This is a genomic window from Citrobacter pasteurii, from assembly GCF_019047765.1.
Classification (GTDB): Bacteria; Pseudomonadota; Gammaproteobacteria; order Enterobacterales; family Enterobacteriaceae; genus Citrobacter; species Citrobacter pasteurii.
This window is the reverse complement of the sequence record NZ_CP077262.1, coordinates 864358-922028: the sequence shown is the minus strand read 5'-3', so window position 1 is coordinate 922028 and position 57671 is coordinate 864358. Positions and strand designations below refer to the sequence as shown.

Annotated in this window: 54 protein-coding genes, 1 tRNA gene and 2 pseudogenes (2 of these 57 only partly in view); 29 read left to right on the top strand and 28 right to left on the bottom strand. The window is 52.2% G+C overall.

Annotated elements, in window-relative coordinates:
- A protein-coding gene (locus I6L54_RS04535; RefSeq protein WP_040230557.1) for a TonB-dependent receptor domain-containing protein crosses the window boundary here: on the top strand, positions 1 to 578 show its end. It extends 1420 nt beyond the left edge of the window; the window shows 578 of its 1998 coding nt (coding positions 1421–1998); its start codon lies beyond the left edge, outside the window; the stop codon is at positions 576 to 578.
- Positions 579 to 608: 30 nt separating this feature from the next.
- Here I6L54_RS04535 and mug read toward each other — a convergent pair whose 3' ends face one another.
- Positions 609 to 1115 carry a G/U mismatch-specific DNA glycosylase gene (gene mug / locus I6L54_RS04530; protein ID WP_005131406.1) on the bottom strand — a complete coding sequence of 169 codons (507 nt, stop codon included), beginning with the start codon at positions 1113 to 1115 and terminating at the stop codon, positions 609 to 611.
- A gap of 124 nt (positions 1116 to 1239) precedes the next feature.
- Here mug and I6L54_RS04525 point away from each other — a divergent pair.
- Positions 1240 to 1315 (top strand) — tRNA-Ile (locus I6L54_RS04525).
- Positions 1316 to 1543: 228 nt separating this feature from the next.
- Here I6L54_RS04525 and I6L54_RS04520 read toward each other — a convergent pair.
- The 5 genes from I6L54_RS04520 to I6L54_RS04500 all read right to left on the bottom strand — a co-directional run bounded on the left by I6L54_RS04520 (position 1544) and on the right by I6L54_RS04500 (position 6497).
- Positions 1544 to 1867 carry a DUF1889 family protein gene (locus tag I6L54_RS04520; RefSeq protein ID WP_072041418.1) on the bottom strand — a complete coding sequence of 108 codons (324 nt, stop codon included), beginning with the start codon at positions 1865 to 1867 and terminating at the stop codon, positions 1544 to 1546.
- 113 nt (positions 1868 to 1980) lie between these two features.
- On the bottom strand, positions 1981 to 3792 hold the full coding sequence (locus I6L54_RS04515) for a diol dehydratase reactivase subunit alpha (RefSeq protein ID WP_005131408.1): 1812 nt from the start codon (positions 3790 to 3792) through the stop codon (positions 1981 to 1983).
- A 10-nt stretch (positions 3793 to 3802) separates the two neighbouring features.
- Positions 3803 to 4231, bottom strand: coding sequence for a glycerol dehydratase small subunit DhaB3 (locus I6L54_RS04510; RefSeq protein ID WP_005131409.1), 429 nt, complete (start codon positions 4229 to 4231; stop codon positions 3803 to 3805).
- A 2-nt stretch (positions 4232 to 4233) separates the two neighbouring features.
- Positions 4234 to 4818, bottom strand: coding sequence for a propanediol/glycerol family dehydratase medium subunit (locus tag I6L54_RS04505; protein ID WP_040230555.1), 585 nt, complete (start codon positions 4816 to 4818; stop codon positions 4234 to 4236).
- Between the two features lie 11 nt (positions 4819 to 4829).
- Positions 4830 to 6497, bottom strand: a complete 1668-nt coding sequence (locus I6L54_RS04500; RefSeq protein WP_040230554.1) for a propanediol/glycerol family dehydratase large subunit — start codon at positions 6495 to 6497, stop codon at positions 4830 to 4832.
- A gap of 391 nt (positions 6498 to 6888) precedes the next feature.
- Here I6L54_RS04500 and I6L54_RS04495 point away from each other — a divergent pair, with 391 nt between their 5' ends.
- From I6L54_RS04495 to I6L54_RS04480, 4 genes are read left to right on the top strand one after another with little or no spacing between them, the layout of a single operon-like run.
- Positions 6889 to 7317, top strand: a complete 429-nt coding sequence (locus I6L54_RS04495) for a GlcG/HbpS family heme-binding protein (RefSeq protein WP_040230553.1) — start codon at positions 6889 to 6891, stop codon at positions 7315 to 7317.
- Positions 7318 to 7339: 22 nt separating this feature from the next.
- Complete coding sequence (gene dhaT / locus I6L54_RS04490) at positions 7340 to 8503, top strand: 1,3-propanediol dehydrogenase (protein WP_005131413.1); 1164 nt, start codon at positions 7340 to 7342, stop codon at positions 8501 to 8503.
- Between the two features lie 15 nt (positions 8504 to 8518).
- Complete coding sequence (locus I6L54_RS04485; RefSeq protein ID WP_005131414.1) at positions 8519 to 8872, top strand: glycerol dehydratase reactivase beta/small subunit family protein; 354 nt, start codon at positions 8519 to 8521, stop codon at positions 8870 to 8872.
- Positions 8873 to 9403, top strand: coding sequence for a cob(I)yrinic acid a,c-diamide adenosyltransferase (locus I6L54_RS04480; RefSeq protein ID WP_005131415.1), 531 nt, complete (start codon positions 8873 to 8875; stop codon positions 9401 to 9403).
- On the opposite strand, the gene dhaR is transcribed toward I6L54_RS04480, so the two are convergent.
- The 3 genes from dhaR to I6L54_RS04465 form a co-directional block, all read right to left on the bottom strand.
- Entirely contained in the window at positions 9381 to 11306 is a 1926-nt protein-coding gene (gene dhaR / locus I6L54_RS04475) for a dihydroxyacetone kinase operon transcriptional regulator DhaR (protein ID WP_040230563.1), read from the bottom strand. The genes I6L54_RS04480 and dhaR overlap by 23 nt on opposite strands.
- A 92-nt stretch (positions 11307 to 11398) precedes the next feature.
- Complete coding sequence (locus I6L54_RS04470; RefSeq protein ID WP_040230552.1) at positions 11399 to 12496, bottom strand: glycerol dehydrogenase; 1098 nt, start codon at positions 12494 to 12496, stop codon at positions 11399 to 11401.
- 237 nt (positions 12497 to 12733) lie between these two features.
- On the bottom strand, positions 12734 to 12907 hold the full coding sequence (locus I6L54_RS04465; RefSeq protein ID WP_217124633.1) for a hypothetical protein: 174 nt from the start codon (positions 12905 to 12907) through the stop codon (positions 12734 to 12736).
- 151 nt (positions 12908 to 13058) lie between these two features.
- Here I6L54_RS04465 and I6L54_RS04460 point away from each other — a divergent pair, with 151 nt between their 5' ends.
- Positions 13059 to 14717 (top strand): glycerone kinase, encoded by a 1659-nt coding sequence (locus I6L54_RS04460; protein WP_040230551.1) that lies wholly within the window; start codon positions 13059 to 13061, stop codon positions 14715 to 14717.
- Between the two features lie 179 nt (positions 14718 to 14896).
- On the opposite strand, the gene cfa is transcribed toward I6L54_RS04460, so the two are convergent.
- A complete protein-coding gene (gene cfa / locus I6L54_RS04455; RefSeq protein ID WP_005131429.1) occupies positions 14897 to 16051 on the bottom strand; it encodes a cyclopropane fatty acyl phospholipid synthase in 1155 nt (384 codons plus the stop codon).
- 67 nt (positions 16052 to 16118) lie between these two features.
- On the opposite strand from cfa, the gene I6L54_RS04450 reads away from it, so the two are divergent.
- On the top strand, positions 16119 to 16967 hold the full coding sequence (locus I6L54_RS04450) for a helix-turn-helix domain-containing protein (protein WP_040230561.1): 849 nt from the start codon (positions 16119 to 16121) through the stop codon (positions 16965 to 16967).
- Here I6L54_RS04450 and I6L54_RS04445 read toward each other — a convergent pair.
- Complete coding sequence (locus I6L54_RS04445) at positions 16964 to 17746, bottom strand: siderophore-interacting protein (protein WP_005131431.1); 783 nt, start codon at positions 17744 to 17746, stop codon at positions 16964 to 16966. The genes I6L54_RS04450 and I6L54_RS04445 overlap by 4 nt on opposite strands.
- 239 nt (positions 17747 to 17985) lie before the next feature.
- On the opposite strand from I6L54_RS04445, the gene I6L54_RS04440 reads away from it, so the two are divergent.
- Entirely contained in the window at positions 17986 to 18663 is a 678-nt protein-coding gene (locus I6L54_RS04440) for a PadR family transcriptional regulator (protein ID WP_005131432.1), read from the top strand.
- On the opposite strand, the gene I6L54_RS04435 is transcribed toward I6L54_RS04440, so the two are convergent.
- Together I6L54_RS04435 and I6L54_RS04430 are read right to left on the bottom strand one after the other, a co-directional pair.
- A complete protein-coding gene (locus tag I6L54_RS04435) occupies positions 18660 to 20225 on the bottom strand; it encodes a methyl-accepting chemotaxis protein (protein ID WP_040230550.1) in 1566 nt (521 codons plus the stop codon). The two genes, I6L54_RS04440 and I6L54_RS04435, sit on opposite strands and share 4 nt — an antisense overlap.
- Positions 20226 to 20543: 318 nt before the next feature.
- A complete protein-coding gene (locus I6L54_RS04430) occupies positions 20544 to 22064 on the bottom strand; it encodes a methyl-accepting chemotaxis protein (RefSeq protein WP_040230549.1) in 1521 nt (506 codons plus the stop codon).
- A 430-nt stretch (positions 22065 to 22494) separates the two neighbouring features.
- Between I6L54_RS04430 and ygjG the strand changes: the two genes are divergently transcribed.
- From ygjG to I6L54_RS04415, 3 genes and pseudogenes are all read left to right on the top strand, one after another.
- Positions 22495 to 23874 carry a putrescine aminotransferase gene (gene ygjG, locus I6L54_RS04425; protein ID WP_167335587.1) on the top strand — a complete coding sequence of 460 codons (1380 nt, stop codon included), beginning with the start codon at positions 22495 to 22497 and terminating at the stop codon, positions 23872 to 23874.
- Positions 23875 to 23932: 58 nt separating this feature from the next.
- Positions 23933 to 24318 (top strand): annotated as a pseudogene (locus tag I6L54_RS04420) (MGH1-like glycoside hydrolase domain-containing protein); the annotation flags it as partial.
- A 145-nt stretch (positions 24319 to 24463) separates the two neighbouring features.
- The gene (locus I6L54_RS04415; RefSeq protein WP_040230547.1) at positions 24464 to 26482 is read left to right on the top strand and encodes an NADPH-dependent 2,4-dienoyl-CoA reductase; all 2019 of its coding nucleotides are present in this window, start codon (positions 24464 to 24466) and stop codon (positions 26480 to 26482) included.
- 128 nt (positions 26483 to 26610) lie between these two features.
- Here the strand turns inward: I6L54_RS04415 and rlmG are convergent, their stop codons facing one another.
- A complete protein-coding gene (gene rlmG, locus I6L54_RS04410; RefSeq protein ID WP_040230546.1) occupies positions 26611 to 27747 on the bottom strand; it encodes a 23S rRNA (guanine(1835)-N(2))-methyltransferase RlmG in 1137 nt (378 codons plus the stop codon).
- Positions 27748 to 27831: 84 nt separating this feature from the next.
- On the opposite strand from rlmG, the gene I6L54_RS04405 reads away from it, so the two are divergent.
- The 4 genes and pseudogenes from I6L54_RS04405 to sstT all read left to right on the top strand — a co-directional run.
- On the top strand, positions 27832 to 28335 hold the full coding sequence (locus tag I6L54_RS04405) for a M48 metallopeptidase family protein (RefSeq protein ID WP_040230545.1): 504 nt from the start codon (positions 27832 to 27834) through the stop codon (positions 28333 to 28335).
- A gap of 69 nt (positions 28336 to 28404) precedes the next feature.
- Positions 28405 to 29403: a Gfo/Idh/MocA family protein gene (locus tag I6L54_RS04400; RefSeq protein WP_040230544.1), complete on the top strand. Its 999-nt coding sequence runs from the start codon at positions 28405 to 28407 to the stop codon at positions 29401 to 29403.
- Positions 29404 to 29673: 270 nt separating this feature from the next.
- Positions 29674 to 30642 carry a TerC family protein gene (locus tag I6L54_RS04395; protein WP_040230542.1) on the top strand — a complete coding sequence of 323 codons (969 nt, stop codon included), beginning with the start codon at positions 29674 to 29676 and terminating at the stop codon, positions 30640 to 30642.
- A 147-nt stretch (positions 30643 to 30789) separates the two neighbouring features.
- Positions 30790 to 31370: pseudogene (gene sstT / locus I6L54_RS04390) on the top strand (serine/threonine transporter SstT); the annotation flags it as partial.
- Positions 31371 to 31386: 16 nt separating this feature from the next.
- On the opposite strand, the gene I6L54_RS04385 reads toward sstT, so the two are convergent.
- The 3 genes from I6L54_RS04385 to uxaC all read right to left on the bottom strand — a co-directional run bounded on the left by I6L54_RS04385 (position 31387) and on the right by uxaC (position 34991).
- Positions 31387 to 31941, bottom strand: coding sequence for a YgjV family protein (locus tag I6L54_RS04385; RefSeq protein WP_005131445.1), 555 nt, complete (start codon positions 31939 to 31941; stop codon positions 31387 to 31389).
- A gap of 134 nt (positions 31942 to 32075) precedes the next feature.
- Entirely contained in the window at positions 32076 to 33563 is a 1488-nt protein-coding gene (locus I6L54_RS04380; protein ID WP_005131449.1) for a UxaA family hydrolase, read from the bottom strand.
- A gap of 15 nt (positions 33564 to 33578) precedes the next feature.
- On the bottom strand, positions 33579 to 34991 hold the full coding sequence (uxaC, locus tag I6L54_RS04375) for a glucuronate isomerase (protein ID WP_040230541.1): 1413 nt from the start codon (positions 34989 to 34991) through the stop codon (positions 33579 to 33581).
- Between the two features lie 473 nt (positions 34992 to 35464).
- On the opposite strand from uxaC, the gene exuT reads away from it, so the two are divergent.
- The 11 genes from exuT (at position 35465) to I6L54_RS04320 (ending at position 42745) form a co-directional block, all read left to right on the top strand.
- Positions 35465 to 36766 (top strand): hexuronate transporter ExuT, encoded by a 1302-nt coding sequence (exuT, locus tag I6L54_RS04370; protein WP_005131457.1) that lies wholly within the window; start codon positions 35465 to 35467, stop codon positions 36764 to 36766.
- Positions 36767 to 36900: 134 nt separating this feature from the next.
- On the top strand, positions 36901 to 37677 hold the full coding sequence (gene exuR / locus I6L54_RS04365; RefSeq protein WP_005131459.1) for a transcriptional regulator ExuR: 777 nt from the start codon (positions 36901 to 36903) through the stop codon (positions 37675 to 37677).
- Between the two features lie 349 nt (positions 37678 to 38026).
- On the top strand, positions 38027 to 38689 hold the full coding sequence (gene yqjA, locus I6L54_RS04360) for a DedA family general envelope maintenance protein YqjA (protein ID WP_005131462.1): 663 nt from the start codon (positions 38027 to 38029) through the stop codon (positions 38687 to 38689).
- Between the two features lie 3 nt (positions 38690 to 38692).
- Positions 38693 to 39076 (top strand): EnvZ/OmpR regulon moderator MzrA, encoded by a 384-nt coding sequence (gene mzrA, locus I6L54_RS04355; protein WP_005131464.1) that lies wholly within the window; start codon positions 38693 to 38695, stop codon positions 39074 to 39076.
- A 148-nt stretch (positions 39077 to 39224) separates the two neighbouring features.
- Positions 39225 to 39593: a DUF1090 domain-containing protein gene (locus tag I6L54_RS04350; protein ID WP_040230539.1), complete on the top strand. Its 369-nt coding sequence runs from the start codon at positions 39225 to 39227 to the stop codon at positions 39591 to 39593.
- 33 nt (positions 39594 to 39626) lie between these two features.
- A complete protein-coding gene (locus I6L54_RS04345; RefSeq protein WP_003024832.1) occupies positions 39627 to 39932 on the top strand; it encodes an ElaB/YgaM/YqjD family protein in 306 nt (101 codons plus the stop codon).
- A gap of 2 nt (positions 39933 to 39934) precedes the next feature.
- Positions 39935 to 40330 carry a phage holin family protein gene (locus tag I6L54_RS04340; protein ID WP_005131468.1) on the top strand — a complete coding sequence of 132 codons (396 nt, stop codon included), beginning with the start codon at positions 39935 to 39937 and terminating at the stop codon, positions 40328 to 40330.
- On the top strand, positions 40330 to 40629 hold the full coding sequence (locus I6L54_RS04335; RefSeq protein ID WP_005131470.1) for a YqjK-like family protein: 300 nt from the start codon (positions 40330 to 40332) through the stop codon (positions 40627 to 40629). The genes I6L54_RS04340 and I6L54_RS04335 overlap by 1 nt, the downstream gene beginning before the upstream one ends.
- Positions 40630 to 40803: 174 nt before the next feature.
- The gene (locus I6L54_RS04330) at positions 40804 to 41196 is read left to right on the top strand and encodes a DoxX family protein (protein ID WP_005131473.1); all 393 of its coding nucleotides are present in this window, start codon (positions 40804 to 40806) and stop codon (positions 41194 to 41196) included.
- A 72-nt stretch (positions 41197 to 41268) separates the two neighbouring features.
- On the top strand, positions 41269 to 42255 hold the full coding sequence (yqjG, locus tag I6L54_RS04325; protein ID WP_005131479.1) for a glutathionyl-hydroquinone reductase YqjG: 987 nt from the start codon (positions 41269 to 41271) through the stop codon (positions 42253 to 42255).
- A gap of 124 nt (positions 42256 to 42379) precedes the next feature.
- Positions 42380 to 42745, top strand: coding sequence for a DUF805 domain-containing protein (locus I6L54_RS04320; protein WP_005131480.1), 366 nt, complete (start codon positions 42380 to 42382; stop codon positions 42743 to 42745).
- A gap of 37 nt (positions 42746 to 42782) precedes the next feature.
- Here I6L54_RS04320 and yhaJ read toward each other — a convergent pair whose 3' ends face one another.
- Positions 42783 to 43679, bottom strand: coding sequence for a DNA-binding transcriptional regulator YhaJ (gene yhaJ / locus I6L54_RS04315; protein ID WP_003024855.1), 897 nt, complete (start codon positions 43677 to 43679; stop codon positions 42783 to 42785).
- Between the two features lie 104 nt (positions 43680 to 43783).
- Here yhaJ and I6L54_RS04310 point away from each other — a divergent pair, with 104 nt between their 5' ends.
- Both I6L54_RS04310 and I6L54_RS04305 read left to right on the top strand, forming a co-directional pair.
- A complete protein-coding gene (locus tag I6L54_RS04310; protein WP_005131482.1) occupies positions 43784 to 44485 on the top strand; it encodes a pirin family protein in 702 nt (233 codons plus the stop codon).
- A gap of 26 nt (positions 44486 to 44511) precedes the next feature.
- Complete coding sequence (locus tag I6L54_RS04305; protein ID WP_005131483.1) at positions 44512 to 44661, top strand: protein YhaL; 150 nt, start codon at positions 44512 to 44514, stop codon at positions 44659 to 44661.
- A gap of 119 nt (positions 44662 to 44780) precedes the next feature.
- Here the strand turns inward: I6L54_RS04305 and I6L54_RS04300 are convergent, their stop codons facing one another.
- The 10 genes from I6L54_RS04300 to I6L54_RS04255 all read right to left on the bottom strand — a co-directional run.
- Positions 44781 to 46091 carry an L-cysteine desulfidase family protein gene (locus tag I6L54_RS04300; protein WP_040230538.1) on the bottom strand — a complete coding sequence of 437 codons (1311 nt, stop codon included), beginning with the start codon at positions 46089 to 46091 and terminating at the stop codon, positions 44781 to 44783.
- Between the two features lie 24 nt (positions 46092 to 46115).
- Positions 46116 to 47447 carry an SLC5/6 family protein gene (locus I6L54_RS04295; protein WP_040230536.1) on the bottom strand — a complete coding sequence of 444 codons (1332 nt, stop codon included), beginning with the start codon at positions 47445 to 47447 and terminating at the stop codon, positions 46116 to 46118.
- A gap of 353 nt (positions 47448 to 47800) precedes the next feature.
- On the bottom strand, positions 47801 to 49165 hold the full coding sequence (gene tdcG / locus I6L54_RS04290; RefSeq protein WP_005131490.1) for an L-serine ammonia-lyase: 1365 nt from the start codon (positions 49163 to 49165) through the stop codon (positions 47801 to 47803).
- Positions 49166 to 49253: 88 nt separating this feature from the next.
- Positions 49254 to 49649 carry an enamine/imine deaminase gene (locus tag I6L54_RS04285; RefSeq protein ID WP_040230535.1) on the bottom strand — a complete coding sequence of 132 codons (396 nt, stop codon included), beginning with the start codon at positions 49647 to 49649 and terminating at the stop codon, positions 49254 to 49256.
- Between the two features lie 13 nt (positions 49650 to 49662).
- Entirely contained in the window at positions 49663 to 51957 is a 2295-nt protein-coding gene (gene pflB, locus I6L54_RS04280) for a formate C-acetyltransferase (RefSeq protein ID WP_040230534.1), read from the bottom strand.
- A 28-nt stretch (positions 51958 to 51985) separates the two neighbouring features.
- Positions 51986 to 53194: a propionate kinase gene (gene tdcD, locus I6L54_RS04275; protein ID WP_005131695.1), complete on the bottom strand. Its 1209-nt coding sequence runs from the start codon at positions 53192 to 53194 to the stop codon at positions 51986 to 51988.
- A gap of 31 nt (positions 53195 to 53225) precedes the next feature.
- Positions 53226 to 54557: a threonine/serine transporter TdcC gene (gene tdcC, locus I6L54_RS04270; protein WP_005131699.1), complete on the bottom strand. Its 1332-nt coding sequence runs from the start codon at positions 54555 to 54557 to the stop codon at positions 53226 to 53228.
- Positions 54558 to 54579: 22 nt separating this feature from the next.
- A complete protein-coding gene (gene tdcB, locus I6L54_RS04265; RefSeq protein ID WP_005131704.1) occupies positions 54580 to 55569 on the bottom strand; it encodes a bifunctional threonine ammonia-lyase/L-serine ammonia-lyase TdcB in 990 nt (329 codons plus the stop codon).
- A gap of 98 nt (positions 55570 to 55667) precedes the next feature.
- Complete coding sequence (gene tdcA / locus I6L54_RS04260; RefSeq protein ID WP_040230533.1) at positions 55668 to 56606, bottom strand: transcriptional regulator TdcA; 939 nt, start codon at positions 56604 to 56606, stop codon at positions 55668 to 55670.
- Positions 56607 to 57280: 674 nt separating this feature from the next.
- Positions 57281 to 57671, bottom strand: the end of a protein-coding gene (locus tag I6L54_RS04255) for an ATP phosphoribosyltransferase regulatory subunit (protein ID WP_245163424.1). 1595 nt of this gene lie beyond the right edge of the window; the window shows 391 of its 1986 coding nt (coding positions 1596–1986); the start codon falls outside the window, past its right edge — the gene reads right to left on this strand; it ends in the stop codon at positions 57281 to 57283.

Sequence of the window (57671 nt, the reverse complement as noted above, 5' to 3'; positions counted from 1 at the left end):
GGCAACAGGACACACTGGCGCTGGATGCAACCGTGTTCTTCACCAAATTCAAGAACAAGATCAGCGACTACACCATCTGTACCGCAACGGCCACGCAGAAGTGCATTTATAACGGGTATGAAGCGGAAGAGGTCTCGCAGTATTTCAACGTCAGCGACGCGGAAATCTATGGCCTGGAGCTGAACGGCGACTGGCAGGTCACTGCCGCGCTGAAAGCGAATGCGAACTACACCTATACCCACAGCGAGCAAAAGAGCGGTCAGTACAAGGGCGAGGCACTGAACGAGTTCCCGACGAGCATGGCCAACCTGTCTCTGACATGGAATGCACTTAACGATCTTGAACTGTGGAGCAAAGCCAGCTGGCGCAGCAATACGCCGGACATCGGCAAATCAACGTCAACCGACGCCTATGCGCTGGTCGATTTAGGGGCACGCTACCATCTCAACAAGAGCATCACATTGATGGCGGGGGTTTATAACCTGTTCGACGTGAACCCAATCTACAAAACGTCCTATAACCAGTCTTCCATCCTGGAAGGACGCCGCTACAACATGGGCGCACGCTTCGAGTTCTGACAGTGACGCCGGAGCCTAAGGCTCCGGCAGTTACAGGCCGCGCGCCTTCAACGCCACATTAACTTCCCGATACGCCTCTACCAGTTTATCCAGCGTGATCCGGCTTAACCCACTGGGGTTCGGCAATACCCAAATCTGCGTCGCACCAATGGTCAGCGTCTGTTTTCCCCACTGCGCGCCACGTTGACTGAACCCCTGCTCAAACGCCTGCTTACCAAGGATAGCGAGCGCGGCGGGCTGATACTCTTCTATTTTCTCAATGAGCAGACGACCGCCGTTACGCATCTCCTGGAGCTTCACTTCATTGGCTTGCACCGTTGGTCTGTCGACAAATTTCGTCACGCCGCAGCGGAAGTCCAGCAGGTGTTGCGCCTCTTCGGGTTTAAGCTGACGATCGGTAAATCCCGCCTGATGGATGACCTTCCAGAAGCGATTAGCGGGGTGTGCAAAGGGGAATCCTGTCCCTGCGGAAGACAGCCCCGGATTGATGCCGCAAAACACCACCCGCAGCCCCGGCGCCAGTATGTCCTTAACCATAATTACTCCGAACAATACATCAAGGGACAAGTATAACGAACTGAAAATACATTGTTTATAAAAACAGCATCCGTACGCTTATGTCTGGATTGCAACGCGGAGTTACTTTATAATCCACCGCCACGGCCCCTTAGCTCAGTGGTTAGAGCAGGCGACTCATAATCGCTTGGTCGCTGGTTCAAGTCCAGCAGGGGCCACCAAATATCAAGGGCTTGCGAGAAATCGCAGGTCCTTTTTGTTATGGGAAATATATTCAATTGTTGGCAAACCAACAATTGAGTAGTTCAGGATGTGTAATGGTCTCTGGGAACACGCCATGCGGGGAATAAGGTATATCATGCGATACGCCAGCCCATATTGCTGGCATGCCATTAGGACGCTGCCATCAGGGATGGAAACGTCCGTTAGCGTTTTATTCGATAGTCAGCTCACACGAGTTCTTTGAGCTGCTCCTGCATATAGGTTGAAAAATACTCTGGGTTCTTGATAAGGATGCGGTTACCGGAGGCGACTTTTTCTGCCCATCCGGCTACTTTTTTCGTGAACTCAGGATTCCATCCCTCCTGCTCACCCCGTGCCATTACAACTTCCGGACTCGCTGGCACACCTAAGTCATACAAATACTTTAGGATTCCCTTAGCGGTACTTTCATCCATTGAATGGGGTACTGACACTGAGGTGTTCATACCACCAATAAAATCCAATGCTTTCTCAATTGCTGTTGGCATGCTCTTATCCTTAAAATTAACCACGTGAGAGACACTTTTATACTATGTACCCAACTCAGCCGGGATATCAAAGAGAACGTTGCCTTTATTTGATTTACCCCGCAGCTAAACGCTTGCGGCGGCTGTTTTCTGCACGATTAATTCGCCATTCCGGCCAAAACCAGCCCGGTCGCCACCGCATTACGCGGCCCTTCGGTACCACGAATGTTGCCCTGTCCGGCGACAACCCCGTAATGTGCCAGCGCGTCGGTAATCATCTGTGGGATTTCGAAATCCAGCGATGAGCCCCCCACCAGCACCACAAAAGTGATATCGCGAATGGAGCCGCCGGGTGACACCTGGCGCAATGCACGCAGACAGTTCGTCACAAAGACCTTCTCCTTAGCCTGACGTCGCACCAGACGAATTTTTTCCAGCGAAGTCTGGTTATCCACGGGGATCAGCTCGCCGTCTTTCAGATACACCACTTTGGCAAACACCGACGGGCTGAGTGGTTCGCGGAAAAACTCCACCACACCGTTCTCATGGCGAATACTGAACAGGCTCTCTACTTTCGCCAGCGGGTATTTTTTTATTTCCTCGGCCAGAAACGGATCGCTCAGACCCAGCTCCGTCTGAATCAACAGGCTGACCATATTCCCCGCGCCGGCCAGATGTACCGCCTTGACTGCACCTTCGCTATTGATGATGGCTGCATCAGTGGAACCTGCGCCTAAATCGAGGATCGCCAGCGGCGCAGCACATCCAGGCGTCGTTAACGCGCCAGTCACGGCCATATTGGCCTCTACACCACCCACTTCAACAGCGGTGTTTAATCGCGCGCTCAACTCGCTGGCAATAGCCTGCATTTGTAAACGATCGGATTTCACCATCGCCGCAATGCCGACAGCATTTTCCATCGAACACTCTCCGGCGATGCCGCCCTGCACCTTGCGCGGAATAAACGTATCAACCGCCAGCAGATCCTGAATATGCACCGCGTTCATATCATGCCCGGACAGCGATGCCATCACCTTACGCACGCGTTCCAACATACCGCCTGCGTGCGTTCCCGCTTCACCGCGAATGTCACACACTGGTGCACAGGCGCTCATCGCCTGCATGATAGCCTGCGCCCCTTGCGCCACGTCAGCCTCGTCGCCGCGCCTTTCTCCGCGGATAAAGATCTTACCCGCCGGGATCACCCTTGAGCGCACATCACCCTGCGGCGTTTTCAGCACCACGGCGGAGCGGTTACCAATCAGCGCCCTGGCAATAGGGACGATGGCTTGCGTTTCCTCCGGCGTCAGGGCAAAGAACGTGGCGATGCCGTAGGGGTTAGACAGCGCACGAACAACCTGGCCCGCGGCTGCGACTTCGACCGCCGCCAACACCCCCTCCGGCACTTTTTCCAGCAGCGTGACTTCATCAACCACCGGCATAGTTCGCCGCAGACGATTGTTCACCAGCACGCCATCATCTTTTTTCAGGATTGCCGCCACCACGTTGATTCCGCGATCCAGTGCCTCATTGATAAGCCAAACGGCTTCGAGGAAATCCATCTCCTCGCCGACCAACGGGATCCAGCCCTGGGCAAACCGATCTTCGCTCAACGCCGCCAACTTCTCCACCGCGATGGTGGTTCCCATGCCCACGCCAACGCCGCCGGGCGTTTGCGGGTTATGCCCAATCATCGTTGATTCGGTAATAATGGTTTCCGTGATCGTTTCCATCGCCACATCACCAATCACCGGCGCGGCCTCATTGATACAGATTTTCGCCACATCGTTAAGCGACCATGGCGTTTTTTCCAGCGCCTGCTGCAGGGAAGCGACCACCCCGGCAATATTGTCCCGCGTTCCTTTCATGCCCGTGGTCGCGACAATCCCGCTGGCGATAAACCGGCCATGCTGCGCCAACGCCACTTCCGTGGTGGCGTTGCCGATATCAATCCCTGCGATTAACGGCATATTCCCTCCGTCACTGGCTGCCTTTACGCAGCTTGTTTCTCTGCTGATACACCTCTGCCGATTCACGCACAAATCCGGCGTTCACCGTCGCGTGCCAGGTATGTTCCAGCTCATCAGCGATCGCCTGTAACTCCGCGAATGAAGAGCGGAACGGACGTAGTGCGTTGTAGATTTCCAGAATGCGGGTATCCGGGATGGCAATCAGTTCGGCCGCGCGGCGGAAGTTGCGCGCCACGGCGTGACGTTGCATCTGTTCGGCAATCTGCGCCTGATACTCCAGCGTTTGCTGAGAAATACGCACATCCTGCGGCCCCACATGTCCCGCCAGCACATTCTCAAGGGTGATATCGGTTAGCGGTTTCCCGGTGGGGGTCAGAATTTTCTCCGGGCAGCGGGTAGCTAAAGGATAATCCTGCGCGGTCATGATGTTGTCGTTCATTGTCATTCCCTTACTAATGCAATATGCAGCGTGACAGGCGCAGCATCCTGCACCACATGCTTGGTTTCTTTAATGTGAAACAGCGCGGCTTTGGCCATAAATTTAGGGCGCACCATCTGGTCATTGACCACCGGAACCGGCGAGGGTGACTCTTTGCGTGCATAGCGCGCAGCGTTCTTTCCAATCTGGCGATAGGTTTCCAACGTCAGCAGCGGGGCCTGAGAGAAGAGTTCAAGGTTACTCAGGGGCAACAAATCACGCTGATGAATAACTGTGGTTCCCTTTGACTGAATACCAATCCCGATGCCGGAGCCGCTGAGGTTCGCCGCATCCCACGCCATAAAAGAGACATCCGAGGTGCGCAGAATTCTCACCACCCGCGCATGCAGTCCCTCTTCTTCAATCCCTGCCACCAGCTCTTTCAGAATCGCGTTGTGCGGCATATCAATCAGGGTCTTATGCTGGTGCTTGCCAAAGGCCGGCCCGACACCAATCACCACTTCGTCAGCGCGATCGTCTGCTTTTGCCGCCTCGCCTTCACTGACCTGCAAGGTAAAAACGGGCTTACGTTCAGTTGTGCATTCCACGGTGTACCGCCTTATTCAATCGAGCTGGGCTGAACCACGCCCGCAATATTTTTAATTTCTGCCCAGCGTTCGGCACTGATGCGATAGCCGGTGCCGGGTCCCTGATAATCATTGATATCGTTCACGGCGCTGACCACGTCGAACTGACGATCCAGAATGGCCGATGTTTGCAGGTAATCACCGGTCACGCGCTGTCTCAACATATTGAGAATATTGCTGGCGATATCTTCAAATCCGCTACCGCTTAGCGCCCCGACGATATCCAGCCCGGTAATGTTGCGCTTCATCATCTCTTCCACTGCCGCCAGATCTTCCACCACATTTCGCGCAGGCATGTCTTTGCTGCCGTGAGCGTAGGTGGCAGCCTCCACTTCCTCATCACTGATTGTCGGCAGGCCCAGTTCGCGGAATACCGCCTGAATAGCCCGCGCCGCCTTGTTACGGATGGCGATGGTTTCTTCTTCGGTTACCGGGCGCAGGCCGCCGTCAACCATCAGATCACGTTGCAGTATGTTGTAATCATCGAAGTCTTCAGCATCGAAGTTAGAACCAGCAAACATGTTGTCGTAGTTGGGGACGGCGCTATAACCAGAGAAGATAAAGTCGGTGCCGGGCAGCATCTGCATCAGGGTGCGGGCGGTACGGCGAATATCAGAGTGTGAGAAGGTCTGGTCATTGGCCGAGGCCACTTCAAGGTCGAGCATCGACGCAATCAGGTTTTCTGCCAGCACGGCGCGAATACCCGACGGCACTGCGCCGGTCATGCCGATACAGCTGACCGCGCCGTTTTGCAGCCCCTGCACGCCCGCACCCTTAGTAATGAAAATGCAGCGGGATTCCAGGTACAACATCGATTTACTCTCGGAATAGCCCATCAAGGCTTCCGAACCGGTACCGGAGGTATAGCGCATCTTCAGGCCGCGGGACGCATAGGCCGAGGCGAGAAACGCTTTTGACCACGGCGTATCGTCGCCGTCAGTGAAGACCGACTCCGTTCCGTAGACCGACACCGTTTCGGCGTAGCTGGTTAACCCACGCATTCCCAGCTCCAGCTCAGTAGCCTCTTCAACAGAACATTGTGTCAGTACGCCAGGGCGACCACACTGAGAACCGACCAACAGCGCAAGGGCGTTAAACGGCGCATAGCGGGCAATCCCGACTGTCGTTTCCTGCTCGGAAAAACCACGAATCCCCGCTTCAGCGGCATCAGCGGCAATCTGCACCGGATTATCTTTCAGGTTGGTCACGTGGCACTGGTTAGAAGGGGTGCGTCGGGCGCGCATTTTTTGCAGCGCCATCATCATCTCTACCACGTTCATTTTCGCCATCACCTCCACCGCTTTCGCCGGGGTAATAGCAGTGGTAATGGCAATGATCTCTTCGCGACTGACGTGGATATCCACCAGCATTCTGGCGATCTCCAGTGCGTCGAGCTGCATGGCGCGCTCGGTTTCAGCCACGTTTATCGCGTAGTCGGCGATAAAGCGGTCAATCATGTCGAACTGTGCGCGGCTCTTGCCGTCCAGTTCAACAATACGACCCTTTTCCACCTTCACAGAAGAGGCCGGATCGTAGGGACTTTCCATGGCGATCAGACCTTCTTCCGGCCATTCGCCAATAAGCCCATCCTGATTTACAGGGCGCTTCGCAAGGACTTCGAATCGTTTTGATCTTCTCATAGTTTATGGACTCAAAAGATAAAGAATAGGGACGCCAGGCTGTATCGCTGGTGCTCTACCCCCCAGCAATCGCCTTTATCAGCAATAGCCGAACTTTAAATGAGCAGGCCGATAAAAAAATAAAATTAATTACGTTCCAATTTGGTACCTAATAAAAACGCATCGTTTCATATTGAAACGCAATTCAGGAATATCCATCGTGAATTGTGACGAGGTTAAATGATCATTATCAATAAACGCAAAACCGGGAAGGTGAATTTAATATCTTTGAAATTTTCGCCCTATTGACTTAATAACGCACGGCGAGAAAATAAGGTAAAGCCAATGATAAAAATAGCTGTTGCGCGATATGTTTCGTGACCTCAGCCCTACAACCTTGTCAGGAGAAACTGTGAATAAGAGCCAACAAATTGCCACCATTACGCTGGAGGCTGCAAAAAAAATGGCGCAGGCCGTTGAGGCTAAAGCGCTTGAGATCAGCGTTCCGGTGGTCTTTTCCGTGGTGGATCGCGGTGGGAATACGCTGCTAATGCAACGCATGGACGAGGCGTTTGTCACCAGCTGTGATATCTCTCTTAATAAAGCGTATACCGCCTGCTGCCTGCGCCAGGGTACCCATGAAATTACCGATGCAGTACAACCAGGTGCTTCTCTATATGGTTTACAGCTTACCAACCAACAGCGCATTGTTATTTTCGGCGGCGGTTTACCCGTCATATTAAACGGTAAATTAATTGGTGCCGTTGGCGTTAGTGGCGGCACCGTGGAACAAGACAGATTATTAGCAGAAACCGCACTGAATTGTTTCTCTGAATTATAATTTAAATCTAAGAAGGTATATTATGAGCTATCGTATGTTTGATTACCTGGTGCCAAATGTGAACTTCTTTGGCCCCAATGCTATTTCCGTTGTCGGCGAACGCTGCAAACTGTTAGGCGGTAAAAAAGCGCTGCTGGTCACCGATAAAGGTCTGCGGGCGATAAAAGACGGTGCGGTAGATAAAACGCTGGCACATCTGCGTGAAGCCGGGATTGAGGTGGTCGTATTTGACGGCGTAGAGCCGAACCCTAAAGACACCAACGTGCGCGACGGTCTGGAGGTCTTTCGTAAAGAGCAGTGCGATATTATCGTTACCGTCGGCGGCGGTAGCCCGCATGACTGCGGTAAAGGCATTGGTATCGCGGCGACTCACGAAGGCGATCTCTACAACTATGCCGGGATTGAAACCCTGACCAACCCGCTGCCGCCGATTGTCGCGGTGAATACCACTGCCGGTACGGCCAGCGAGGTCACCCGCCACTGCGTGCTGACCAATACCAAAACCAAAGTGAAATTCGTGATCGTCAGCTGGCGTAACCTGCCGTCGGTTTCCATTAATGACCCGCTGCTGATGCTCGGTAAACCTGCCCCACTTACCGCCGCAACCGGGATGGACGCTCTGACTCATGCCGTGGAAGCTTACATTTCCAAAGACGCCAACCCGGTCACCGATGCCGCCGCTATCCAGGCGATCCGTCTGATCGCCCGTAATTTACGTCAGGCTGTCGCGCTGGGCAGCAACCTGAAAGCCCGTGAAAACATGGCCTACGCTTCGCTGCTGGCCGGTATGGCTTTCAACAACGCCAATCTCGGCTACGTTCACGCCATGGCGCATCAGCTTGGCGGTCTGTACGACATGCCGCACGGCGTGGCAAATGCCGTACTGCTGCCGCACGTGGCGCGCTATAACCTGATCGCCAACCCGGAAAAATTTGCCGACATCGCAGAGTTTATGGGCGAAAACACGGACGGACTCTCCACCATGGATGCTGCCGAACTGGCCATTCACGCCATCGCCCGTCTTTCCGCCGATATTGGCATCCCACAGCATTTGCAGGAGCTGGGCGTCAAAGAAGCCGATTTCCCTTACATGGCGGAAATGGCGCTGAAAGACGGCAACGCGTTCTCGAACCCGCGTAAAGGGAACGAGAAAGAGATCGCTGAGATCTTCCGTCAGGCTTTCTAATCCAAAGGGGGCGCGATGTCACTTTCATCACCGAGCGTACATCTGTTTTATCACCCACGCTGGCAGGATACCCGCGCGCTTGATGAGCTGTGCTGGGGACTGGAAGAACAAGGCGTCCCATGCCGGACGGTCTGTTGCGACGGGAATGACTGTGCGCTGGCCTTGAGCAAACTTGCGGCCAAAAGCTCAACGCTGCGTGTCGGTCTTGGTCTTAACGCCACGGGTGATATTGCTTTAACCCACGCCCAGTTGCCCGAGGATCGGGCGCTGGTCGGTGGTCATATTACCGCCGGAATGGCGCAGATCCGCACGCTTGGCGCCAATGCCGGTCAACTGGTCAAAGTGCTTCCTTTCAGCGAGATAACATAAATGTACCGTATCTATACCCGCACTGGTGATAAGGGCACGACCGCGCTGTTTGGCGGCAGCCGTATCGACAAAGACGATATCCGCGTGAATGCCTATGGCACCGTGGACGAACTGATTTCCCAGCTTGGCGTATGCTACGCCAGCACGCACCTGACAGAGCTTCGCCAGGATTTACATACCATCCAGAAGATGCTGTTTGTTCTCGGCGCGGAACTTGCCAGCGATGAGAAGGGCCTTGCTCGCTTAACGCGGACGATTAGCCCCGAGGATATTCAGGCGTTGGAGCTGCTTATTGATCGCAATATGACGCAAAGCGGCCCGCTAAAAGAGTTTGTTATTCCGGGGAAAAATCTCGCATCGGCACAGTTGCATGTTGCGCGCACGCTGGCGCGTCGGCTGGAGCGACTCCTCATCGCCATGGACAGAACGTTGGCGCTGCGTGATGAGCTTAAGCGTTACATCAATCGTCTGTCAGATGCGCTGTTTTCGATGGCCAGAATCGAAGAAACTACTCCAGATGTTTGCGCTTAAACTGGCTGGCATCGATGTCGTACTGCTTCATCTTGCGCCACAAAGTTGTGCGGCCAATATTCAACAGTTGCGACATTTCCTGCACACGTCCGCTGGTGACGCGGGCGGCATGGATAATCGCCTCTTTTTCGATGGCGGTAAACGTCAGACTGGCTGGCAGCAGTGAAGACGCCGTCTCCAGACCCGGACGTTCGGCAAACAGATAATCCGGCAAATTACTCAGGCGAATATGGCCATTGTCGCTACTAATGGCGATATTTTCGATAATGCTGTTGAGCTCAAAATCATTGCCCGGCCACGAGTAGGCCACCAGTTGCGCCAGCGCGTCGTCATCAATTTTCAGGCTGGTTGAAAAGCGTTTTTTCAGGCTATTCAGCCGCGTATAAATCAGCGAGGGAATACTGTTACGCCGCACCCGCAGTGGTGGGATCACTATCTCAAAAGAGTGCAGCGCATAATACAGCTGACGGCTAAAGCGGTTTTGTTCTACCAGGTTGGCGAGATCAACCGTGGTGGTGGCGATCACCTTAACATCTACCGGGATCAGGCGGCGGGCATCAAGGCGTGTCAATACGCCCTGCTTGATAACCTGCAACAACGCGGATTGCAACTCTGGTGCCAGGTACTCAATTTTTTCCAGAAACAGCGTACCGCCGTTCGCCAGTTCAAGACGGCTCAGCCGACCGTTTTCATCATCGGTTGGCGCACTGCCCATAAAATCCTGCCCCAGCACGCTGTTAGCATACAGCTGGCAGTTCACGGCGATATACGGCCCGCTGGCACGTTCACTTTCATTGTGAATAGCCTGGCTCAATAGCTCTTTACCCACCCCCTCTTCACCACACAACAGAATGGGGAAACTCCCTCTCGCCGCCTGGCGACCAAAATGGATCAGCCGACGGGTTTCCGGATCATCCGTCGACATCTGTTCAAAGGTGTGGCTGACTTTCCCGAGCTGGCTGGTCATCAACTGACGCATTTGTTCGACCGGGTGCAGCAGCAGAATAAAGCTGTTGCCCTGCTCTTCAACAATCGGCTTCAGGGTAATGACGGCATCAACAAACTGGTGCTGGCTTTCGAAAGTCACTTCGACGTGATTCAGGCCACGGGCATGTTTGATCGCCCGGCGCAGCAGCATGGGCAGATTGAGCAAGTCGTTAATGTTTTTTCCCTGGCTGGCCTGCACGTCGAGATGCAAAAGCAGCGCCGCGCGCGCATTGAGGAACTGCAACACGCCCTGTTCGTTCCACGCCATCACGCCATCATCCATGCTCTCCAACAGCCCATACATCTGATTCAGATGGCGGTTAGATTCGGCCAACAGACTGTCGGTCAGTAAAGAGTTGCCGACTTCTCTGGCAATCGCCAGCGTCAGGGAGAGATCAGAAACGGACTCATGCTCCACCAGGCAGCACAGGGAAATAGAGCCAAACAGCCGCCCATGGTTATCGAAGACCGGGGTAGAGCAGAACGACCACGGATGCAGCGCCTGCTTAAAATGCTGATCGCCAGAGGTTTTTGTCGGCTGCCCTGGCATCGTTGCCAGCGATAGCGCACAACTACCGATAATGCTTTCCGCACAGTAGCTGCCATCACGAAACCCAAGCTCCGCCAGCTGTTCCACCGTCTGCGGATCGCCGCATCGGCTGAGAATACAAGCCGATTCATCCAGAATCAGCAGCGCGCACGGACGTCCATCCATAAACTCCCAGGCATCTTCCAGCGCGGCCTGCCCAATCGTCAGCAACGCAGTCTTACGGCGACAAATCGACGCAAAAGTCAGTCCCTGCGCCTGATGCGGTGCCTGCCAGGTTTCCCGCTGCATAAACTTGCTGCAACGATGCCATGACTGAGCAATGACCGAAGAGACTTCCTTCCCGATGCCATGAATGTGCGCCGTCATATCCATTTCCGCTGTTTTACCATAGACAACCCCTCCGGCAGAGACTGCCAGAGGGGGAGAAGATGCCGAATAAAAGGCTTACCGACGTCTGATTAACGCGCCAGCCACTGCTGTCCCAGCAGGTCTGCCGTCAGAATAGCGGCATGGACGCTTTCAGGCGTCACCGGGAACGGCATATTGTGAATGGTTTCACCTTCCGCGCAGGTGGCTTTCGCAACGGCCATAATCTTAGCGTCGATGCCGTCTTTCACACCCATTTGCGCCAGCGTTACCGGCAGATCCACTTTCTGGCAGAAGTTCAGCACCGTTTCGATCTCTTCCATCGGGCTGTTCTGCAGCACCAGTTGCGCCAGCGTACCAAACGCCACTTTTTCACCGTGGTACAAATGGTGACACTCTTCCAGAATGGTGAAGCCATTGTGGATGGCGTGTGCGCCCGCAAGACCACTGCTTTCAAAGCCAATGCCGCTGAGATAGGTGTTCGCTTCCACGATACGTTCCAGCGCGTCGGTCACCACGCCAGCCTGCGCCGCCAGACGAGCCTTTTCACCTTCTGCCAGCAGCGTATCATAGCACAAGCGCGCCAGGCTCAGGGCCGCCGCCGTGGACTGCCCCCCCGCCATGCTGGTCGCTCTGGCATCAAAACACGCTTTTGCTTCAAACCAGGTCGAGAGCGCATCGCCCATCCCGGCCACCAGCAGACGTACCGGCGCTTTGGCGATAATTGCCGAATCCATGACAACCATATCCGGATTTTTCGGGTAGATCAGATACTCTTCGAACTCACCGGCTTCGGTATAGATAACAGACAGCGCACTGGTTGGCGCATCAGTTGAGGCGATAGTTGGAATCACCACCACCGGCAGTTTCTGGTAGTAGCCAATCGCTTTGGCTGTATCCAGCGTTTTCCCACCGCCAATCCCAACCACACCACGGCAACCGTGCTGCTTCAGAATGGCAATCAGGCGATTAATTTCGACATGGCTACATTCACCATTGAAGCGTTCCGCGTGACAACTAATACCGTGGCTGTGCAGGCCATTGAGTACTTTGTCTCCCGCCAGTTTCATGACGAAGTCATCTGCAATCACGAAAAAGCTGTCTGCCAGATTTTTAGCGTATTGACCAAATAAGGTAGAAGCGTCAGGACCCTGGAGATATTTGGCTGGAGATTGAATAACTTTTAGCATTCCTTTCATCCTCAAATAAGTACATGTTTTTACATGGTGAGCCCTGGCGTTAACCTGTTTAGCCTGTTGCGAACGGCGAAAACGGGAGGTACCGGAGCGATGCAATAACTGTATGGCGAGGCGGGAACAAAAAAATCATTCATCTTTTTGTTCTGATATGAAACAGATAAAAATGACATGCGTTCCATATTGAAACGGTTAACCCTGAAAATATTAAGGTTTGCGATCCCGATCCGTTCATTTATCGACAAATCCTTGCAGAACGCGAAAATCAAATTCCCTTTTCCCCTCTCTGACACCGTTAAAAGCAGTAACAAAACGTTTACTGTGCGCTGTGGCCAGCACTGAAAAGGCGATAAAAAAGTCGAGCGGGCTCGCATTGTGATCGTTCTCCTCAAAAATACGTTCCATTACGGAACAAAAAATAACAATTACGTTCCGTAATGAAACTCATTTTGCCGCTGTTTTTTTCCACGCTGACTCCGCCAGAATCTCCCCATCGCCTCCGCACCATGACAATGCATTCGGGGGTTTGTCTTACACTCAACCTCGAGGAGCCGTTATGTCTCAATTCTTTTTTAATCAGCGTACCCAACTCGTTAACGACGTCATCGACGGTACGATTATCACCAGTCCGTGGAACAATCTGGCGCGTCTGGAAAGCGATCCGGCTATTCGCATCGTGGTACGTCGCGATCTCAACAAAGATAACGTGGCGGTGATCTCTGGTGGTGGCTCAGGACACGAACCCGCCCACGTTGGCTTTATCGGCAAAGGGATGTTGACCGCGGCAGTTTGTGGCGACGTGTTTGCGTCCCCGAGCGTAGATGCAGTGCTTACCGCAATCCAGGCGGTAACTGGCGAGGCTGGCTGTTTGTTGATCGTTAAAAATTACACCGGCGATCGTCTTAACTTCGGCCTCGCCGCCGAAAAAGCACGCCGCCTTGGCTATAACGTCGAAATGCTTATTGTCGGCGACGATATCTCCCTGCCGGATAACAAGCATCCTCGCGGGATTGCGGGCACTATCCTGGTACATAAAGTGGCAGGCTATTTCGCTGAACGCGGCTACAACCTCGCTACCGTCCTGCGTGAAGCGCAGTATGCAGCAAGTAACACCTTCAGCCTGGGCGTCGCCATTTCCAGTTGCCATCTGCCGCAGGAAACTGACGCCGCCCCGCGCCACCATGCGGGCCATGCCGAACTGGGCATGGGCATTCACGGCGAACCGGGTGCTTCGGTTATCAACACGCAAAACAGTGCGCAGGTGGTGGCTCTGATGGTCGATAAACTGCTGGCGGCACTGCCTGAAACCGGCCGTCTGGCGGTGATGATTAATAATCTGGGCGGCGTGTCCGTTGCTGAAATGGCGATTATCACTCGTGAACTGGCAAACAGCCCACTGCATCCGCGTATCGACTGGCTGATTGGCCCGGGCTCGCTGGTCACCGCCCTGGATATGAAAGGTTTCTCGCTGACCGCCATCGTACTGGAAGAGAGCATCGAAAAAGCACTGTTAACCGAAGTAGAAACCAGCAGCTGGCCGACGCCTGTCCCACCACGCGAAATCAACTGTGTGCCGTCATCGCAGCGCAGCGCGCGTGTCGAATTCCAGCCCTCAGCCAACACGCTGGTCGCCGGGATTATTGAGCAGGTCACCGGAACACTTTCCGATCTGGAAACACACCTCAACGCGCTGGATGCCAAAGTAGGCGATGGTGATACGGGTTCAACTTTTGCCGCTGGTGCGCGTGAAATCGCTGACCTGCTGCATCGTCAGCAGCTTCCACTGGATAACCTCGCCACGCTGTTCGCCCTGATCGGCGAACGCCTGACCGTGGTGATGGGCGGGTCCAGCGGCGTACTGATGTCCATCTTCTTTACCGCCGCCGGTCAAAAGCTGGAGCAAGGGACTGATGTTGCCGAAGCCCTGAACACAGGGCTGGCGCAGATGAAGTTCTACGGTGGTGCAGACGAAGGTGACCGTACGATGATTGATGCGCTGCAACCCGCACTGACATCTCTGCTGGCACAACCGCAAAACCTGCAAGCCGCTTTTGACGCCGCACAAGCAGGCGCAGAACGTACCTGTCTGTCGAGCAAAGCCAACGCGGGTCGCGCATCATATCTCAGCGGCGAAAGCCTGCTGGGCAATATGGACCCCGGCGCGCACGCCGTCGCAATGGTGTTTAAAGCGCTGGCAGAGAGTGAGCTGGGATAAGCCATAAGTGCCTGATGCGCTGCGCTTATCAGGCCTACGAGTGCAAAGCTTTGTAGGCCGGATAAGGCGCTTGCGCCGCCATCCGGCGAAGATGCGCCTGATGCGCTGCGCTTATCAAGCCTACGAGTGCAAAGCTTTGTAGGCCGGATAAGGCGCTTGCGCCGCCATCCAGCTGAATATTAACGATAAACGCGAATACCGCCTTCTACGCCCCGGCTAAACAGTACTTGCCACAGCTCAATATCTCTGGCGCGGAACGCACCAGCACAAGCGCACAGGTAATAATTGAACATCCTTCTGAAGGTGGCGGAATAACGTGATGACAGCTCCGGCCATGCCTGATTAAAGCGCTCGTGCCATGCCATCAGCGTTTTATCGTAATCGCTGCCAAAGTTATGCCAGTCTTCCATCACAAACCGTGATTCGCTGGCCTCGGCAATATGGGAGATCGCCGGTAAGCAGCCGTTCGGGAAAATGTATTTATTGATCCATGGATCGACGCTCATCCCTTTTTTATTGCTACCAATGGTATGTAACAGGAACAGCCCATCCGGTTTTAAACAACGGTCGGCGATGCTGAAATAGGTGTCGTAGTTTTTCGGCCCTACGTGTTCAAACATCCCCACGGAGACAATACGATCGTAGTGTTTATCGAGGTCGCGATAATCCTGCAGCAGAATATTAACGTCCAGCCCTTCACAGCGCTGCTGCGCCATTTTCTGCTGCTCTTTGGAGATAGTGACCCCTTCTACCGCCACGCCGTAATGACGCGCCGCATATTCGGCCAGCCCGCCCCAGCCACAACCAATATCGAGTAAACGCATACCCGGTTTAAGTTGCAACTTCTCGCAGATCATTTTTAATTTGGCATTTTGCGCGTCTTCTAAGGTGGTTGCCTCTTTCCAGTAGCCACAGGAATATTGCATGTGGGGATCCAGCATGAGCGCAAAGAGATCGTTGCCAATATCGTAGTGTTCTTTACCGACAATCCACGCACGACTGCGAGACTGCAAATTAAACAGGCGGGCGCTGGCAATACGCAATATATCCTTCAGATTTCCCGGCATTTGCTGGTCGAGTTTTGCTTTCAGGATTTTGCAGAACAGAACATCGAGCCGTTCGCAATCCCACCAGCCTTCCATATAGCTTTCGCCAAGCCCTAAGGAGCCTTGTTGCAGCACCCGTTTAAAGAAACCGGCATGATGAAGCTGAATGTCCCAGGGGCGGGAACCATTGATCTGAATATCTGCTTGCTGGAGCAGCTCTTTTCCCATTCGGGTCCAGTTATCATTTGTTTCATTGACGATGACAGCATCTGAACAAAGCGTGTTCATGGTATTTACCAAAAGTGGGCTATTAATTATTACGCAAGATTATTATGGAAAAAAGAATGTATGTATTATGATTTGCGGACAAGATCTATCGAACAGCGGCCACACCACCGGGAGCATTGACGATTTATTTATGGAAACTCTCGCGCAAAAACATTGGAATTCCTTCCCGGACGATTCCATGGCAGAGCTGCCGCAGGACGTTTACTTTCGCTCTTATGTCCTTGAAGCCAACCACCATGTTCCGCAGCACTCGCACGCTTTTATGCAGTTTCATTTTGCCCGCAAAGGCAGTATGCGCATTGATGTCGCCGGCAAGTGCTGGATAATCCCCGCGCATTACGGCATCTGGATCCCCAATAATACTGAGCATGCAGTTTGGGCGCTGGATGATGTGCATTTAGAGAATCTGGATATTAAACCGGGTTTTCTCGAAGAAAGTATCCATGAGTGTAAAGTCGTGGCGATCAGTGATTTCGCCAGAGAGTTTATTCATTACGCCACAAATTCAATTTCAGGCCATTATGATAGCCAGTCAAAAGAAGGCAAACTGGTCAGTGTGCTGGTGGACATTATTCTGCAATTACCAGAGGTCGCCTTTGTATTACCCTGGCCACAGGATCGTGAATTAACCCATGTGTGCCGAACAATACAAGCGTCTCCGGCGCTGGAACATTCTGTAGAGTATTGGGCACAACATTTGGGTATGTCTGCCCGTACCTTTTCGCGTCATTTCAAAAAAGAAACCGGATTACCCTTCAGCGTCTGGAAGCAAAAAATGCGAATTCTGGAGTCTGTACTCATGCTGAAGAAAAATAAAAGCGTAACCGCCGTGGCGCTCGATGTGGGATATTCAAGCACCGCAGCGTTTAGCTATGCATTCCGCCAGGCGTTTGGCGTTTCACCGTCACATTATTAATTAACGTTCCGACGTTGATGCCAGTAAGCCGCAGCACGCACCAACTGCTGATCGAAAGCCTCAGTAGCAAAGCGGGCGCTCAGGTTTTTCACCACTTTTCCTTCGCCAGTTATCCAAATGAAATAATCCTGTGCAGGTACGATCAGCTGTGAAAGCTGATCATTCACTGCCTGTTCGTCATGGCCGACAAACCACTGAATCGTAAAACCGTCGAGATGAGCGAAATAATCCTGATACGCTGCATCGTGTACGCTGACCAGCGCCGTCACATTTGGACGTACCGCTAAACGGCCGATCGCCTCCAGCCGACGACGTAGCGCAGGCATTCCAGATTCATCACACACGTAAACCTGGTACGCATAGTCTTCTGGTACCACCAGCGAGCCACGCGGTCCGCCAATCGTCAATTTGTCACCTTCACGCGCATTCATCGCCCACGTACTCGCCACGCCGCCATCGTGGATATAAAAATCCAGCGCCAGTTCATGGCGTGCCGGGTCATACAACGGCGTGTAATCACGGGATACCGGGCGTACACCCTCTGGCCAGACAATCCCCTCATCCGTCACCACGGGTGGCACAAAGTGACTGCCCGGCTCAGGGAAAAAGACCTTGGTGTGGTCGTCAAAACCCTGTGAGCTAAAACCATCCAGAGCGTCACCGCCCAGTACAATGCGCTGGAAACCCGCGCTGATACGTTCAACCCGCAGGACGGTCAGTTCACGGAAGCGCAGCTCATTGCGAACGCGCTGTGGATAGCGTGAAGTGTTATTTGTCATTTTTTCGCCTTCGTGACAGAGATTAGATATATCTAAATAGATTTTAAATGATAATGATTGCTAATTGAGAAGATTGCAAGAACTTTTTTGATAGAGTACGGATAGCGCATCACAAGCGTCACAATGAATAATAAGTATATATAAATCAATAAATTAAGTTAATACTTCTGCGTGGGCTTGCAAATGGGAAAAGTTTAGATATAAATTAGATATATCGAAATAACATCGGGAGATGAATGATGCAAGATCATCATGAAGGGTGCTGCAAACATGCAGAACACCAGCACGAAGGCTGCTGTAAGGGTGAAGGACATCGCCACGAAGGTCATCACAGTGAACACCACGAAGGTTGCTGTAAAGGTGAAGAGCGTCATCACGAAGGCTGTAACAAAGAACACCACCATGAGCATGGCTGCGGACACCGCCACGGTCGCGGCGGTGGTGGCGGTCGACGTCAGCGTTTCTTCGGCCACGGCGAATTACGTCTGGTGATTCTGGATATTTTGACCCGCGATGCCAGTCACGGTTATGAACTAATCAAAGCCATTGAAACATTGACTCAGGGTAATTACACCCCAAGCCCGGGCGTGATTTACCCGACACTGGATTTCTTGCAGGATCAGTCGCTTATCGCCATCCGTGACGAGGAAGGCGGACGTAAGCAAATCACAATCACGGAGCAAGGCCTGCAATGGCTGGAAGAGAACCAGGAACATCTGGAACATATCCACGAACGTATTAAAGCACGCTGTGTCGGCTTTGAATTACGCAAGAATCCACAGATGAAACGAGCACTGGAGAATTTTAAAGCCGTGCTGGATCTGCGGGTCAATCACGGTGACACCAGCGAAGCGCAAATCAAGAAGATCATCGGTATTATCGATCGCGCATCGCTGGACATCACCCAGCTTGATTAAGCAGGCTGCGCGTCCTCTTTACGCACGCGGAACACTTTAATCATCTCTTTTAAGTGTAATGCCTGTTCGTTTAATGACGCCGCTGCCGCAACGGACTCCTCTACCAGACAGGAGTTCTGTTGCGTGGTGGTGTCGATCAGGCCAATCGCACTGTTAATCTGCGAAATACCGTCCGTCTGCTCGCGGCTGGCCTGACCGATTTCCCGTAATATCACATCCATTTCTTCAACGTTAGTGACCATTCCATTGATCAACACGTTGGCTTTTTCAACCAGCACCAGTCCTTCCCGGGTCTGACTGGTGGAATCTTCAATCAGATTGCGGATCTCACTGGCAGACGATGCGCTTTTTTGCGCCAGTTGACGCACTTCTCCGGCAACTACCGCGAAACCACGCCCATGCTCACCAGCGCGTGCCGCTTCGACAGCCGCATTCAGCGCCAGGATATTGGTTTGAAAAGCAATCGAATCTATCAGGTTGATAATCTCTGACATACGGTTAGAGGTTTCATTAATCACGCGTATTTTCTGCGTCACCTGATTCATCATCTCACCGTTGTTTTTCACCACCGCCGCCGCTCCCGTAGACAGCTTCGTCGCTTCATGGGTATGGTCTGCCGTCGTTTTTACCGTCGCGGTAATTTGTTCCATCGACGCCGCCGTCTGTTCTACCGAGCTTGCCTGTTCTTCGGTACGCGCAGCCAAATCCTGATTACCCGCGACAATCTGCGCCGCCGCCGCAGAGATATTCTCGGAGCCGTTTTGCACTTCCTCGACAATCTCTAACAGTCGGGTTTTCATTGCCATCAGCGCTTGCAGCAGCACACCGGTCTCATCCTTCTGTTCCATACTGATATTGCGAGTAAGGTCGCCCTGCGCAATCGCCTCGGCAAACTGCACGGCTTCATTAAGGGGTCGGGTAATTGAGCGCACAATATACCAACCCATCACACAACCGGCGGCAATGCTAATCAGCGCCAGAGTAATCAACAGCGCACGATTGGTGTGGAAATCATATTCCACCTGAGCGCCCGCCTTCTGCATCTGGGCATCTTCAATGGCGATCAATTCCTGCACTTTTGCTTTATACGCCTGCTGCACATTCACCGTGCGGGTCATCATCTCGTGCATCGCACCGGAGCGATCGTGATTCTGCAGCGCCTGCAGAATACGGAATCGGGAAGCCAGATACTGCTCACGCACATCGCGGATATCCGCAACAATTTTTTTGGATGCATCATTGAGAGGCGCAGCACTCAGCGCATCCAGCAGAGCAGAAATTTGCTGGCTGATGGTATCGAGCTTTTTCTGGGACGCCTGGGTCCATTTGCCTTCCTCATCCAATAACATCAATTGTTGAGTACTGACAAACTCCTGAAAATTATCAATGAGCAGATTGGCTTTTACCGTAATCGGATAGTCATTGGTAATGATGTTCTGCATCCCACTGTTACTACGATCCAGACTCAACAGCGAAAGACCCGAACTCACCATCATCAGTACAATAAACAAACCAAACGCGATAAATAATTTCGAGCGAATCTTTACGTTATGCAAGAACATATTTTCTCCCTGGAGACAGTTTTCTTCAGACAGATAACCTTATCGGTCAATACCAACCTAACTTTATGATATTGATCGTTTTTTAATTTACACCAATGTTACGAAATAGTTTTTGACGATGAATCAAGCAAGACCGATCGTTATATAAGCGATATTTAACAATATTTAAAAATAGGACGCTCACGGTTAGAACGGAATAAGGAAAATAGAATCGTAATACCAAAGTGGTATTATTTAATATATGATTAACAAAAATATTACAAAAAACGCCTACCGGGGACGATAAGCGTTTGGCGGGAAAATGGAATGGGGTGAGAATTAATGCAGCACGGTCACCGCATCTTCCAGACGACCGGCACGATGTTTTACCATTGCTGAAATCTGCGCGCTCTCTTCAACCAGTTCAGCATTTTTCTGCGTAATATTGCTCAACTCATTTACGGCACGGGTCAGGCTGGAAAGCCCATCTGACTGCTCCAGCGTTGAATGGCTGATTTGAGCAATCAACTGTGTCACATTCTGGACCTGCGCCACAATATCATCCATTGTCCGCCCTGCGGCATGAACCTGATCGGAGCCGGACTGCACCTTGTCGGCGCTGGCATCAATCAGTTTACGGATATCATTTGCTGCGCTTGCACTACGACTGGCAAGATGACGCACTTCTCCCGCCACCACGGCGAATCCTTTCCCCTGCTCACCTGCCCGTGCGGCTTCAACGGCGGCGTTCAGAGCCAGAATATTTGTCTGGAAGGCGATATCGTTAATCAGGGTCGTGATAGTGCCGATCCGTTGGGTGCTGTTGGCAATATCGTCCATTGTTTTAATGACCGTATCCATCGCCTCACCGCCCTGTGTCGCCGCGCTGCTGGCGGCAATAGACAGCTTATCAGCGGCCGCAGCTGTCGCAGAGTTTTGCTTCACCGATGCCGCCATCTGATTCATGGTGGTGACCGTTTCCTGCACATTCTCTACCGTCTGCTGTGTATGCTTGTTTAAATCATCACTGCCTTTCGCCAGCGTTTCACTGTCGTTACGCACACAACTGACCTGACTCGACACGTCATGAATAAGCCAGCGGCACATTAACCCTAACTGCCCCACCGCCCGTAGCATCAGACCCAGTTCATCGCTACGGTTAAGATGGGTCACGCTGTTGCGCTCGCCAGTCGCGACTTTCAGTGCCTGCTGGGCAACATTCTCGATTGGGCGCACAATCTGCCATTCGAAAATAACCGTCGCCAGCATCATCACCAGTGCGCTCACCAACAGTTGCGGCCATTCAGCGCCCATCTGCTGTAGCGCAGTCGCCAGGATAACAAACATGAAAGCCATGACACTGCGTGCCCGCCAGCGAACCGGCAGCGACGGGAGTTTACCCAACCAGCCTTTACGTACCACCAACCCCTTATGGACGCGCCGATGACAACGGCCTTCATTGAGTGCTTTATATAAAGGTTCGACCGCCGCAATTTCCGCTTCCGTCGCCCGGGTACGGATCGACATATACCCGGTTACGCGCCCTTCCCGCACCATCGGCACCGCATTGGCCCTCACCCAGTAGTGATCGCCATTCTTCCGCCGGTTTTTCACAATACCACTCCACGGTTCCCCCTGTTTCAGGGTGTACCACATATCCGCAAACGCCGCTTTCGGCATGTCCGGATGACGAACCAGGTTGTGCGGCTGAGCAAGCAATTCATTCAGCTGATAGCCGCTGACCTGGACAAAGGTATCGTTCGCATGGGTGATATAGCTTTGTAAATCGGTGGTCGACATGAGGGTGATATCATCATCCAGCGGTGTATTTTGCTGGCTAACGTAGGGATGAGAAGACATGGTTGCGTCCTGTGCAGGTTATCTGGTTGTTAACTCTTTCGGCTTATGTTATTTCGGCGCTAATCTTTTTAACTTTAGTTGTTAAATTTGATTTAGATCGCAATTTGCGATTAAACCTCAAAATTTGTACGTTTTCTAATTCATTGATTTAAATTACTTTCATTACGTAACTATTCAACACACCTTCACTCTGCGCACCGCAATAGTGCAATTTTCGCCCACTTTTAGCGCAATAACGCGTTTTTCCCGTCGGTTTTACGTGCGTAAACCTGGGTAAAATATCAGCAAATGTTAATGTTTGAGATTAAATGTTGCACAAGCAAGATCTTCCCTGGTGTTTATCCCGATTTTCGTTAAGCGCGTCGGGATGGCGCAATCCCTGCAATACTTAATTCAGTATCATGTGATACGCGAGCTCCGGGAGCATATTTTGAACAGGTTACCTTCCAGCGCATCGGCTCTGGCCTGCAGCGCACACGCACTGAATCTCATCGAGAAGCGAACGCTTGATCATGAGGAAATGAAAGCACTAAACCGAGAGGTGATTGATTACTTCAAAGAACATGTCAATCCTGGGTTCTTAGAGTATAGAAAATCTGTAACTGCCGGCGGGGATTACGGAGCCGTAGAGTGGCAAGCGGGAAGCCTGAATACGCTTGTCGACACCCAGGGACAGGAGTTTGTCGATTGCCTGGGAGGTTTTGGAATTTTCAACGTGGGGCACCGTAATCCAGTAGTGGTCTCCGCCGTACAGAATCAACTCGCGAAACAACCTCTGCACAGCCAGGAATTACTTGACCCATTGCGGGCCATGCTGGCAAAAACGCTTGCTGCACTGGCACCCGGAAAGCTGAAATACAGTTTCTTCAGTAACAGCGGAACCGAGTCGGTTGAAGCGGCGCTAAAACTGGCGAAAGCGTATCAATCGCCGCGCGGTAAATTTACATTTATTGCCACCAGCGGAGCCTTCCACGGTAAATCGCTGGGGTCGCTATCCGCCACCGCTAAATCAACCTTCCGCAAACCGTTTATGCCGCTGCTGCCGGGCTTCCGCCATGTTCCTTTTGGCGATATTGATGCCATGCGCACCGTCCTGAGCGAATGCAAAAAGACCGGCGACGATGTTGCCGCTGTGATTCTGGAGCCGATCCAGGGGGAAGGAGGCGTGATCCTACCTCCGCAAGGGTATTTAACCGCGGTACGTAAACTTTGCGATGAGTTTGGCGCGCTGATGATCCTCGACGAAGTGCAAACCGGCATGGGGCGCACTGGCAAGATGTTCGCCTGCGAACATGAAAACGTGCAGCCTGACATTCTGTGTCTGGCCAAGGCGCTTGGGGGTGGCGTGATGCCAATTGGCGCGACCATTGCCACCGAAGAAGTGTTCTCCGTTCTGTTCGACAATCCTTTCCTGCATACCACCACGTTCGGTGGCAACCCGCTCTCATGCGCGGCGGCGCTGGCGACCATTAACGTCCTGCTGGAGCAAAATTTACCCGCTCAGGCAGAGCAGAAAGGCGATATGTTGTTGGATGGCTTCCGTCATCTGGCGCGTGAATATCCGGATCTGGTACACGACGTTCGCGGTAAAGGCATGCTGATGGCGATTGAGTTTGTCGATAATGAGATTGGCTACAGCTTTGCCAGTGAAATGTTCCGTCAGCGAGTGCTGGTCGCCGGAACACTGAATAACGCGAAGACGATCCGTATCGAACCGCCGTTAACGTTAACGATCGAGCAATGCGAACTGGTATTGCGATCAACCCGCAAAGCCCTGGCCGCATTACGGGTGAGCGTGGAGCAGGTATAACCACTGCCGGATGTATCTTATCCGGTCTACTAAAGGACCTCCTTTGTAGGCCGGTTAAGGACCGGAAGGCTGGTCACCGTTGTTTAACGGTGCGGCCACACAATCCCATGCGGATGCGGTAATTAGCGTGATGCTCGATCCTAAAGAGTTCAACACATATGTCCCACCTGGCACCGCTGCACTGACCCATCCGACCTTCGGCGCGGACGCGTCTGGGTGGATCAGTTCTGGTTCGGGCTTAAAGGGATGGTGCATTATGGCTATCGCGATGAAGCATTAAAACTGGCCGATACTTTCTTCCAGCATGCCAAAGGGCTGACGGCAGAAGGCCCAATTCAGGAAAACGACAACCCGTTGACCGGCGCGCAGCAGGGCGCACCTAACTTCTGCTGGAGCGCCGCGCATCTCTACATGCTGTATAACAATTTTCTTAAACAGCAGTAACGTCGATTGGCTCTCCTGAAAAGGAGAGCCTCTTTTTTGAATCTCATCACAATCACGGCATTCCCCTTTTCCCTTTTACGCGGCGACGGCTAAATTAGTAACTCATCCGACCACATAACAATAATTTTACATACTGGACACCTTTATGAGCTATCCGTCGCTGTTCGCCCCGCTCGATTTGGGATTCACCACGCTTAAAAACCGCGTGCTGATGGGTTCAATGCATACCGGTCTGGAAGAGTATCCCGATGGTGCAGAACGGCTGGCTGCGTTCTATGCTGAACGCGCTCGTCACGGCGTAGCCCTGATTGTGACCGGAGGAATTGCGCCCGCGTTATCGGGCGTGGGTATGGAAGGCGGCGCGATGCTGAACGACACCAGCCAGCTGGCGCACCACCGTATCATTACCGATGCGGTTCACGATGAAGGCGGGAAAATTGCCCTGCAAATCCTGCACACTGGTCGCTACAGCTATCAACCGCATCTGGTTGCGCCTTCAGCCATCCAGGCCCCTATTAACCGCTTTATGCCGCATGAACTGACGCACGATGAAGTGCTGCAACTGATTGAAGATTTCGCCCATTGTGCACAGCTGGCGCGGGAGGCAGGCTACGATGGCGTCGAAGTGATGGGCTCGGAAGGTTATCTGATCAACGAATTCCTGACCCTGCGCACCAACCAGCGCGATGATGAATGGGGCGGTGACTATGCCAACCGCATGCGTTTTGCCGTGGAAGTCGTGCGGGCGGTGCGCCAGCGTGCCGGCAGTGACTTTATTATTATCTTCCGCCTGTCGATGCTCGACCTGGTGGAGCAAGGCGGAACCTTTGACGAAACCGTCCAGTTAGCTCAGGCTATAGAAGCCGCAGGCGCCACAATGATTAACACCGGCATTGGCTGGCATGAAGCGCGTATTCCCACTATCGCCACACCGGTACCCCGGGGTGCGTTTAGCTGGGTAACGCGCAAGCTGAAAGGGCACGTGACGATCCCACTGGTCACCACTAACCGCATCAACGATCCGACCGTTGCGGATGACATTCTGGCACGCGGCGATGCCGATATGGTATCGATGGCCCGGCCATTCCTTGCCGATGCTGAGCTGCTGTCAAAAGCACAAACCGGGCGAGCGGATGAGATCAATACCTGTATCGGCTGTAACCAGGCCTGCCTGGATCAGATCTTCGTCGGCAAAGTCACCTCTTGCCTGGTGAATCCGCGCGCCTGTCATGAAACCAAAATGCCGATCGTTGCGGCCACTCAGCCGAAAAATCTGGCGGTGGTCGGCGCGGGCCCTGCGGGTCTCGCTTTTGCTATTAACGCCGCCGCGCGTGGACATCATGTAACGCTGTTTGACGCGCATGGCGAGATAGGCGGGCAGTTTAATATCGCCAAACAGATCCCCGGCAAAGAAGAATTCTATGAAACCCTGCGTTACTACCGCCGGATGATCGACGTAACGGGTGTCACGCTGAAACTCAATCAGTTTGTTAGCGCCCACGAACTGCAAGCCTTTGATGAAGTGATCCTCGCCAGCGGGATCGAACCGCGCATGCCGCCGATCGAGGGGATCGATCACCCTAAAGTACTAAGTTACCTCGACGTCCTGCGCGATAAAACGCCGGTAGGGAAACGCGTGGCGATCGTTGGCTGCGGAGGGATCGGTTTTGATACCGCCATGTATCTGAGCCAGCCCGGCGATCCCACCAGCCAGAATATTGCCGAATTCTGCGTGGAATGGGGAATCGACACCAGCCTGCAACAGCCCGGCGGTTTACGTCCGGAAGGACCACATCTACTCCGCAGCCCACGCCAGATAGTGATGTTGCAGCGTAAAGCCAGTAAACCCGGGCAAGGTTTAGGTAAAACAACGGGATGGATCCACCGCGCTACCCTGCTTTCACGCGGCGTAAAAATGATCCCGGCAGTCAGTTATCAGAAAATTGATGATGATGGCTTACACGTTGTGCTGAACGGCGAACCGGTGATCTTTAACGTGGATCACGTGGTGATTTGCGCCGGACAAGAGCCACGCCGTGAACTGGTCGATCCGCTGCACGCGGCAGGTAAAACGGTGCATCTGATCGGGGGGTGTGACGTGGCGATGGAGCTGGATGCCCGACGCGCTATTGCGCAGGGGACCCGCTTAGCGCTGGAGATTTAACACGTTGTATCCCGTAGGTCGGATAAGGCAACTGCTCACATCTTTGCCTGATGGCGCTACGCTTATCAGGCCTACGAGGCAGCTCGTGTAGGCCGGATAAGGCGTTAGCCGCCATCCGGCACACGCGATTAGCGGCGGCGACCCGTTTTGATCGCTTTCAGCACCACAAACTTATTGTTGGTGGCGATGGTCACGCAGTTGCCAAAAATCTTCTTCAGCTTGTGGAAGTAATCGAGGTGGCGGTTGGCCACGATGTACAATTCACCATTGATTTTCAGGCAGCGACGCGCGTGGTGGAACATCTCCCAGGCGATGTTATCGGTCAGCGCATGTTTCTGATGGAACGGCGGGTTACACAACACGGCGTCAAAGCGGAAAGGCTCCACGCCAGACAACGCGTTGTTGATCATAAACTCGCAGCGATCCAACGCTTCCGGCATGTTGCTTTCGACGTTCAGACGGCTTGATGCCACCGCCATCGGTGATTCATCCACAAACACCACGCTGGCTTGCGGGTTCTTCTCCAGCAAAGTCAGGCCAATCACACCGTTGCCACAACCGAGATCGACAATCTCCCCTTCCAGATTTTCCGGCAGATGCTCAATAAAAAAGCGCGCGCCGATATCCAGCCCGGTACGGGAGAAGACGTTGGCGTGGTTATGGATAGTCCAGTCGGTACCTTCCAGTTTCCAGCTCAGCGTCTGCAAGGCATCAGCCAGTTCTGGATTACTGAAAGTGCAGTTAATCAGACGGGCTTTTTTCCACGCCAGCGTGGTGGTGGTTGGACCTAGCACCTTTTCAAACAACTCCAGCGTCGAGGTATGCACATCGCGCGCCTTCGCCCCGGCGATGATGCGCGTTTGTGGCGTTACCACTTCGCGCAGAGCACGCAGTTGCTGCTCCAGCAGCGCCATGGTTTTTGGCAGCTTAATCAGCACCACGCCCGGCGCCTGCGGATATTCAGCGGTGCTGTCGAGGAATTTGACGCTCGACTCGGCAATATCGTTGTGACGCAGGTTCTCACGTGTGGCAAGCTCGCTGAGATAGGAGTCGCCAATGCTGTACGGCGTATGTTCCGCCAGCGCACAGCCCAGCGCACCGAAGGTATCATTCAGGAGAAGCACCGGGCCGCTAATCTCGGTATCGTCCAGCTGTTGCAGCAGATATTCATCTGCAGCTTCCCACGCCAGCAGCGGGTTAACGTCATCCGTTTCCGGGAAACGTTTAAGTGACAGCGAACGGAAACCGTTGTCTATGTGGCTCATCGGCCCTCCTGAATGGTAAAATTTCGGCGTATCCCTGAAAAGGGTGCGTGAGTATACACTTTTTATACTTTATATGGGGCACTAATGAGTCAGTTGACCTATCTGCAAGGCTACCCGGAAAATTTACTTTCCCAGGTTCGTACGCTGATTGCTGAACAGCGTCTGGGGGCGGTGCTGGAAAAACGTTATCCCGGTACGCATGACTTCGCGACCGACAAAGCGCTCTGGCAATATACCCAGGATCTGAAAAATCAGTTTCTGCGTAACGCCCCGCCGCTGAATAAAGTCATGTATGACAGTAAGATACACGTGCTGAAAAATGCGCTGGGACTGCATACCGCCGTCTCTCGCGTGCAGGGTGGCAAGCTCAAAGCCAAAGCGGAGATCCGCGTCGCTACCGTGTTCCGTTCTGCGCCTGAACCTTTTTTACGCATGATCGTCGTACATGAACTGGCGCATCTGAAAGAAAAAGAGCACGACAAAGCGTTTTATCAGTTGTGCTGCCATATGGAACCGCAATACCACCAGTTGGAGTTTGATACCCGCCTGTGGCTCACGCAACAATCGTTAAAGCAAACTGCGCCGTAGCGCACTGGCTTTGTCTTCAGGGCATGCTAAATTGACGCAAGGATCCCTTTTCGCAGCCTGAAGGCCTTTATGATACGTTTCGCAGTAATTGGCACAAACTGGATCACCCGCCAGTTTGTCGATGCCGCCCATGAAACCGGCAAGTATAAGTTAACCGCAGTGTATTCCCGTAGCCTTGAACAGGCACAGACCTTCGCCAACGATTACCCCGTCGAGCATCTGTTTACTTCGCTGGAAGCGATGGCGCAAAGCGAGGCGATCGACGCCGTCTACATCGCCAGTCCAAACTCCCTGCACTTCCCGCAGACCGAGCTGTTTTTGCGGCACAAAAAGCATGTTATTTGCGAAAAGCCACTGGCCTCCAACCTGGCGCAAGCCGAAGCCGCTATCGCCTGCGCGCGCGAAAATCAGGTGGTGCTGTTTGAAGCGTTTAAGACCGCCAGCCTGCCTAATTTCCTGCTATTACAGCAATCACTCCCCAAAATTGGGCGAGTCAGGAAAGCGCTGATCAATTACTGCCAGTATTCTTCACGTTATCAGCGTTATCTGGACGGTGAAAATCCCAATACGTTTAATCCGGCGTTTTCTAACGGTTCAATTATGGATATCGGCTTTTACTGTCTGGCCGCTGCGGTTGCGCTCTGGGGTGAACCACTGAGCGTTCAGGCAAGTGCCAGCCTGCTGGAAAGCGGCGTCGATGCCCACGGCGTGGTGGTACTGAATTACGGCGATTTTAGCGTCACGTTGCAGCACTCGAAAGTCAGTGATTCCGTACTGGCCAGCGAAATTCAGGGCGAATCAGGGTCACTGGTTATCGAGAAGATTTCCGAGTGTCAGAAAGTGTGCTTTATTCCGCGCGGTGGCAAAACGCAGGATCTTACGGTGCCTCAGCACATCAATACTATGCTTTATGAGGCAGAGGCTTTTGCTCATCTGGTTGAATCCGGCGAAGTGGATCATCCGGCACTGGCCGTCAGTCGTATTACCGCCAAACTGCAAACGGAGATTCGCCGCCAGACCGGCGTTATTTTCCCCGCAGATGATGCACAGATACCGCTGACCGCGTAAAAGTATGTAAAATGAATGTTGCAGGCCATTGACTGAAGGCATGGCCTGTAATATTTTGTAACCCGCAAAGGGGAGTAACTTCGTTGTCGGTTGATCGTCATTACGATGTGTGAAAAACCACATCCGGTCACCGGGCGATAACAAAGGAATACGACAGCGTATTCCTTTGTTGTTGTAAGTGAGACCTTGCCGAATGGCAAGGTCTATGCATAAAAAGCAGCGGCTAACGTCATTCGGCGTTGGCCGTTTTTTTATGCATGGGGAAATAAAATGAATACTGTCGGCACACCGTTGTTATGGGGTGGCTTCGCTGTTGTGGTGGTCATTATGCTGGCCATCGACCTGCTGCTACAGGGTCGTCGTGGCGCACATACGATGTCGATGAAACAGGCCGCGGCCTGGTCAATCATCTGGGTAACGTTGTCGTTGCTGTTTAACGCGGCATTCTGGTGGTACCTGGCTGAGACTCAGGGCCGTGCCGTTGCCGACCCGCAGGCGCTGGCGTTCCTTACCGGCTATTTAATTGAAAAATCGCTGGCGGTAGATAACGTCTTTGTCTGGCTGATGCTGTTCAGCTACTTCTCCGTACCGCCTGCATTGCAGCGTCGGGTACTGGTGTATGGCGTGCTGGGAGCGATTGTTCTGCGTACGATCATGATCTTCGCTGGCACCTGGCTTATCACCCAGTTTGAGTGGCTGCTGTACGTGTTCGGCGCGTTCCTGCTGTTTACCGGCGTGAAAATGGCGCTGGCAAAAGAGGATGAATCAGGCATTGGCGACAAACCGCTGGTACGCTGGCTGCGTAGCCATTTACGTATGACCGATACTATCGAAAACGAGCACTTCTTCGTGCGTAAGAACGGCCTGCTGTTTGTCACGCCGCTGATGCTGGTGTTGATTCTGGTTGAGCTAAGCGACGTGATTTTCGCCGTCGACAGTATTCCGGCAATCTTTGCCGTCACCACCGACCCGTTCATCGTACTGACCTCGAACCTGTTCGCTATTTTGGGTCTGCGTGCGATGTACTTCCTGTTGGCAGGTGTGGCAGAGCGTTTCTCCATGCTGAAATATGGTTTGTCGATCATCCTGGTGTTTATCGGTATCAAGATGCTGATCGTCGATTTCTACCATATCCCGATCGCTATCTCGTTAGGTGTGGTCTTCGGTATTCTGTTTGTGACGCTGGTTGTGAACGCGTGGGTCAACCACCAGCACGATAAAAAGCAGCAAATACAGTAACTTTTACTTAGCGAGTTGATAAAGCCCGACCGCACATTGCGTGCGTCGGGCTTTTTGCTGGATATGTCAAAACAATGTTAATCTAAAGTCAGAAAATATGATCTGAGCACGGAAATCAGGATTTTTATCTCCCCGAAACGGCATCTTTCCTTGCTGTGGGGCTACGCGCAACTGCTGGCCGTACTGGTTGGCTGTATGCTGCTGGTGGTCAACCCGCTGCTGGTATTCTGGAAAATTCGCCGTAACCCGTATCCGCTGGTGCTGGCCTGTCTGCGCGAAAGCGGCGTGTACGCTTTCTTTACCCGCAGCTCTGCCGCCAACATTCCGGTGAATATGGCGCTGTGTGAGAAGCTGAATCTGGACCATGATACCTACTCGGTATCTATCCCGCTGGACGCCACCATCAATATGGCGGGCGCGGCGATCACCATTACCGTACTGACACTGGCGGCCGTGAATACGCTGGGCATTCCGGTCGATTTACCGACGGCGCAGTTACTGAGCGTGGTGGCGTCGCGGGGGGCTCTCTGCTGTTAATTCCGCTGGCGTGCAATATGTTTGGTATCCCGAATGACATCGCCATGCAAGTGGTGGCCGTTGGCTTTATCATCGGCGTATTGCAGGATTCCTGTGAAACGGCGCTGAACTCTTCTACTGACGTGCTGTTTACCGCGGCGGCCTGCCAGGCTGAAGATGAACGTCTGGCAAATAACGCCTTGCGCGGCTAATCGTTTCTCCCCTCCGTCAGCGGGCGGAGGGGTTCTCTTGCTGTACGCTTTTTTCAATTTTGAACGGATCAATTCCGCGTTTTTGCATGCGCCTGAAGCGGATAATGTTCAGGCCGTTCATCACCAAAAAGCTGCCTTCGATCATCGTCCCGCCAATCGATCCTAACCAGAAATTATGAACAACCCAGCAGGCGGTTGCGCACCACATTACGCAGCGCACGGTTAACCCCTGGCAGCGAAACAGTGCCCAGGTGCTGGCCAGCGTGCCGATTATCGGCAACAGCTCCATCGCATGCTGCAATTTTGCCAGCCCAAGAACCAGCGTGAGGACAATAAAAACGGTCATGACCCACAGCTTGCGGGTATGCATTGAGACGAGTGTGCGGATGGTGTTGAGCTCAGCGCTCATTCCCGCGGGCCAGGCGCCCATCAGAAAAAAATGCACGCCGATAGTGGCGCTGTAAACGGCGAGTTGCAGCCGAAACCGGCGCTCATCACGATTGAAAAAGGTGGTAATGCCGATCAGAAAGGCGATGACACCTACGCCCTGGGCCAGCCAATACGCGGTCATGCAAGCAACCCCAACTCCATTTTGTAGGCCGGATAAGGCGTGTTCGCCGCCATCCGGCAACGGTTTGTGCCTGATGGCGCTACGCTTATCAGGCCTACGATTTGCGCAGACCTGCAGGCTCCATCAGGCATTTATTACAGCGTCACTCCCGACTTAAACAGCGCCAGTTCGCGGAAATCGTTGCGTTCGTTGCAGGTCTGCTTGCCGTTGGCAAACTCAACGATGGTATCGACAAACTCGTTCAGCAGTTGCGGCATCGCTTTACCGTGGATTAGCTGCCCGGCATCAAAATCGATCCAATGCTTTTTCTTCGCGGCCAGCTCGCTGTTGGTCGCGATTTTCACCGTCGGTACAAAACCGCCGTACGGTGTACCGCGTCCGGTACTGAACAACACCATATGACAGCCGGCCCCCGCCAGCGCACTGGTCGCTACGGCATCATTACCCGGAGCACTTAACAGATTCAGACCAGGCGTTTTCAGGCGTTCGCCGTAGCGCAGTACATCAACAACTTTGCTGGAACCCGCTTTCTGTGTACATCCCAGCGATTTATCTTCCAGCGTGGTGATGCCACCCGCTTTGTTCCCCGGCGATGGATTCTCGTAGATCGGCTGGTCGTGGGCAATAAAGTACTGCTTAAAGTCATTGACCATGGTAACCAATTTGCCAAAGGTTTCTTCATCGCGGCAGTGATCCATCAGCAGCTGCTCGGCGCCGAACATTTCCGGCACTTCGGTCAGCACGGTAGTTCCGCCGTTCGCAATCACGTAGTCAGAGAAACGCCCCAGCATCGGATTAGCGGTGATCCCAGACAAGCCGTCAGATCCGCCGCATTCCAGACCAAACTTCAGCTCACCCAGCTTACCCGGCTCACGCTTATCGTTACGCATCACGTTGTACAACTGATGGAGATGTTCGATCCCCGCTTCCACTTCATCTTCCTGGTGCTGGCAGACCATAAAGTGAACGCGATCAGGATCATACTCCCCTAACGTTTCGCGGAAGGCATCAACCTGGTTGTTTTCACAACCGAGGCCAACCACCAGCACCGCCCCCGCATTCGGGTGACGCACCATGTTTTGCAGCATGGTGCGGGTGTTAATGTGGTCGTCACCCAATTGCGAGCAGCCATAGGTGTGACTGAAGAGATGCACGCCGTCGATACCTTCAGCGTCGTGGGTCTCTTTCAAAAAGCGGTTCTGCATCTGACGCGCCATGGCATTCACGCAGCCGACGGTCGGCAGGATCCACAGTTCGTTACGCACCCCAACGTCACCGTTCGCGCGGCGATAAATCTGCACATCGCGATCGGCAGGCTGCGCGACTTCCGCCTGGAAATCAGGTTGGTAGCGATACGTGTCCAGGTCGCTCAGATTCGTGCGCGTGTTGTGAGCATGAATGTGCTCACCCGCAGCGACATCAACCAGCGTATGACCGATTGGCAAACCGTATTTAATGACGTTTTCACCTTTCGCGATACCGCGTAAAGCGAATTTATGGCCACGAGTCACCGCCTGGCGCAGAGTGACCACCTGCCCGTCAACGGTGACGTCGGTTCCTTCTGCCAAATCAGCAAGCGCAACTGCGACGTTATCCAGCGCATGGATCTTGATGTATTGCATACCTTCACCCGGGCCTTAGTTCAGTTCAATGGCGAAGTAATCACGCGCATTGTTGAAGCAAATATTTCTCACCATTTCACCCAGCAGCTGGATGTCGGCAGGCGCTTCACCTGCGGCAACCCAGCGACCAATCATCTGACACAGGATGCGACGGAAGTATTCATGGCGGGTGTAGGACAGGAAGCTACGGCTATCAGTCAGCATGCCGACGAAACGGCTCAGCAGCCCGAGCTGCGCCAGCTGCGTCATCTGACGTTCCATCCCGTCTTTCTGATCGTTGAACCACCAGCCGGAACCGAACTGCATTTTGCCCGGCATACCTTCGCCCTGGAAGTTACCGATCATAGTCCCCAGCACTTCGTTATCGCGCGGGTTCAGGCAGTACAGGATGGTTTTCGGCAGCAGGTTTTGTTCATTCTGCTTGCTCAACAGTTTGGACAGCTCTTCCGCCATCGGACGGTCGTTGATGGAGTCAAAGCCGACGTCCGCACCCAGCAGCTTGAACTGACGCAGGTTGTTATTACGCAGCGCGCCGATGTGGTACTGCTGTACCCATTCGCGACGCGCGTATTCTGCGCCGAGGAACACCAGCACGGCAGTTTTGAACTGGGCGACTTCGTGCTCGCTCAGGGTTTCACCGGCCAGGCGACGGGCCAGGATGTTATCCAGTTCAGCTTCGTTAGACTCGGCAAACAACACCACATCCAGCGCATGGTCAGAGACTTTACAACCGTGCGCAGCAAAGTGATCCAGACGCTTGGTCAGCGCGGTTTGCAGGTCGGTAAAGCGGCGGATCTCGGTGTCAGAAACTTCACCCAGCTTCGCCATGTAATCGTTAAAGGTCGCCAGTTCAATGTTGAAAGCTTTATCCGGACGCCAGCTTGGCAGCACTTTGATAGCAAAGGTGCTGTCTTTCGCGACCGCAGCGTGATGCTCCAGAGAATCGATCGGGTCATCGGTGGTACCGACCATTTTCACATTCATCTGCTGCATGATTCCACGTGCGGAAAACCGATCCTGCGCCAGCAATTCGTTGCACTGATTCCAGATTTCATCGGCAGTTGCAGGTGACAACAGCTTACCTGTAATACCAAATGGGCGACGCAGTTCAAGATGCGTCCAGTGGTAGAGCGGGTTACCGATGGTGTGTGGGACCGTCGCGGCCCATGCTTCAAACTTCTCGCGATCGGACGCATCACCGGTACACAAGCGTTCAGCGACGCCGTTAGTACGCATGGCGCGCCATTTGTAGTGATCGCCTTTCAGCCAGATGTCATACAGGTTGTTAAAACGGTAGTTATCCGCGATTTGTTGCGGCGGCAAATGGCAGTGGTAGTCGAAGATTGGCTGGTCTTTGGCGTAATCATGATACAGACGGCGGGCAAATTCGGTGTCCAGCAGGAAATCTTCAGTCATAAACGGGGTCATTATCGTCTTCCTCTCAGCGAGTGCGTCAGATTGCTTATGTTTTGATGTTGTCAAAGTTATCACACCAATTTCCATACACCGAAGATATTTTCGTGAGTTAGATCAACAAATGATAACAAAAAAATTACTCTCAAAGAGGTAAAACTCACGGCAAGCCGCGCCAGCACTGGCTTTGCTGAATCGAATTAATGACCACACGAAGATTCACACTTTTGTGATGGCACTCACCTTTTAAAGCTGTATGACAAGTTATCTTTTTGCCGTCGCGATACATAGGCCGACGGAATGCAAATTACCGATGGTCCACCATCGGATTGACCGGTATGGAAACCGAATTAGCACAATCATTGACATGGCAAAGTTCGGGGCAGTGCCGGTTTTTTTCGGTCACGCCCTTCGTAAAAGAACATCCTCCGCCCTGGACTGGACGATGACCGCTCGTTAGCGGACATAACAAAACGATGAGGTTTTACATGCGTAAAATTAAAGGGTTACGTTGGTACATGATCGCACTGGTGACGCTTGGCACCGTGCTGGGTTACCTGACACGTAACACTGTGGCGGCAGCTGCGCCAACTCTGATGGAAGAGTTACACATCTCCACTCAACAGTATTCCTATATCATCGCAGCGTATTCTGCTGCTTACACCGTAATGCAACCCGTTGCTGGCTACGTGCTCGATGTGCTCGGCACCAAAGTAGGCTACGCGATGTTCGCCGTTCTGTGGGCCGTCTTCTGTGGTGCCACGGCGCTGGCTGGTAGCTGGGGTGGACTGGCACTGGCACGAGGCGCAGTCGGTGCCGCAGAAGCCGCGATGATCCCTGCGGGTCTGAAAGCCAGTTCAGAATGGTTCCCGGCAAAAGAGCGTTCTATTGCCGTAGGTTACTTTAACGTCGGCTCTTCTATTGGCGCGATGATCGCTCCGCCGCTGGTCGTGTGGGCTATCGTCATGCACAGCTGGCAGATGGCGTTTATTATTTCTGGTGCCCTGAGCTTCATCTGGGCGATGTCCTGGCTTGTCTTCTATAAACACCCGCGCGACCAGAAAAAACTGTCTGACGAAGAGCGTGATTACATCCTTAACGGTCAGGAATCGCAGCATAAAAACAGCACAGCGAAGAAAATGTCGCTTGGCCAGATCCTGCGTAACCGCCAGTTCTGGGGTATCGCACTGCCACGTTTTCTGGCAGAACCAGCCTGGGGGACATTCAACGCCTGGATCCCGCTGTTCATGTTTAAAGTCTACGGCTTTAACCTGAAAGAGATTGCGATGTTCGCGTGGATGCCAATGCTGTTTGCTGACATGGGCTGTATCATCGGGGGTTACTTACCGCCGCTGTTCCAGCGCTGGTTCGGCGTAAACCTGATCGTGTCCCGTAAAATGGTCGTCACCATGGGTGCACTGCTGATGATTGGCCCAGGGATGATTGGTCTGTTCACCAGCCCGTATATTGCTATTGCCCTGCTGTGCGTCGGTGGTTTTGCTCACCAGGCACTGTCTGGCGCGCTGATTACGCTCTCTTCTGACGTATTTGGCCGCAATGAGGTCGCGACCGCTAACGGCCTGACGGGGATGTCAGCCTGGCTGGCGAGTACTCTGTTTGCCCTGGTCGTTGGCGCCCTGGCTGATACCATCGGTTTCAGCCCGCTGTTCGCCGTACTGGCAATATTCGACCTGCTCGGTGCGTTAGTCATCTGGACGGTACTGCAGAACAAATCGGCCAGCGAGATTGATTCAGGTCCGCAAACCGGCTCTCCCGCCACGCAAAATTAACCTGACGCTAGTCGTCATGGGTATATAATGCAGAGCCGCCAGTTAACTGGCGGCTTTTTTGTCGGTGCGAGTAGAGCCGCCATCGCAAAAGTGGTATAACAAATATAGTCTGCTGTATCATGCCTGGAGTGCATATGGAAATCACTGAACCACGACGTTTGTACCAACAACTTGCTGCCGATCTAAAAGAACGCATCGAGCAAGGCGTCTATCTGGTGGGCGATAAACTTCCCGCCGAGCGCTTTATTGCCGATGAAAAGAATGTCAGCCGTACCGTGGTTCGTGAAGCGATTATCATGCTCGAGGTTGAAGGCTACGTTGAGGTGCGTAAAGGATCAGGTATCCACGTCATCTCTAACCAACCCAAACATTATGTTGCTCCCGACGAAGGTCTGGAATTCGCCAGCTACGGTCCTTTTGAATTGCTGCAAGCGCGTCAGCTCATTGAGAGCAACATCGCCGAGTTTGCCGCCACCCAGGTGACCAAGCAGGACATCATGAAACTGATGGAAATCCAGGAGAAGTCGCGCAACGAAAAAAGCTTTCGTGACTCCGAATGGGACCTGCAGTTCCATGTTCAGGTCGCGCTAGCGACGCAAAACTCAGCTCTGGCCGCCATTGTTGAAAAAATGTGGACTCAGCGCGTTCACAACCCCTACTGGAAGAAATTGCACGATCACATTGATCTGCGCACGGTAGACAACTGGTGTGATGACCATGACCAGATCCTGCGAGCATTAATTCGCAAAGATCCACATGCAGCCAAACTGGCGATGTGGCAGCACCTTGAGAACACGAAACAGATGCTGTTTAACGAAACCAGCGATGATTTCGAGTTCAACGCGGATCGTTACCTTTTCACGGAAAATCCGGTCGTTCATCTGGATACTGCTGCAAACAGCACAAAATAAACGTTCAGACTTTCACAGGCGCGATAACAGCGCCTGTTTCTGACACACGGTAAGCATTAGGTATAAAGTGTCAGCCTGTGTAAATCCTCTCGCCTCACTCCCTTGCGATCAGCAAAATCAGAGTTCAACCACCGTAATTTCTATAACGGACAACGTTGACCTTTGTTACAATTAGATGCTATTTGAATTTTTGTGTTTGAGAGCTTGCTTACTTCACAACTTTACAGGGAATAGTTCAGGCCGTGAATTTGTGTCAGACCGCGATCCATGTAAAAAACACCAATAAAATTGCGGCGTTACAAACTCCAGAAAACCGGCATGACGACAACCGATTCTCCAGGAATATTGAATGGAACTACTGACTCAATTATTGAATGCTTTATGGGCTCAGGATTTTGAAACTCTGGCCAATCCTTCCATGATTGGTATGCTGTATTTTGTACTGTTTACAATTTTGTTCCTGGAAAATGGGTTGCTACCCGCGGCCTTTTTACCTGGTGACAGTTTACTGGTACTGGTCGGCGTTCTTATTGCCAAAGGCGCAATGGGTTTTCCGCAAACCGTACTGCTGCTCACCACCGCAGCCAGCCTCGGTTGTTGGCTCAGCTATATTCAGGGCCGATGGTTGGGTAATACCCGCACCGTGCAAAACTGGCTTTCACATCTTCCTGCTCATTATCACCAACGCGCGCATCATCTTTTCCACAAGCATGGCTTATCCGCACTGTTGGTCGGTCGCTTTATTGCGTTCGTCAGAACATTACTACCGACCATTGCCGGACTGTCAGGGCTGAATAATGCGCGTTTTCAGTTCTTCAACTGGATGAGCGGGCTATTGTGGGTACTGATTCTGACCACGCTGGGCTATCTACTGGGCAAAACACCTGTTTTTCTCAAGTATGAAGATCAGCTCATGTCCTGCCTGATGCTGCTTCCTGTCGTATTACTGGTGGTTGGCCTGGCCGGTTCACTGGTTGTACTCTGGAAAAAGAAATACGGGAACCGAGGGTAAATTATGCTGAAATCACGCATAACGCTCCGACGACTGGCCTGGACCACCTCCTTTATGCTGTTTTTGAGCGCGTTAATCCTGACCTGGTCGGTCATTCGCCAGCAGGAATCGACGCTTGCCATTCGCGCCATAAACCAGGGAGCCAGCATGCCTGATGGCTTCTCTATCTGGCATCACCTGGACGCCAACGGCATTCGTTTTAAAAGTATTACTCCGCAAAATGACGCGCTGCTGATCACCTTTGATTCCAGCGCGCAGAGCGCAGCCGCAAAGGTCGTGCTGGACCGAACGTTACCGCACGGCTTCGTTATTGCTCAACAGGATGATGACAATCAGGCAGTGCAGTGGTTATCTCGTTTACGGGATACACCGCACCGCTTTGGTTAATCTCCAGGAATCTGAATTAGATCACTCACTTTGGTGATTTCACCGTTTAGTGCCTATGATTAATAAACTGAAGTTATGACCTACAGCTTTATTATTCTGGAGCATCGACCACAACACATCGGGTCGCATCACAATGGAAGGTTCAAGAATGAAATACCGCATCGCTTTGGCAATGAGTCTTTTCGCTCTCAGTGCCGGTAGCTACGCTAACTCCCTCTGTCAGGAAAAAGAACAAGACATTCAGCGGGAAATTAGTTATGCCGAAAAACACAACAATCAGAGCCGCATCAATGGGTTAAACAAAGCACTTAGTGAAGTTCGGGCAAACTGTACTGACAGCAAACTGCGCGCGAATCACCAGAAAAAAATCGCGGAGCAGAAAAATGAGATAGCCGAACGTCAGCGTGATTTAGCCGAAGCGAAGCAAAAAGGCGATGCGGATAAAGTCGCAAAACGCGAACGTAAGCTTGCAGAGGCTCAGAAAGAGCTGAAGGAACTTGAGACCCGCGATTACTAAGTACGGTAACTACCCACTCACCTGGAGAAAACTATGTCAAAAGATAACGCTACGGAAAATCTGCGCGCTGAGCTGAAATCCCTTGCGGATACGCTCGAAGAAGTACTGAGCTCCTCTGGCGATAAGTCGAAGGAAGAGATGAGTAAAATTCGCAGCAAAGCCGAACATGCGCTGCGCGAGAGCCGCCATCGTCTGAGCGAGACCAGCGATGTGATTGCTAAGCAAACCCGTGAAGCGGCCGCCAAAGCCGATAACTATGTGCGCGAAAACCCATGGACAGGCGTTGGTATTGGCGCTGCGGTCGGTGTGGTGCTTGGTGTACTGCTGTCGCGCCGCTAACAATGGCTGACTCTCAACACGCACAAGGTCCAGGCAAAAGCATCCTGGGGACTGGACAACGGGTTCTCACGATTCTCGTTGAGATCGTAGAGACCCGATTACGGCTGGCCGTCGTTGAGCTGGAAGAGGAAAAAGCCAATCTCATCCAGATCCTGCTGATGCTTGGGCTGACCATGCTGTTCGCGGCGTTTGGCCTGATGAGCCTGATGGTGCTTATCATCTGGGCCATCGACCCTCAATATCGCCTGAACGCCATGATTGCCACAACCGTTGTGCTGTTGCTTTTGGCGCTCGTTGGCGGGATATGGACATTACGTAAAGCCCGTAAATCGACGCTGTTACGCCATACACGCCACGAACTCGCTAACGACAGGCAGGCCCTGGAGGATGATTTCTAATGAGCAGTAAAGTCGAGCGCCAAAAACGTAAGGCACAACTGCTTGGACAGATCCAGCAGCAACGGCTGGATCTGTCTGCCACTCGTCGCGACTGGCTGGAGGCCACCGAAGTCTACGATCGTGGTTGGAAGACGCTGTTGAACCTGCGCGGCTGGGTGCTGGTCGGCAGCAGTATTATGGCGGTTCGCACCATCCGTAATCCGAACCTACTGGTACGCTGGGCCAAACGTGGCTTTAGCGCCTGGAGCATCTGGCGTCTGGTAAAATCGACCATCAGACAACAGCAGCTGCGCGGCTGATCCCCTCTCCTTCCACCTAACCTCAAATTTTTTGAAAATTTCTGACAGTTTTCCTTGCTAACAATTGTCATTCTGTACGTCTATGATTCTCTCCATCGACAGCAACGACGCGTTCTGCAGCGTTGATGCACAAAAAACAAAACAATCCGCCTGAGTGGTTTCCTGGAGAGTATGATGAAAAAATTAGAAGATGTTGGTGTACTGGTAGCGCGCATTCTGATGCCAATCCTGTTTATTACTGCAGGTTGGGGAAAGATCACCGGATATGCGGGTACCCAACAGTACATGGAAGCCATGGGCGTCCCTGGTTTTATGTTGCCGCTGGTTATTCTGCTTGAGTTCGGCGGCGGTCTGGCAATCCTGTTTGGTTTCCTGACCCGTACTACCGCGCTGTTCACCGCAGGCTTCACGCTGCTGACAGCGTTCCTCTTCCACAGCAACTTTGCGGAAGGGATGAACTCTCTGATGTTCATGAAAAACCTGACCATCGCAGGCGGTTTCCTGCTGCTGGCTATCACCGGCCCGGGCGCATTCAGTATTGACCGTGTACTGAATAAAAAGTGGTAAGCGAGCTATACTAAACGCATTAAAAAGCGAGGAGATATCTCCTCGTTTTTGCTATCTGAGGAGGCGAAAATTATGGGACAACTCATTGACGGCGTCTGGCATGACACCTGGTACGACACCAAATCAACCGGGGGGAAATTTCAACGCTCGGCATCGGCATTCCGTAACTGGCTCACCGCGGATGGCGCACCGGGTCCTACGGGTGAAGGTGGCTTCGCCGCCGAAAAAGACCGCTATCATCTCTACGTTTCTCTGGCTTGTCCGTGGGCGCATCGCACGCTGATTTTGCGTAAACTCAAAGGGCTGGAACCGTTTATTTCCGTTTCCGTAGTGAATCCGCTGATGCTGGAAAACGGCTGGACGTTTGATAACAACTTCCCGGCAGCCACCGGTGATACGCTTTATCAGCACGAGTTTCTCTATCAACTGTATTTACACGCCGATCCGCACTACAGCGGCCGGGTGACCGTTCCGGTGCTGTGGGATAAAAAAAATCACACCATCGTCAGCAACGAATCGGCTGAAATCATCCGCATGTTTAACACCGCGTTTGATGCGCTGGGCGCAAAAGCCGGGGATTACTATCCACCTGTTCTGCAAAGTAAAATCGACGAACTGAACGGCTGGATTTATGACAACGTCAATAACGGCGTATATAAAGCCGGATTTGCTACCAGCCAGGAAGCTTACGACGACGCCGTAGAAAAAGTCTTTCAATCGTTGGCGCGGCTGGAGCAGATCCTGGGTCAACATCGCTACCTGACCGGTGACCAGCTAACCGAGGCCGATATTCGCCTGTGGACCACGTTGGTACGTTTTGATCCTGTGTATGTCACCCACTTCAAATGCGACAAACACCGCATCAGTGACTACCTGAATTTGTACGGTTTTCTGCGCGATATCTACCAGATGCCAGGCATTGCGGAGACCGTCAATTTCGATCACATCCGCAATCACTACTTCCGTAGCCACAAAACGATCAACCCGACCGGTATTATTTCAATCGGCCCGTGGCAGGACCTCAGCGAACCTCATGGACGTGACAGCCGTTTTGCCTGATTTACACAGGCCTCCGTTTGGGGCCAAATAATTAATACTACAAACATTTACCAGCATTATATTCGCAGCTATTCTTATTTTGATTGCTTTAAAAACAAGTAATTGAATGCAGAACGAGGCAAAAATGGATTGGTATTTAAACGTATTAAAGAACTACTTTGGGTTTGGTGGCCGCGCGCGTCGTAAAGAATACTGGATGTTTGTGCTGGTCAACATCATCTTCACGTTCGTGCTGGGCATTCTGGACAGAATGCTTGGCTGGGAACGCGCCGGAGGAGAAGGCATATTAACGACGATTTATGGGGTTCTGGTCTTTATTCCATGGTGGGCGGTACAGTTCCGGCGTTTACATGACACCGACCGTTCAGCCTGGTGGCTACTGGTGTTGCTGATCCCGATCGTCGGCTGGTTGGTCATCATTATTTTCAACTGTCAAAACGGCACGACGGGGAGCAACCGCTTCGGCGCTGACCCCAAACAGTTATCCTGAATTTAAATACGCCCCTTCCGTTGAAGGGGCGTATTTCTTATTTACCCGCAAACAGCTTGGGGATTTCCCGCAGACACCAGGATTTCGCCTCACCCATGCTGTCCCGACGCCAGGCCATAATAATATCAATTTCGCTTGTCGATTCCGGGCTTACTACCCGCAGCCGACCAGCGGCAATATCCTCTTCCACCAGTGGATACGGCATCGTCGCCACGCCCAGGCCAGCCAACAGCGCCTGGCGTTTATCTTCAATCGTACTCACCGTCAGACGCGGCTGTTTATCCAGCAGTTGAACCGTGAGTACCGGGCGTTCACGGGCGGTGTCCGCCACTGCGATCCCGCGGTATTTCACGCGGGTGACTTCCGATAACGGTTCCGGCTCCTGATGAATGGGATGATCCGGAGCCGCCACATAGACGTTCATCAGTGAGTACAGCTTACGCGAGTTGATTTCTGAGGATGAGCGAAAATGCATATCCGGCGCAATCACGATATCCGCCCGCCCCTGCTCAAGACGCTCCCACGCCCCGGCCAGAACTTCGGTAATGACGGAAAGCTGGGTATTGGCCTTCCCGGCAAGTCGGTCGATCAGTGGGAAAAACGCCGCCGTCGGTACCAGCGCTTCGGTAACGATGGTCAGATGCGTTTCCCAACCGCGAGCCAGCGCTTCGGCATCGGTGGTCAGTTTATCCGCAGCTTCCAGCAGTACACGTCCACGTTCAAGCAGCATACGCCCGACGTTGGTAAATTTTGTGCGGTGACCTGAGCGGTCAAACAGCACTACGTCCAGCTCTTCTTCCAGTTTCTGCATGGTATAGCTGAGCGCGGAAGGTACGCGTCCCAGTTCATCTGCCGCAGCGGCAAAGCTGCCGCGCCTGTCTATTGCGTCCATGACGCGTAACGCTTCAAGCGTTAAAGCCCGTTCTTTGGCCATCTCGTTCTCATTCAGGAAATTTGAACATACCGGGCAGAATATCTGGCTAACAATGCAGCGTCTAGCCATTTAACATAAAAGGAAGTAAAGAGAGGTCAAGAACTATGATTACTACCCGTACAGCCAAACAATGCGGGCAAGCAGACTACGGCTGGCTGCAGGCCCGTTATACCTTCTCCTTTGGACACTATTTTGATCCTAAACTGCTGGGTTATGCCTCGCTGCGTGTTCTGAACCAGGAAGTTCTGGCACCGGGGGCCTCTTTCCAGCCACGTACCTATCCAAAGGTTGATATCGTCAATCTGATCCTCGAAGGGGAAGCAGAGTATCGCGACAGCGAAGGTAACCATATTCAGGCCAAAGCCGGAGAGGTGTTACTGCTCGCTACGCAACCAGGGATCAGCTACAGCGAGCACAATATCAGCAAAGATAAGCCCCTGACCAGAATGCAGCTCTGGCTGGACGCCTGCCCGCAGCGCGAAAACGCCTGCGTACAGAAAGCGACGCTGAGCGCAGGTAAGCATCAGCTGCTGGCCTCACCGGACGGTGAACAAGGCAGCCTGCATCTGCGCCAACAGGTATGGGTGCACCACGTTGAACTGCAGCAAGGTGAATCGCTGAGTTTTCAGTTACATGGGCCACGCGCTTATTTACAGTCGATTCACGGCAGATTCCATGCGGTGACGGCTGGCGCCGAAAAAGAAGCGCTCACCTGCGGCGATGGGGCATTTATTCGTGACGAAACTAACATAACGTTAGTCGCCGATACCCCGCTGCGCGCTTTGCTGATAGATTTGCCCGTATAGTCAGAGAAAACAACGGAGTACGACTGTTGAGTAAGAAGTTATCAAAAAAACGCCAGCCGCAGGCTGTGCCGGAAAAACGGGAGACAGTTCCCTTCGGCTATGAAGAAATGCTGACAGAGCTGGAAGCGATTGTGGCCGATGCTGAGCTACGACTGGAAGATGAAGAAGCCGCCTGAAAAGGCGGCTTTGACTTATGCCGGGTGACGGCTGCGCCTTACCCGGCCTACAAGACAGAGTATGTTGTAGGCCTGATAAGCACAGCGCCATCAGGCACCGGGTTTACCATCGTTCCTGCTTAATGTGCCTTACTGGCCATGATCTCAATGATCTGCTTGTCGGTTTCCTGCATCGAACGACACGCCAGCGCACACAGGTTAGCGATAGATTGCTCCACGTTGTGCGCCACAATCCCCTCATTGCCGGTTACAGCGGTATCGTCCAGCGCCATCAGCACCGCTTTCCAGGCTGCTGACGCACTGGTAGAGACTTTCATTGCGCAACTGTTCGAGGCGCCATCGCAAATCATTCCGCTCACGTCGCCAATCATGCTGCTGATCGCCATCGCGATAGTGTTATAACGACCATCCACGATCCATGCCATCCCCGCCGCCGCGCCCATTGCTGCCGTGGTTGCCGCGCACAGCGCAGACAAACGCGGAAGCTGATGATGGATGTAAATAGCACTCAGGTGAGACAGCATTAGCGCACGGGCCAGTTTCTCTTCATCAGCCCCAAAGTGCTCAGCCACCACCATCACCGGGACGGTGGCGGTAATCCCCTGATTGCCGGAGCCGGAGTTGCTCATGGCTGGCAACGTCGCCCCGCCCATTCGCGCATCCGATGCCGCGCTGGTACGAATAAGAATGGCGGTTGAGAGATCGTTAGCCAGCAGACCACGTGCGCACTGCTTCTCCAGCGTAGTTCCGATGTGCAAGCCCCAGTTGCCGCGCAGTCCTTCCTGAGACAGCGCACCGTTCAGTTTGGCCGCATCGAGAATAAAACGGATTGACTCAAACGGCACAGCATTCACAAATGCCACAATCTCTTCCAGCGAGGTGTGGGATAGCACTGCCAGCGGGGATTCCTGCTCATCAGCCTGAACCTGCTCAGGCTTAGTAAACACCACGCCGTTATTGGTCTCGATGTGCACAATGTTGGTATGACCGCCGACAATCGTCACGCACGCCCATCCTTTAGCGCCGTACACCTTCGCACGAGAGAAGAGAATATCCTCGCAAGGCTCCTGCAGCATTACCGCCACCTTCCCGGCGGTCAGCATCGCTTTGGCATCCGCAATCGCTTGTGGTGACGCATCTTTCAGTACCTCTAAACCGGCACGGGCATTTCCCCCCAGCGCACCCAGCGCCGCCGCGACAGGCAACCCGACCATTCCGGTACCCGGCACGGTAACGCCCATGCCGTTTTTCATCAGGTTCGGTGAGACCCACGCATCAATACGTTCTACCGCGCCGTCCAGCTCGGAGGATGCGACCGCTGCCGCCAGAGCCAGAGAGATAGGTTCCGTACAACCCAGCGCAGGCTTAACTTCTTCCTGCACCGCGCGGATAAAACTATCCCATAATGGATTCAATGTAGTCTCAAACATAACAACAACCCTTGCTCAGATAACTCAGGAAAATGCCAGGAACGGAGAAACGCACAACAACAGGCCGGTGACGATAATCAGGTACAGAGAGGCGCCTTTGTATTTGTGCAGTGCAGGAACTTTGTAGACCAGCCAGGCCGGGATCAAGCAGCCCACCATGCCGAAGATTGGGCTACAAATAGAGGTGAAGCTCAGTACCGGCGCATTGAGCACAATTGCACTCCAGGCCAGTAAGATAGCGAAGACCATAATGCCGCGTTGAACCAGAGTTTCGTTGATTTTCTCGGCTGGCATTTTGCGGCGCAGCACGTTCATTACGATCCCCTGAGTGGCTTCACGAAAGCCTAAGTAAACACCGAAGAAGGCGGTCATCACGGCGAAAATGTTCAGAATAACGCTGACGATTTTCACCCAACCTGCACCATCACCACTGATAAACTGCGCGGCGATCGCCAGAGCGGAAATGTTCTGCTCATAGGCTTTAACCGCTTCGTCATGCCCCATCGCCAGCGTGAAGGAAACGGCGTAGAAAAAGACGGTGACAAACAGAATACCGAACGCGATGTTCATAGCACGCAGAGCTTTATGGCGTGCCACCTCAATCGATTTCTCACGAGAGCGGTACGAAATAACCATCGGGCTTAGCGTCTGAATAAACAGAATTGAAGTCAGGGTAAACGGCAGCGTGATAATTGCGTTTTTGATCAGCAGCGCCATCGGCGGCAGTGAGCCCGCGTTATACAAATGCCACATTCCCACCATCGATACACCAAGCGCTGCCACCACCAGCAGCTTGGTCAGTACCATGCCGGTGGAGATCTTAAACAGCAGTTTTTCCCCGCGTGACGAGATAGCCACCAGGATGCAAATCAGCACCAGGCCGTAGAACGGGCTGTCGGATAGTAAGCCTTCAGTAACGCCAAATGTGTGCAGATAAGAGGCGCTGTCGTTGGTGATGGCGGTGGAATAGACGAACATCCAGATAACCAGCATCACAAAATATAATGCGCCTAACAGGATGCCCCAGTTTTTACCCAAATAGCCGCTGATTACGCTTGGGTAATCTTTACATTCCGGGGATTCCGCCAGCGTGTTGATAAACAGGCGCTGGAATAAATACATCGCAGGATAGCCGATAATGGAGGAGAGCAAGAAAACCCACAGCCCCATCAGACCCACCTGGACGGGAAGGAAAACAATCCCCGCACCAATCGCCATCCCAATACTCATAATGACCCAGCCGGTGTCCGTGCTGTCGAACTTAATAGCTTCCCGCCATTCGCTTTCGGTCATTCCCGCCCGACGCGCAGGCGCTGATGCGTCGAGTATTACGCTACTATTCGTTGCCGTTTCCATAATTTCCCGCTTAATGTGTAGGTAGAGGTTTTTTTTATTTTATCGCACTGCTTCAAGGCGATACGCAGTACATGAGATGCAGGCAAGCTATTAGAATGGAGAAATCATACGCGCAGGGTTAGAGAAAAACTTCACAAACAAACCCCTGTAATTGCTGATAGTTAAGAAATATTTTCTCTTAAACCTTGATAAGATGTTATTCCTTTCTATTTTTGAAGCAGATCACAACAAAAAAGGCGTACTAAAGTACGCCTTTTGGGTTCTGTCGGATTGAGTCACTCTTTGCCGGATAGCGGCGCTTGCGCCTTATCCGGCCTACAAAAGCGTGCAAACCGTAATCACGACCATTAACCTCAGGTACAAACCACTTTAATTGCCAGGCCTCCACGTGAGGTTTCACGGTATTTGTCGTTCATGTCTTTGCCCGTCTCGTACATGGTCTCGATCACTTTATCGAGTGACACGCGTGGCTCGGACGTCCGTCGTAACGCCATGCGCGCGGCGTTGACGGCTTTTACCGCGTTGATCGCATTGCGCTCAATACACGGTATTTGTACCTGCCCGGCGACCGGATCGCAGGTCAGTCCCAGGTTATGCTCCATGGCGATTTCCGCCGCAATACACACCTGAGACGGGCTACCGCCAAGCAACTCGGTCAGCCCGGCAGCAGCCATTGAACAAGCAACGCCAATCTCACCCTGACAGCCCACTTCGGCACCCGAAATCGAGGCGTTCATCTTATACAGCGCGCCTATCGCCCCCGCGGCCAGTAAGTAGCGGGCAATGGAATTTGCATTCACCGGGCGGCGGAACTTGTCGTAATAGGCCAGGACAGCAGGGATAATCCCACATGCTCCGTTGGTCGGTGCCGTCACAACCCGGCATCCGGCGGCGTTTTCTTCGCTCACGGCCAGAGCGAACATGTTGATCCAGTCAATGACGTTCATTGGGTCGCTGGACAGGTTGTCGCTGGAGACCAGCAGTCGACGCAATGCCACGGCGCGACGCGGTACATTAAGCGGGCCCGGCAGGACGCCTTCGGTGTTCATGCCGCGCTCAATCCCGGCATGCATGACGTCCCAAATGGCAGCAAAGCCAGCATCGATTTCTTCTTTGCTGCGCATCGCCAGCTCGTTTTGCATCATCAGACCGGAAACAGACAGCCCGTTGCGCTCACACAGTTTCAGCAGTTCGCTGGCGGAATGAAAATTGTAGGGCACGTGTGCTTCAACATCATGCGCCTGACCAAATTGCTCCTCTTCAACGATAAAACCACCGCCGACGGAGTAATAGGTTTTGCTTAACAGCGTCTCGGTGCCGTTCCACGCGGTGATGCGCATACCATTTTCATGGCGCGGCAGCGTTTCGGTATGGAAGAGAATATTTTCATCTGGAGAGAAATCGACAACATGTGTGCCCTCTGCCACCGGTAAACGTCCGGTACGGGCCACTTCCTGCGTAAAACCAGCGATTGAATCTATATTAACGTTTTGTGGGCTGTTACCAGCCAGCCCCATCATGATAGCGACATCTGTCGCATGACCTTTTCCGGTCAGGGAGAGCGATCCATAAAGATCGACCACAATATGTGTAGCCCTGGGGAGTTCCCCGCTGCTGACCAACAGATCGATAAAGCTTTTACCTGCATTCATGGGCCCCACGGTATGGGAGCTGGAAGGTCCAATGCCAATCTTAAAAATATCGAATGCGCTAATCATATCCACACCCTCGGATTGCCGTTCAGTGAAGACCAGGTTTCACACTCATTAAAGGATCGGGGCGATCCGCAGATCGCCCCGCAGGGGATTACACCGTGTCGCCACGTACAGCGATGGCTTCAATTTCCAGCTTTACATCCTTCGGTAAGCGGGCGACCTGCACGCAACTGCGCGTGGGGTAGATAGCCTTGTGCTCATCAAAGAACTGCTGGTACACCTGGTTAATGGTGGCGAAGTCATTCAGATCGGCAACGAAAACGGTGGTTTTCACGATGTCGCTCACTTTCAAACCGGCGGACTCGACAATCGCTTTCACGTTTTCCAGGCTTTGACGCGCCTGATCGATCACGTTTTCTGCCACTTCACCGGTCTGTGGGCACACCGGTATTTGGCCCGATGTGAACACTATGCTGCCCAGATCCACACCCTGTACGTAAGGGCCAATGGCCCCTGGCGCACATTCAGTTGCAATAACTTTTCTCATAGCCCCTCCGGCGTTAAAGCGCCTGGGTGAAAGTACGGGAAATTACATCCTGCTGCTGTTCACGGGTCAGCGCGTTGAAGCGCACCGCATAACCAGACACGCGGATCGTCAGGTTTGGATAGTTTTCCGGGTGCTCAATGGCATCCATCAACATTTCACGGTTCATGACGTTAACGTTCAGATGCTGCCCACCTTCCACATGCGCTTCATGATGGAAGTAACCGTCCAGCAGACCGACCAGGTTGGTTTTACGCACCCCGTCCTCTTTGCCCAGCGCAGCCGGCACAATGGAGAAGGTGTACGAGATACCATCTTTGGCATAGGTGAACGGCAGTTTGGCCACCGAGGTTAACGACGCAACCGCACCTTTGCGATCGCGACCATGCATCGGGTTAGCCCCTGGCGCGAATGGCGTGCCTGCGCGGCGTCCGTCCGGCGTGTTACCGGTTTTCTGTCCATACACCACGTTGGAGGTGATGGTCAGAATGGACTGCGTCGGCACCGCGTTACGGTAGGTTGGCAACACCTTAATTTTCTTCATAAAGCGTTCGACCAGGTCGCAGGCAATGCTGTCCACGCGCTCGTCGTTGTTGCCGTATTGCGGATAGTCGCCTTCGATTTCGAAATCAATTGCCAGGCCGTTTTCATCGCGAATCGGTTTCACGCGGGCGTATTTGATAGCCGACAGAGAATCCGCCGCTACGGACAGACCCGCCATACCGCAGGCCATCGTGCGATAAACATCACGATCGTGCAGCGCCATCAGCGATGCTTCGTAGCTGTACTTGTCGTGCATGTAGTGGATGATGTTCAGTGCGCTGATGTACTGCACAGCCAGCCAGTCCATAAAGTGGTCCAGGCTCTCCATCACCGTGTCGTAATCCAGCACATCATCCATCAACGGTGTAGTTTTCGGTCCGACCTGGATTTTCAGTTTCTCATCCACGCCGCCGTTGATTGCATACAGCAACGTTTTGGCGAGGTTGGCGCGCGCCCCGAAGAACTGCATTTGCTTGCCGATAACCATCGGGCTGACGCAACAGGCAATGGCATAGTCATCGCTGTCAAAGTCTGCACGCATCAGGTCGTCGTTTTCATACTGTAAAGATGACGTGACGATAGATACCTGGGCGGCATATTTTTTGAAAGCAATCGGTAGCTGCTCAGACCACAACACCGTCAGGTTCGGTTCAGGTGCCGGGCCCATGGTGTGCAGCGTATGCAGATAGCGGAACGAGTTTTTCGTCACCAGCGTGCGGCCATCCAGCCCCATACCGCCGATAACTTCGGTCGCCCAAATAGGGTCGCCTGAGAACAGAGTGTCGAATTCCGGCGTACGCAGGAAGCGCACCATGCGGATCTTCATAATGAAGTGGTCGATCAGCTCCTGCGCCTGCTGCTCGTCTAAAATTCCCGCTTTGAAATCGCGCTCAATGTAGATGTCGAGGAACGATGCGGTACGACCCAGCGACATCGCGCCGCCGTTCTGAGATTTCACCGCAGCCAGATAAGCAAAGTACACCCACTGCACCGCTTCCTGCGCATTACGTGCCGGGCGGGAGATATCGCAGCCATACTTCGCCGCCATTTCCTGCATTTGCAGCAAGGCGCGACGATGTTCAGACAGCTCTTCACGCAGGCGAATCGTGGCTTCAAGATTCTGCCCCCACTCCAGGTTCGACTGAAGATCGGCAAACTGCAGTTCACGCTCGCGCACCAGGTAGCGGATACCGTACAGCGCCACGCGGCGATAGTCACCGATGATACGGCCACGGCCATAGCCGTCCGGCAGACCAGTCAGCACGCCGGATTTACGGCAGCGCAGCATATCCGGAGAGTAGGCGTCGAATACACCCTGGTTATGGGTTTTACGCAGCTCAGTAAACTGGTATTCAAAATCAGCATCCATCTCACGACCATAAGCATCAAAAGAGCTTTTGATCATGTTGATGCCGCCAAACGGATGTAGCGCACGCTTGAGCGGCTTATCCGTTTGCAGACCGACGATTTTTTCCAGTTCTTGTTCAATATAACCCGCATCATGTGCGGTAATTGTGGTAGCAATATTGGTATCAAAATCAACCGGCGCATGCGTCGAGTTTTCGATACGGATGCCCGCCATGACTTTTTCCCACAATGCCGTGGTCGCAGGCGTTGCTTCGGCGAGGAAAGATTCATCCCCTTCATAAGGCGTATAGTTGTGCTGAATAAAATCACGGACATTAATTTCTTCTTTCCAGTCCGTACCTTTAAAGCCATTCCAGGCTTCGGCATACAGCATATCGCTGGTATCGATATTTACCTTCATGAAAAATAATCTCTCTGCTGAAAATTAATTATGCAAATTCTACTGGTGTATTAATTTTGCCTAACGCAATGGCATCACTCGCAATCATTTTCTCTTCATTTGTGGGAATAACCGCACAAATAACACGAGCATCTTTATTTGAGATAATTCTTTCGCCATGGGAATTTGGCAGACTATTCATTTCGCTGTCTATATTCACACCTAAAACAGCAAGGTGCTCAATAACCAGACGACGAATTAATACCGAGTTCTCACCTATTCCGCCAGTGAAAATAATCCCATCAAGACGATGCAGCGATGCGGCATGTCCGGCGATATGACGCGCGATACGATGCACAAACGTTTTAATTGCCAGTTGTGCGCGTTCGTGTCCCTCGTGCCAGGCTTTTTCCAGCGTACGTAAGTCGGACGACAAACCGGAAATACCCAGCAGGCCAGATTCCTTATTCACTACACGTTCAAGGTCGCTTAGCGTCTGGTTGGTTTCACTGGCGATCCACGCCATCGCACCGAAGTCCACATCACCGCTGCGAGTCCCCATCATCAGGCCTTCCAGCGGCGTCATCCCCATCGAGGTATCCACGCTCAGTCCATTACGCACCGCACAGATAGACGCCCCATTCCCGAGGTGAGCCACAACAAGGCCAGAATCATCATGCGGTAGCTCAAGCAGCTCATGCGCACGTTGAGAAACATAGCGGTGCGACGTGCCGTGGAAGCCATAACGACGAACACCCAGTTCCTCAAAATATTTCCACGGTAAACCGTACATATACGCTTCAGGCGCCATTGTCTGGTGGAAGCTGGTATCAAATACCGCGACCTGCTGCCGACCAGGGAAAAGATGCTGTGCAGATTCAATCCCACTCAGGTTCGCATAATTGTGTAACGGTGCTAAAGGAGAGACCCGGCGAATATTCTCGATAACTTCATCTGTAATAATGGCTGATTCGGTAAAGATATTTCCGCCGTGGGCAATGCGGTGGCCAATTAAGGCCACGCTGTCCATTAAATTACGTTTCTCCAGTTCAACGGCAATAGCCTTTAATGCGTCTTCGTAGCTGTGGTGAGCCAGCTTAGCTGGCTCTCCTCCATTAATTGCTATGAACGCATTTTCAGAGTTAATACCGTCTGCAATTCCCGCCAGTAAAACTTCACAGTTTGCTGCATCCAGCACTGAAAATTTAATGGAGGATGAACCACAGTTAATAACCAGTACTACCGGAAACTCATTCATTTCACTACTCCGCTCATCCTGAGCTTATGGATTAAAACAGTTTGTAGACAATGTTCAGGATGGTCAGCAGACCAATCGCGGTAACAAACACGTTATCCAGACGGCCACGGTATTTCGCCAGTGACGGCGCTTTACGGATGGCATACATCGGCAGCAGGCAGAGCAGAGAGGCAATAATCGGCGCGCCCATTGCTTCAATCAGGTCCAGGATATTCGGGTTGGCGTAAGCCACAACCCAGGTGGAGCCCATGATGAAGATCATGCTGATAGTGTTCAGTTTGCCGACGGAAACTTTCGTTTTATCGCCTTTGTAACCAAACTTCAGCACCAGACCGTTCAGGCCTTCCAGCGTGCCCAGATAGTGGCCGAAGAAAGATTTGAAGATAGCGACCAGGGCGATGATAGAAGCACCGTACTCCAGAACGGTCGCGAAGGTGGACTTCGTACCGGACAGTGAAGCGAAGTGGTTCGCCAGGTAAGACAGTACCGGAATGTTTTGCGCTTTCGCATCCGCCATATTTGCCGGAGACAGCGTAAACAGGCAGCTAAAGGCGAAGAACATAACTACGGCAACCATCAGCATACTGGCGCGGGAGATGATTTTGGAACATTTCTGCTCGGTGAATTCACGACCGAAATCTTTCTCATACTCTTCACGTTTAGACACTACGAAGGAAGAAACGATCGGTGAGAAGTTAAAAGAGAACACCATGATGGAAATACCCAGCCATACGGTAACCAGGATGCCGTCATGGCCAGTCAGTGCGATATTGCTGAGATCAACCTGATCGATAACCGCTGAGTTCCAGTAAGGAATCAGTGACAGAGAGATAAGCACCAGGCTGGCGATAAATGGCCATACCAGGTAGCTCATCACTTTAACCATCAGATCCTTACCAAACCAGATGACGAATGCCATCAACAGCAGCAGGAACAGTGCCACGAAGCCACGGTTTAACGCGGGCATCTGCAGCTGGTTTTCCCAGAAGGTCATAAAGGTGTTGGTAATGGTGACGCCATAAATCCACAGCAGCGGACAAATCGCAAAGAAGTAGAGGAACGTGATAACCACGCCGCCCGTTTTACCAAAGTGCTCTTCAACCGTTTCTGTGATGTTACCGGAAGGATTAGAACCGGAAAGACACAGGCGTGCCAGCGCACGGTGGCAATAGAAGGCGATGGGGTATGCTAACACCAGCATGATCAGAATGGGGATCAGTCCGCCAAAACCTGCGCGGATAGGGAAGAACAGCACCCCTGCGCCGATGGCTGTACCAAATAAACCCAGTGTCCAGGTGGTGTCCGATTTGCGCCAGGACGACTGTTTTGTCTGGCTGGATACAATGCTATCAGTAGTACTCATATCCTATCCTCAACGAAGTATATTAAGCGTCAACTAAACCAGTAATTTGAGATACACGAGAAAGGTCGATATTACCGCCAGAAATAATGCTGACTGTTTTTCTGTTCTGGATATAGCTATCTAATTTCCCGCTTAATAATGCTGCGCATGCCAGCGCGCCGGCACCTTCAGTCACAACTTTATTTCGCTGAATTAATGCCACCATGCTGTTGCGAATTTCATCTTCGCTGACCAGGACAATGTCATCCACCAACTCACGAACAATTTCATACGTTAAAGTACCCGGGCGAGAGACGTCACAACCATCCGCCAGGGTGCCGGTCGTTCGGTGCGTGGTTATTTCTCCAGCGTGGAAAGATGCCGCCATGCCGTGAACGTTTTCAGACTGCACACCAATAATTCTAATTGTTGGGTTGATAGATTTAATTGCTACGGCAACACCCGCAATCAGTCCACCACCGCCAATTGGTACAATCACGTTATCGACATCGTACAGATCTTCTAAAATTTCCAGGCCAATCGTTCCCTGGCCAGCAATCACTTTTGGATCATCGTATGGCGGAATAAAGATACGGCCTTCCGTTTCCACAATCTCGCTAACCTTCGCGATGGTGTCGTTGAAGTTGTCGCCGTGCAGCACAACTTCTGCGGAATAATCGCAGGTTGCCGCCACTTTTGACTTCGGCGCGCCTTTTGGCATCACCACTTTGCCATCGATACCGAGCATAGCGCAGGAGAGAGAAACCCCTTGCGCATGGTTACCCGCAGAGCAAGCCACCACGCCCTTCATTCTTTCTGCTTCAGTTAATGAACTGAGCTTGTTAAAAGCGCCACGGATTTTAAATGAACCGGTACGCTGCATGTTTTCAAACTTGAGGAAAATTTCCCCTTTGCAACGTTCACTAAAATAGTTAGAGCGAGGCATTCCCGTTTTATAAATTTTCCCCGCCAGTCTTTTTTTCGCTTCGAGGATATCTTCAATTGCAACTGGGAGATCGTATGTAATGTGCATTAGAACCTCTTACCTGGGTATTAAAGTAAATAGATAGCCGTGACCAACGTCTGATATAGATCGATGGCGTTAATTTTGCATTAAAACAAGTTCAACCTTTAATCAATTTCAATTAATTGCTTTCGCCTACAAGAATTATATGATGAATATTCTTTGGCTAATTCAACCAAAATAGATGCTGCTTTTTTTATTCGATAATTTTTAGACCAAACGGCGGCATAACGTGCAACCGGTAAGGCTTCTTCTACCGGGATAGTAATAAACTGGTCTGAACCAAATGGAGCGGTCATATCACAGGGAATTACTGTTAAGAAATCAGCATTGAGAACAAGATTATAAATCGTGACAACGGAGTCTGTTTTAACGATGTTTTCACTGCTGATGCCATTATTTTGTAACGTGGTGAGAAGTTCGCTGTAGTAACCCATATTCGTTTGTGGCAACACCCACTGTTCGTTTTTCAACGCGCTCAGTGTGGTGATGCCGGTGCATGTTCGGGACTTACTGGCCACCAGAATAAACTCTGACTCAAAAAGCGGCTCAACATGGAGATCCTGCAGTTTCATCTCATCACTTAGCGTACCAATGGCGAAATCCAGACGCCCATCGCGTACCGCAGGTAAGAAAGAGGAGAGCTGAGCCTCATACATGGAAACCTGCGCTTTCGGGAACACCTCTTTGAATTTTTTTATCATGCCGGACATGATGGTAAAGGCGATCAGTGAAGGGAAGCCAAACGACACATCAACGATCGCGTTGCTGGTCATGCTGTTCATCTCATCAACCATGTTTTTCATTTCGCGGGTAATGGATTCAGACCATGAAAGCATCACCTGACCTGCCTGGGTCAATGTCACACCGGTATTTTTACGTACGACTAACTCAATGCCAAAATAAGCCTCAACATCGTTAATGATTTTGCTGACAGCGGGTTGAGTTAAACCTAATTCTTTTGCAGCCGAGCCGATAGAACCACTTCTAATGACTTCCTGAAAGACCACTAAATGCTGTGTTTTAGGGAGAGTAATAGTATTCATATCGACCTGCGTTAATTACTTTGTTGACGGCAGGAAGTGTACCAAATTAAGCAATCGAGGATATGTGCGACCACTCACAAATCCCCTTCACTTACATTTTGCAAGAGTATTATTAAACAATAAAATTCTTTATAATCAATAAATTATAAAAACACGATCTCACTTTAACCTGACTTTAATCAAAAAAAGATGGGGGGATAACAGAATTTTATGGCAATAACACACCTGCTTTTCCCGCTATTTCCAAAAATCGTGAAAGGCTATATTTCAATCAATTACAGAACAATTATACGGCAAAATGATGCTTAAATTTAATAAGCAACTTATCAAATTTAATTATATTTTAATTGTAACCATGAATAAATAACGCCATGCATCACATTTTTTCGCCTTATTTGTTTGTAAAGAAACATTGCATTCATTAATATTTAAATCAAATAATACATAAAATCATCATATGCAACATTACATTAACACTGATTTTGTACGATTTACCAGCGAGTAATTTTGTGATGGCGATCGATTACGTTCATTTATTCTCGATAAAAACGTATCGCACAGCGTTTTGTGTTGGCCGTCACAAAACAGGAAATATCCACCAGTACCTGTTGCCAGATAAAGAAGGTTATCTCCTTCAATAAAGGGAAGGCCACTTCTCATTGCGAGCCACCAGGTTACATCATTAATGCCATACTTAAATGCGCTGTCACTTCATGAAGGGGGATTTGCACCCAGCAATGGTTTTCTTCATCACAAAAAGTGACCTCATTGTCGCTACCGTCTATAAGCAAAATAAAACGTGCTCCCTGGCGTTGCGCGTTCTTCTGCCGGGTCGATAAGCGTAGCGTGGAGCAGTCATTGACAATGCTTAAATGCGGGAAATTACGCCTGAGCCGGCGGCCAAGCAGTATTGCCTGATCCCGTGCCCGTTCCTGGCTGGGTATGATGACAACATCGACATGCTTAGCGTAATCGCTGTTTTTTTTCGTCGCGGTGAGCAACTGCATAATCGGTTCCAGCATGAAAGCGAAGCCACATGCAGAGACAGGATGCCCAATTAGCCGA

Coding starts and splice junctions, on each gene's coding strand:
- mug (WP_005131406.1), bottom strand. CDS start 1,115: ATGGTTAAGGACATACTGGCGCCGGGGCTGCGGGTGGTGTTTTGCGGC.
- I6L54_RS04515 (WP_005131408.1), bottom strand. CDS start 3,792: ATGCCGTTAATCGCAGGGATTGATATCGGCAACGCCACCACGGAAGTG.
- I6L54_RS04510 (WP_005131409.1), bottom strand. CDS start 4,231: ATGAACGACAACATCATGACCGCGCAGGATTATCCTTTAGCTACCCGC.
- I6L54_RS04500 (WP_040230554.1), bottom strand. CDS start 6,497: ATGAGAAGATCAAAACGATTCGAAGTCCTTGCGAAGCGCCCTGTAAAT.
- dhaT (WP_005131413.1), top strand. CDS start 7,340: ATGAGCTATCGTATGTTTGATTACCTGGTGCCAAATGTGAACTTCTTT.
- I6L54_RS04485 (WP_005131414.1), top strand. CDS start 8,519: ATGTCACTTTCATCACCGAGCGTACATCTGTTTTATCACCCACGCTGG.
- I6L54_RS04480 (WP_005131415.1), top strand. CDS start 8,873: ATGTACCGTATCTATACCCGCACTGGTGATAAGGGCACGACCGCGCTG.
- dhaR (WP_040230563.1), bottom strand. CDS start 11,306: ATGACGGCGCACATTCATGGCATCGGGAAGGAAGTCTCTTCGGTCATT.
- I6L54_RS04470 (WP_040230552.1), bottom strand. CDS start 12,496: ATGCTAAAAGTTATTCAATCTCCAGCCAAATATCTCCAGGGTCCTGAC.
- I6L54_RS04465 (WP_217124633.1), bottom strand. CDS start 12,907: ATGGAACGTATTTTTGAGGAGAACGATCACAATGCGAGCCCGCTCGAC.
- I6L54_RS04460 (WP_040230551.1), top strand. CDS start 13,059: ATGTCTCAATTCTTTTTTAATCAGCGTACCCAACTCGTTAACGACGTC.
- cfa (WP_005131429.1), bottom strand. CDS start 16,051: ATGAACACGCTTTGTTCAGATGCTGTCATCGTCAATGAAACAAATGAT.
- I6L54_RS04450 (WP_040230561.1), top strand. CDS start 16,119: ATGATTTGCGGACAAGATCTATCGAACAGCGGCCACACCACCGGGAGC.
- I6L54_RS04445 (WP_005131431.1), bottom strand. CDS start 17,746: ATGACAAATAACACTTCACGCTATCCACAGCGCGTTCGCAATGAGCTG.
- I6L54_RS04440 (WP_005131432.1), top strand. CDS start 17,986: ATGCAAGATCATCATGAAGGGTGCTGCAAACATGCAGAACACCAGCAC.
- I6L54_RS04435 (WP_040230550.1), bottom strand. CDS start 20,225: ATGTTCTTGCATAACGTAAAGATTCGCTCGAAATTATTTATCGCGTTT.
- I6L54_RS04430 (WP_040230549.1), bottom strand. CDS start 22,064: ATGTCTTCTCATCCCTACGTTAGCCAGCAAAATACACCGCTGGATGAT.
- I6L54_RS04415 (WP_040230547.1), top strand. CDS start 24,464: ATGAGCTATCCGTCGCTGTTCGCCCCGCTCGATTTGGGATTCACCACG.
- rlmG (WP_040230546.1), bottom strand. CDS start 27,747: ATGAGCCACATAGACAACGGTTTCCGTTCGCTGTCACTTAAACGTTTC.
- I6L54_RS04405 (WP_040230545.1), top strand. CDS start 27,832: ATGAGTCAGTTGACCTATCTGCAAGGCTACCCGGAAAATTTACTTTCC.
- I6L54_RS04400 (WP_040230544.1), top strand. CDS start 28,405: ATGATACGTTTCGCAGTAATTGGCACAAACTGGATCACCCGCCAGTTT.
- I6L54_RS04395 (WP_040230542.1), top strand. CDS start 29,674: ATGAATACTGTCGGCACACCGTTGTTATGGGGTGGCTTCGCTGTTGTG.
- I6L54_RS04385 (WP_005131445.1), bottom strand. CDS start 31,941: ATGACCGCGTATTGGCTGGCCCAGGGCGTAGGTGTCATCGCCTTTCTG.
- I6L54_RS04380 (WP_005131449.1), bottom strand. CDS start 33,563: ATGCAATACATCAAGATCCATGCGCTGGATAACGTCGCAGTTGCGCTT.
- uxaC (WP_040230541.1), bottom strand. CDS start 34,991: ATGACCCCGTTTATGACTGAAGATTTCCTGCTGGACACCGAATTTGCC.
- exuT (WP_005131457.1), top strand. CDS start 35,465: ATGCGTAAAATTAAAGGGTTACGTTGGTACATGATCGCACTGGTGACG.
- exuR (WP_005131459.1), top strand. CDS start 36,901: ATGGAAATCACTGAACCACGACGTTTGTACCAACAACTTGCTGCCGAT.
- yqjA (WP_005131462.1), top strand. CDS start 38,027: ATGGAACTACTGACTCAATTATTGAATGCTTTATGGGCTCAGGATTTT.
- mzrA (WP_005131464.1), top strand. CDS start 38,693: ATGCTGAAATCACGCATAACGCTCCGACGACTGGCCTGGACCACCTCC.
- I6L54_RS04350 (WP_040230539.1), top strand. CDS start 39,225: ATGAAATACCGCATCGCTTTGGCAATGAGTCTTTTCGCTCTCAGTGCC.
- I6L54_RS04345 (WP_003024832.1), top strand. CDS start 39,627: ATGTCAAAAGATAACGCTACGGAAAATCTGCGCGCTGAGCTGAAATCC.
- I6L54_RS04340 (WP_005131468.1), top strand. CDS start 39,935: ATGGCTGACTCTCAACACGCACAAGGTCCAGGCAAAAGCATCCTGGGG.
- I6L54_RS04335 (WP_005131470.1), top strand. CDS start 40,330: ATGAGCAGTAAAGTCGAGCGCCAAAAACGTAAGGCACAACTGCTTGGA.
- I6L54_RS04330 (WP_005131473.1), top strand. CDS start 40,804: ATGAAAAAATTAGAAGATGTTGGTGTACTGGTAGCGCGCATTCTGATG.
- yqjG (WP_005131479.1), top strand. CDS start 41,269: ATGGGACAACTCATTGACGGCGTCTGGCATGACACCTGGTACGACACC.
- I6L54_RS04320 (WP_005131480.1), top strand. CDS start 42,380: ATGGATTGGTATTTAAACGTATTAAAGAACTACTTTGGGTTTGGTGGC.
- yhaJ (WP_003024855.1), bottom strand. CDS start 43,679: ATGGCCAAAGAACGGGCTTTAACGCTTGAAGCGTTACGCGTCATGGAC.
- I6L54_RS04310 (WP_005131482.1), top strand. CDS start 43,784: ATGATTACTACCCGTACAGCCAAACAATGCGGGCAAGCAGACTACGGC.
- I6L54_RS04300 (WP_040230538.1), bottom strand. CDS start 46,091: ATGTTTGAGACTACATTGAATCCATTATGGGATAGTTTTATCCGCGCG.
- I6L54_RS04295 (WP_040230536.1), bottom strand. CDS start 47,447: ATGGAAACGGCAACGAATAGTAGCGTAATACTCGACGCATCAGCGCCT.
- tdcG (WP_005131490.1), bottom strand. CDS start 49,165: ATGATTAGCGCATTCGATATTTTTAAGATTGGCATTGGACCTTCCAGC.
- I6L54_RS04285 (WP_040230535.1), bottom strand. CDS start 49,649: ATGAGAAAAGTTATTGCAACTGAATGTGCGCCAGGGGCCATTGGCCCT.
- pflB (WP_040230534.1), bottom strand. CDS start 51,957: ATGAAGGTAAATATCGATACCAGCGATATGCTGTATGCCGAAGCCTGG.
- tdcD (WP_005131695.1), bottom strand. CDS start 53,194: ATGAATGAGTTTCCGGTAGTACTGGTTATTAACTGTGGTTCATCCTCC.
- tdcC (WP_005131699.1), bottom strand. CDS start 54,557: ATGAGTACTACTGATAGCATTGTATCCAGCCAGACAAAACAGTCGTCC.
- tdcB (WP_005131704.1), bottom strand. CDS start 55,569: ATGCACATTACATACGATCTCCCAGTTGCAATTGAAGATATCCTCGAA.
- tdcA (WP_040230533.1), bottom strand. CDS start 56,606: ATGAATACTATTACTCTCCCTAAAACACAGCATTTAGTGGTCTTTCAG.